Here is a 57671-nt window from a genome sequence, read left to right as displayed (position 1 = left end):
AAGATAAAAAGGCTCTGTCAGTTACACTCTGAGCATTCGGAAGCGAGCGTGTTTTATAGTCCAACATCCAATACAGTCCGACCAGTATAACTACAAAACCACTCCATCCAATAACCTCCTTTCCATCCGCCATCTGACCCACAATTCCCCCTATTAAGGAACCAATAGGCATAGCAATTCCACTCAAGCTATAGGCAGCTGAAAAAACTCTTCCTAGCAAATTCGTAGGTATACCCTTTTGCAGATAAGTATTAATCAAAATGTTAGTTACACCACCAGGAAACCAAGCTAATCCGTATACGAATATCATCAACCACGGATAGGGACAAAAAACAGAGAGCGTCCACAGTAAGCCACTAAGCATGAAAGCTACGGCATAAATTTTCCCCATTCCTATTGATTCTAACCTAAGATAAGGTGCCGACAAAGCTCCTAATAGACTTCCCAACGCTTGGGCCATTAGCAATAAGCCATATATCTCTGCACCTCCATATCCCTTACTGAATTGCGGCAAAACGACGAATGTTGCACCGCCCACCAAATTAATCAAGATTATTCCAAAAAGAAGGCGTGAAACTGTTTTGTTAAATAAGATTTGAATCCCTTCTGTAAGTTCAGAACCATATTTCTTGACAATCTGTATTAAATTGTTAGGTTCCTCTCCCCTTGACTCAAGGTGCTTGACCCTGGAGACTTTGATCATAGCAAAGAGGAGCGTACTCATCATGAACATAACCGAATCAAGAAGATAGATGGAAATTGCCCCAATCGATACCAACAGTATTCCTGCGAGAGCGTTGCAGCCTGTTTCAATGCCTTGATTGGCAAAGGTGAACATGGAATTAGCCTTGGAGAGATTTCGATCCTCAACAAATTGTGGTAGGGAGGACATCTGGGCCGGATAGACAAACATGTTAAACGTGGAGATAATGGGAGAGACGGTAAGAACAAGACCCACAGTTAGGAAACCCATGTAGTGAGCAACGGGAATTAATAAAAGCAATACCGCCTGTATTAACTGTGTATAGATTAGAAGAGTACGGATATTAACCCGATCGATTATAGGACCTGAAAAAAATTGAATAAACCTAGGAATTATCGTAAGAAACCCAGCTAATCCTGTATAAAAAGTAGATCCTCCCAATTCAGAGACCAGCCACATCGCTGCTACGGCATAAAGGGAATCTCCGATATTCGTGACCACTCTCCCAAGAAACATAAGTAAAAAATTACGGTTACGCAGCATACTCATTGTTACACCTCCGTATTGTCACCAGTTTCTTTTTTCTCCTTTGTTGACTTGATCTGGATTCCTACGCTATACTCCTGACTTATTGTTATTGCATTATCCGTCATATGCATTGACGTTTTATCCACCCACCTCTCAAGCAGCTGTTTAAATTCTTCATGTAATTCATCCTTTTGATCGTTGGTAAGATCCAAACGAAGGATCAATTTGGTTACATTACTCGAGTCAAACTCATCAGCCAACACGGGATCGACAGCTCCAGATCCTATCGTATTGAACCATTTAGAGCGGGAAAGGTAGTATTTTTCAGTAACTCCGCCAACTTTCTTTTCCTCCACCATCTTAATCAGTCCACCCTCATACAATTTCATCATATGGTAATGGACATTCCCCCCTGATTCTCCGAGCATATCCGCTACTTGTTTTGCCGTCCTTGGAGTATGTAGCAACTGTTTAATAATTCGTACTCGAAGCGAATGTCCCAACAGCTTCGCTTGCTCAATAGAAATGTTAAAAGATTCATCGCCGCTCATTCATGTTACCTCCTCTTCAAAAATAATTGCACTAACGATCTGATTTTATAGATTGACGATCTGCATAATTAGATTATCATGCTGAGCCGATTCTGTATACCCTTATTTTTCCTAAAAAATGTATAAAATTTGTGTTTATTTGTCACAACCGCGCTGTAAAATATGATTTTTTTTATCTTCGTACGTGGGGATGTACACTACAATATTTCAAGCCAAATACCCGCTTTCCATGTAGAAAGCGGGTATAGTCACCATTTTATAAATAATCAGAATATAAAATCCGAATAGATCCTTCATTCCTTACTCGTACATAAAGAAAAAGACTAAGTTAACGTATAATTCACGTCACATTCCTTCAATACATTTGAGTCATGCGAAACTAAAATTATGATTTTATCTAATTTAAGCTTATGCAAATAATTAAGTAACCTCGATATAGATTGCATATCCATAGCTGACGTGGGCTCATCTAAAATTAGTATTTGAGAATCTTTAAGCAAGGCTCGAGCAATACTAATTTTCTGCTTTTCTCCACCAGATATATTTTTACTCTGCTCATTAATTATGGAATCTAGCCCTTCAGGGCTTTTGTTTATATAATGATTTAGTCCAAGAATCTCCACTATTTCTTTCAATTTATTATTTGACACATTATTAAACTCAAGATTATTTTTTATTGAATCGTATATAACTGTAGATGCCTGGTCTGAATATCCAAATATCCTGCTTCTTAAGGTAACCATATCGATTTGCTCAATAGGCAAGTTATTTATATAAATGTTACCTTCCATCTCTTTAGTAAACAAACCCATTAGAGAGAGGATAAGTGTAGTTTTACCCACACCATTCCTTCCAGACAATGAGTACAACTTTCCTTTTTGAAATTCGAATTGAATCTTTCCTAGCAAAGCGTCCTCATTATATGAAAATTCGAAATTTTCGAACTTTATACTCTCTACAGAGTGTACTACATTCTCTCCGATTTGCTCGGAATCCCAGTTCATTAACTCATTGATTCTTCGATACGAAACCAGCGATTCCTGATAATCCCTTCCTAAATTAAAATAATAACTTATGGCATTCATCAACTGTTTAAAATAACCCGCAATAATTACAAATGACCCTAAAGCAATATTCCCGTTAAAAATTTCTATAGCACATATATAATAAACAACAATTTGCGCTATCCCCATGACCATCTTATCTAAGGAAAGGAAAAAATGAGAAAACTTTTGGTATCTCATAAAGCTATCTTGAAACATTATATAAGCATTTTGGAGTCTGTTTTTAAAAAAATCATGAAGTGAGTGAACTTTAACGAACCAGGATAGATGAAGTTGCTCATTCATTTGTCCAAAATATATGCTTTGTTTCTCTTTAATTTCATTGGAGTAGAGAAATATAACTTTTCTAAGAAAAGTGTAGAGGAAAACATATACAAGTAAAGAAATAAATACAACAAAAGCAATCATAATTGAAAGCTTAAATAGAATAACTAGACACAATGTAATCGTTATCCCATTTTTTAAGCTTAGTGTTATCGTTTGGAGAGTAAATTTAATTACAGAGCCTGCATCTTGACTTAATCTTTGATTCAAATAGGCAGAATTTATATTATTTAATTGTTTGATGTCCGCTTTATGAATATGTTGAACCACATCGCAACTGATATTATATGCAATATCAACTTGTAGTCTAGAATAAATAATCCCTGTTATATAGTTAATGACAATGATACTTATATTGGTGAATGTAAGTAAAAATATAATTTGCATAATGGAATGCAGATTTTCTGAGCTTGACAAAAGATCTATTAAAGTCCCTGTTATATAAGTCAACAGCACAATTAAAACTGTAACCAGAATACCTAACAAAACATAGCTTAGACATAGGAATTTTCTTTCCTTGATATAATATAAGCCGTATCTAAGTAAATCCATGCCTATTCCTCATCGTATTCTGAACAAATTTTTTTAAATTCTTTTATTAGATAGCTTCTATCTTCCCTGCTAATCATTATGGGGTTGCTATTGAGAATATTAAGTGTTTTAGGATCGGTTATCTTATCTTTAGGAATATGTCCTGACTGTTTTCTCAATTCTTTAATAAAAGCAATGTTATTTTTCATTAAATCTTCTGTAGTACTATTAACTACACTAAAGAATCTATCCAATTGATTGACGAATTCATTGCAACTTTTAAAGGTAATACGTTTGGAGTCGGCCATATGACCAATTATTAAATCTGCGACCTCTGAGGACAATAATTCAACCTCTATTTTTTCAGAATCTTTTGAAATACAATATTGGAAGTCTAATTGAAGTGCAGCTTCTATATTTTTTTGTATTTTACTATACATAACACTGAAATGATCCTGCACTTCACCACGTATACTTTTAACACAACAAACCTGACGGTATATATTATATTCGTTAGCCTCCAGAATAGCTTGCGTGTCACCAGTTACTAAAATGACGGGGATGCCTTTGCTTCCCAACCACCTACAATATAATTCAACTTCTCCTATAGCGTTCTTATCTAACCATATATTTTTTATATCTTGACGTAATGTGTGCGGATATAAACCGTCACTTCTACTTTTCCCGTGAAATCCAGCCATAATGGCAAAATCATATTTTTGATCAAATGAAACATTCGTTACTTTGGAGACCAATTCAACTTGTCCGACAAGTACACCTTCACTCAGGTAGTCCCCATTACTATGAGCATCACAAACAATGATCTTGTTAATCCCCTTTTGATTTAAACATTCAATGTATACATTAATTTCATCCGAAAACAATCTTCTGCAATTCTCAATTTCATCTAAAGATTGAACGCCACTTATACCCTCCAAATCAGCAACAATCAATGCATTCATGTCATCGGTATCCCCTCTTCGATTTTAGATGTTATTTATTACTTTTGGATGCTTGGTGTTATAAATGTTGGGTATTTGCTCATACAATTCATCCATGCAGTAGCTGCAATTTGGCAACATCAAATTATCATCATTAAATATCAAAGGACAACCGCCTCCACATAAAAACGCATATTTACATTGACTGCATTGTTCAATATTACTTACATTTCTATTAATAATAGAATTTTGCTTCGTTTCGACTTTCGGATAATACTTTCCAATTGAGAACCTTTCTTTCCCTACCGAAAGAATACAAGAATAAATGTTTCCTTCTGAATCATAAAATCGACTATTTGTATGCGCTCTGCAAGGTGTAATTATAGGTTTAATGGGCTTGTTTAAAGTAAAAAACTTGGTTATAGGAAGCGAGGAGCTAAGATATTGATTAATGGATTCTTTCTTCTTAAAAACTGTATTTTTTAGGTCATTCTGCATTAGTTCCTGATTTATTTTTGAACGTTTTTCTCCAGACGTATCGAATATGGTTGCCATTTCAAAAGATAGAATATCGGTGAACTCCTTGTACTGCTCCAATAAGATATCCCTGTGGTTAATACATTCAACATAGTTTTCTTCACCCATATTCATTCTGATCTTTATAGGTATACCGTTCTCCAGATAGCTTGTTACTCCTTTCATGATTTTGGAATAAGTACCTTTCCCATTTTTCAAGCATCTACTAAGATCATGAGTGGCCTCTGTTCCATCAATGGTGACTTGCACTTGCTTTACATCTATTTTATTAAATATATCGATATATTCATTTAGGTAGTATCCGTTTGTAATCACTGAATAGCTATATTTGTTATATCTAGTTGTTATATAGTTAATTATTTTCCTATTACTAATTAATAAAGGTTCTCCACCAAAAAGGGTTATGTGTTCTAAGTGCTCCCCTGATAGTGCAATTGCTTTATCTACCATATCCTCAGTTATTACCTTCTTATTCCCACTTTCTTCAAGCGCCTCATAGCAATACGGACAAGAAAAATTACAATTATAGGATAGAACCAGAGCTATTTCTTTTAACTTTTCTTTTTCGTTTTTATTTTGATCCAAAAGTTGATTCATTAAAGTTTCCCTGACTGAACTTTCTATATCTGCATTCTCGACTATGTACCCCCTTTTACTCATTTGTTTATACAAAGTTTCTTCGTCATGATTCAGACAATTAACCCCCCCCTCTTCCTTCCACCTTTCAATGGTACTCATACTTTTGTTATCAACTACATCCAATAATCCATTTAATGTGTTCATAAGTAATATCTCTTGAGGATTTAATCTTACATTAACCAAATTTTCTATTAGTATCATCTTCTAATCCTCCTCAAAGTTTTTAGGCCTTACTCTTCTTATCTCCTAAATATAGAAAGGAAAACTGATCTATTAATTGGCTGTCTTTGAATCCTCCACAATACTTTTTAACACCCTTCATTTCAGCATTTATAGGACATCCGCCTAAACAAACAAATTTATAAATACATTCCTTACACTCCTCATCATCGAAAACATTGCGATTAGCCAGTTCTATAACTTTCTCACCATCAAAAGATACTTCTGGATAGTACGTGCCAACAATACCTTTCTGAACATCCAAACAATCACATAAGTAGACAGAACCATTAGGCGAGAAAAAGTAGTTTGAAAGAAATCTAGTATCACATCGATTAAAATTAGGGGACATCCTAGAGTTATGGTCTCTTTCTAAGATCTTAGATAAACAAGAAAAGCAATGATAAAAGTTCATATTATGCATACCGAGATCATTTGCGAAGTAACTCTTTATTTTATCAATATCATCTGAACTATTATATCGTTCATTAATATCCAATGGATTTTGAAAATCATTAACAACATTAATATTATAGGTGCAATTAGGACTATTTAATATTTGTTGAATCTGTAAATACTTCAGCAATTCTGAAACAAATATATAGTTAGTCTTGTCTATTGTCACTTTTATCTGTATATCTTGACCATCATTAAGCAATTTTTTGATACCATTAATAATGTCATCATAGATACTATCTTTAACCTTCTTATTATTGTATCTTCTTTCTAAATGAACGTCTTTGATCCCATCTAAAGATATACAAAATTCTTTAATTTGGGAAAAAGGTAACAGGTCATAATACTTAAGTACGTTCACTCCATTTGTGTATAATATCAATTTCGAAAGTGGCCATTTAGTGGCGATATAATTTATTATTCTAATAGTTTTTTTATTTAGTAATGGCTCTCCACCGGTAATTCTTATATACGGAGTTTTTGCTACCACACCAGATTCATAAGAGGCGATATAATAGAATTCTTGAATTGCATCTACCTGATCCTCGTTCATAAACGTATGACTCCTATAATCTTCCTCAAAACAATAGTAACAGTTCATATTGCATGCATGGGTCAGTTGGATCGAGAACCTAAAATCCTCACGAGTAACAGATATTTCCTCTATATATCTTTCATATAGTAACTTATCTATTTTTCTTAACTCTTCTTTTTCTAGAAATTGTCTCTCATTAATCAGTTTTGTGTGTAGTTTCTTTTCTTCTTCTGTAAAGTTAGCATAGTTATGTTCTTTTTCTATCATCCCTAGCAGAATTTTCATTTCAGTCTTCTTCAAAATCCTCCTTCTAAAAGAAGAGAGATTTAGAAGGAAAGGTGGATAGTTACTCGAAATATTCACTATTAAGTTTCCATAAATATTCATTAATCATTCCCCTTTTTTACACTATTCGGTTATATCTTCTCATTCTAGAAGTATCTAAAATTTGTACTTCTTAGGCTTTGAAATCGAACTTGCGTTTTTGAAAAGACGCAATTTTAATTTCAAAGCCCGATAAAGAGAACTAGAACATATTATTCTTAAGGGTTCCTGATACTACAGAATTGAGCGTTTACCATAGAAGGATCATGACCAGAGCCTCCACAATTTGGTGCAATGCATGTATTAGTCATAAAAGCATTAACCATCTCATCCAGATCATCATCTTCAACCTCGTCATTCCATATCAAATCAATAAGAGACTTCATATATTTTCACCTCCTCTCCTGGGTTAATTTGAAAATATATATTTCTTATTTTCACTTTATACTTATTATGTAAATTCATCTATGAAAATTATCATTGACTTTTGTATAAAAATCCCTTTTATTTCAAAAACAAAAAAGCACATGTGACGGCAATATTGCCAATCACTTGTGCTTTTTTTAGATGGCTTTCCAACTCGTTCAGAACCCCAATTCCATAAGTTGGACATGCCCATATTTAACTCTTTACTCGTTAGACCAGGTGACAAGCTACAAAATGTTGAGATCCGACATCACGATATTCTGGTACCTGTTGCTTGCAAATATCAGTAGCCAATGGACAGCGCGTATGGAACTTACAGCCGGAAGGCGGATTGGCTGGACTTGGAATGTCTCCTTTCAGGACAATTCGCTCACGACGCAACGTTGGATCCGGTATAGGAACTGCAGACAGCAGCGCCTTGGTATATGGATGAAGCGGATTACGAAACATTTCTTCCTTGCTTGCCATCTCTACCATGGAACCAAGATACATGACCCCGATACGGTCACACAAATGCTCCACCACACTAAGGTCGTGGGAAATGAAAAGATAGGTAAGCTGTTTCTCCTGTTGCAGATCAGTCAAAAGATTAATAATTTGAGCCTGAATAGATACATCCAAGGCAGATACAGGCTCGTCCGCTACGATAAAATCAGGATTCATAATCAATGCCCGAGCAATACCGATCCGTTGTCGTTGTCCGCCGGAAAATTCATGTGGATAACGATCATAATGATAGGCCGCAAGCCCGCAAATTTTTAGTGTCTCAATGACTCTGTCTTTCACTTCACTCCGGCTGCACAGGCCATGGTCAATAAGAGCCTCACCAATGGCTTCGCCTACCTTGATTCTTGGATTAAGCGAACTAAATGGGTCCTGGAATACAATCTGCATTTTAGGTCGAAGGGAACGCAGCTTAGTTTTATCCAATGAATGTATGTCCTCACCCTTAAACACAACCTTGCCATCCGTCTTATCCAACAAACGGAGGATTGTACGACCAATCGTACTTTTACCGCAACCGGACTCGCCTACAAGTCCGAAAGATTCACCTTTATTAATTTGAAAAGAGACGTCATCTACGGCTCTTACGTTTCCAACTACCCGTTTGAATACTCCGCCAGTGATTGGAAAATATTTTTTGAGATTTTGTATTTCGATCAATGCCTCAGCCATATTATTTCGCCTCCTCTTCATACAACCAGCAAGCAACTTTATGGCCAGTAGCGTCAGTATGTAGAGGTGGTTCCTTCTCACGGCATACATTCATACAAAACTCGCATCTGTCGTGGAAATGGCAATTCTGTCCCAATTCAATAGGATTAGGAACCTGACCCGGGATGGAATACAGTCTATCCTGCTTCTGATTGATCACTGGCTTGGCTTTTAACAAGCCCTGCGTGTATGGATGCTTGGGTGACTTGAACAGCTCATAAACCGAAGCCTCTTCAATCACTTTACCTGCATACATGACAACCACATAATCGGCCATTTCTGCAACGACTCCTAGATCATGAGTAATTAGCATAATGGACGTATTTATTTTATCTTTGATGTCACGCATCAAGTCCAGAATCTGAGCCTGAATCGTAACATCCAATGCAGTTGTCGGCTCATCAGCAATCAAGAGCTTAGGATTGCAACTCAGAGCAATTGCAATCATAATCCGTTGCCTCATGCCACCACTGAGTTCATGCGGATAAGAATCATATATTTTCTCAGGGCGAGGAATTCCCACCAATGTAATTAACTCGATCGCGCGCGCCTTGGCTTCCTTACGGCTCAACAGTGTATGGAGCAATATGGGTTCGGTAATTTGCTCTCCAATCGTCAATACCGGATTCAGAGAGGACATCGGTTCCTGGAAAATTACAGATATATCATTACCACGAATTTGACTCATATCACCTTTGCTAAGCTTCAGAAGATCCTTGCCTTCAAACAATATTTCCCCACCCGCAGGAGGAGTATCCACGAGGCGCATCAGAGACATCGCTGTAACACTTTTTCCGCAACCTGATTCACCCACAACACAGAGAGTCTCTCCTTCACGGATATTGAAACTCACGTCATCGACGGCTTTCACGACTCCAGCAGAGGTATGAAAATGCGTTTTGAGATTGCGGAATTCAACTAAGTTTTTTGCCATATCGCATCTCCTACTTCTTCATTTTTGGATCAAGCGCATCACGCAGTCCGTCTCCAATTAAGTTAATCGCTACAACCGTAATCAAGATACATGTTCCTGGAGGAATCCAAAGCCATGGTCTTTTACGGAATTCAATGATACCGTTTGCTTCAGAAATCATGTTCCCCCAGGATGGCGTAGGCGGAACTACTCCGAGTCCCAAGTAGCTAAGCGCGGATTCAGCCAAAATCGCTGAAGCCACTCCCAGTGTTGCGGAAACAATAATGATTGGGACAGTATTGGGAAGCAAATGTCTAAATATTTTACGACGATCGCGCAATCCTAGTGCCTCAGTAGCCTGCATAAACTCTTGCTCCCGTAGCGTTAGAATCTGTCCACGAACCAGTCTTGATAGACCCGGCCACGACAGAACACCCAGAATTAGCATCAGAAAATAAATCCGGTCCTGTGGAGGTACCTTCAAATCAGACAACAACGCCCCTAGAATGATTAGAAGAGGTAGCGTAGGAATCGACATAAAGATCTCAGCAATACGCATGATAAAGGAATCTATAAATTTTCTATAAAACCCCGCTACAGCGCCAAGAGTAGCACCCAGAACAACAGAAATAAACGTAGCGACCACTCCGACCATAATTGAGATTCGGCCAGCTAGCATAACACGAAGTAACACATCACGGCCCAGTTTATCCGTTCCCAACCAGTGCTTTCCACTTGGTGCTTGATTTTTGTCCGCCACATTATAGTCATTCAGATTGTAGGGAGAAAGAAGCGGCCCAATATAACAAGTTAGAACCATTAATACAATAATTAAAAGCCCCGCTAACGCAAGTCGATTTCTTGCAAAACGGCGTACTGCAATACGCCAAGGAGAATCAGGCTGCCGGACAGGAACCTGTGCTTTCGATTTTAGTGGTGCAGCCTCAAGTGACAATGACATCTCCTCCTACTTCAATCTAATTCTGGGATCTGCTACCCCATAGAGAACATCAGACAACAGCGTACCAAGAAGGGTAAGAGCAGCCATAAAGATAGTGAATCCGAGCATAAACGGATAATCACGCATCGTTATTGACTCCAGATATACCTGTCCTACGCCTGGCCATACAAAGATTTTCTCAAGGATAATAGCTCCACCGAACAAGGCCGGCAATTCAAATCCCATAAGAGTAATGGCAGGAAGCATGGCATTACGAAGTGCATGTTTAAAAATAACTGTTCTCTCTTTTAATCCCTTTGCCCGAGCTGTACGGATATAATCCTGACGAATGACTTCAAGCATACTTGTTCTGAAATAACGGGTGAGACTTCCAGTGCTTAGCATTGTTAAAACCAAGACCGGCATTATTGAATGGTAGCCAATGTCAAGAATGATGTCCCACGTAGAACCCGCTTGACCAGCCGTAGTCATTCCGCCTACTGGGAACAATTTAAGGTCAATTGCAAGAAACTTAATAAGTACTAAACCTATGAAGAATGAAGGTAGAGACATGCATACAAAGATAGCCATTGTTATTATCTTATCGAAAAAAGAATATTGAAATTTAGCGGAAAATACGCCACTAAAAATTGCTATAATCCAAGAGAGAATTAGGCTCAGAAAAGCAATGATGAACGAATTCCACACATAATCCCCGATAACATCCGTAACAGGACGCTTGTGTTGCAAAGAATCCCCCATATTACCGGTAAGCATGTTACCTACCCAAACAAAATATCGTTCCACAGGCCCTTTATCCAGACCATAGATTTCTCTTAACTGTGCTGCTTTTTCAGCTGTCATACTTGGATTTTGCTGAGCTGTAATGTAATCCCCTGGAACCAATGTCGTGATCGCAAAGACAATGATTGTGATCCCGATCATTGTCGGAATCATTTGCAGCAGCCGACGGATAATGTACTGCTTCATAATATTCCTCCTGCATCATAAGTAGATAAGCTCAGCTCTGGCCAGAGCTGAGCTTATCTACTTCATGTTGATATTCTTATTGTTCCAGTTCAGCTTTGTATAGATCAACTACAAACTTTTTGTACGGAGTAATATCGAGACCGTTTACGCGACCATTGATTGCCCATCCATCTCTTCTTTGGTACATCAGAATGTCCGCAATATCCTTATTCAACTCTTGATATGCTTTTGCATAAATTTCTTTACGTTTCTCAAGGTCAAGTTCTCTTTTACCTTGTTTCATTAGGTCATCATAAGTTGTATTGGAGTATTTAATACGATTTTGTGCTCCATTTGACAAATATACTGTCGAGTCGGGATCAGGCGTCAACCCCCATGCCATAAAGTACATATCAAAATCGCCTTTGTCTGTTTTATCCAGGATTGCATTAAAATCTAGTGTTTCTGCTACAATATCAATTCCCAGTTCTTTATAGTTTGCTGTCATAATTGGCAAGATCGCATCTACAACAGGGTTATCGGATGTTCCAGAGAAATCAATTTTAAACTTCTCCCCATTTTTCTCACGAATCCCGTCACTGCCTGCAGTCCATCCTGCTTCATCAAGAAGAGATTTTGCTTTTTCGATATCAAATTCATATTTTTCAATACCTTCATCTGTAAATGACCATGATTGCTTGGATTGAGGTACGTTAATTACGTCGGCAAACTTACCATATACGGCTTGAACAATTTCAGCACGATTTAATCCATATACAAGTGCTTGTCTTACTTTAGGGTCTTTAAATTTTTCCTTTTCATGGTTCATACCAATGTATCCATATCCATTAGTCGGAAAAATATTAACATCAAGGAAGCCAAGAGCTTGAATTGCTTCTACGTTATCTTCATCTACAGTGACCATGTCCATATCAATCTCACCGGATTCAAGCATAGCCAATTTAGTTTCGTCTGTAGTTGATTTGAAAATAACATTTTTAATTTTTGGAGCTCCAGCAAAATAATTTTCATTTGCCACCATTGTTACTTCTTGCCCTGGTTTGAAAGAGGTCAAAATATATTGGCCTGTACCAAGTGGCTTATCATTTAATGCTTTTACTGTCTCTACATTACCTTGTTTATAGTCTTTACCATAGTAATGTTCCGGAAGGAAGGCTATACCACCCAAGAAATCTTTCGTCAAGGCTGTAACTTCAGTAACCTCAACCTCCACTGTGTTATCATCTATGATTTTCACACCGGAAATTTCATTTGATTTTCCATCGTAATATTCTTGTCCACCTTTAATTGAATAGGACAACGGATCAGAAGAACCGTCATAGCTCTTGTCATGGAGAACTTTCAATGCGAAGTAGAAATCTTTAACCGTCGCAGGTGTACCATCTGTGTAAGTTACGCCTGGCTTCAACTTAAAGGTGTACTTTAGACCGTCATCACTGACATCAATGCTTTCAGCAAGGTATGGAGAATATGTCCCGTCACCATTAATGGTCTCAAAACTGTCAAAAACCAGCAGGTTGATCATATCATCGTAAGCTGAGTCCTGAAATAAAGGATTAAATACCCCTTTAGGTGAGGTGGTACCTACAACTAATGTGTCTTTACGGTTTGTAGCAGTTGATGGATTCAGCGACAAGTCAGTTGCTTCAAATAGCCCATCGTTTTGAGTCGAATCTTCCGGAGTCGGATTGTCAGTGGATGTTTCCGTTTTCGGTGTGTCTTTTGGAGTTGGTTCAGCACTCTCTCCACTAGAACATGCTGCCAATACAGTTACCAACATTAGCATGATGACCAGCATTAAAGAAAATCTCTTCTTCATGAAAATCCCCCTCGAAAGTTTTCTGATTTCTCACTTCTAATAAATTATCTGGATAAAGTATCCATGAATAATTACGCATATTGGATCATGCTGTGAAATCTTGATGTAAACTATCTAGGAATGATTGATTTAGACCGTTGGTCAATTAATACTAACAATTCCTAGCGGAATAATAAAGTAAAATAATTAATGTAATCATACGTGTAAATTTAGGTGACGTCAATGCTTATTTTGAGATTTATGGTATAAATGTTTTTTATAGCACAGTTCTGGGTATTAGTTATACTTTAAAGGGAATAGATCAAGGAATTTCAGAGCCAGCCAGATACTTTAAATGGTAGAGTTTGAATCTTAAATATACCGATTATCTAAATACATGACATTAGCATTACACAGTATGTGTAGTTAAATGTTATAAATATAGATATAACAAACTATTATGTTAGGTATGAGGGAATTGTAGAGGAAATATTTTGTTTGGAAGTGAAATTGGTTTCTATCCAAATTTTGTGCTTTTAGAGGTGTGATTTAGATATTACCAAAGGATTAAAGTTAAATTTCTAGTTATTATAGTATAGTTTCATTTAATCGCTTATGTAAAGAACAAATTGTCATCTTTTATCATTTATTTTACAAAAGCAAGCAAAAAGCCCTGCAAAATGCAAGGCTTTTCTAATATATATACATATAGATGTATATATAATATTGTAATTACTGCGTAACCGGAGGTCTTTTCCCACGCTTCAAATCGTTGATGCTTAATCCAAAGTCCATCTGCAAGTGAGGATAATCCGGAAAGTTATCCCAATCTCCTCCCCACGTAAACCCTAGTTCTTTGGCAAGTTCCACAACTTCCAGCCAATCTGGCTTTCCATTGCCGTTATCATCACGTTCCATATCCCACACTACATCTCCTTCAGGAGTCCGCAACGCAAAATCAATGGCTAAACCATAGTTGTGATAGGACTCTCCCCCTTTGGCGTTGGTAACGATATTTCCGGAAAGAGAGCGTCCTTGATTATAGAGGGCATCTTGTTCGTTTATGCTGCGAAAATCATGTGTAATCACGATTTCAATTCCTCGTCTAGCTGCCTTTCGAACCAACAACTTCTCACTTTCCGCGACTACCGGGTGAAGTCCAGTGATCGGCACTGCTTCTTGTACATTGGTCCGTGGCCAAATATCATAGGTATCTCCTTTTTGCTGTAACCATACATATATAATGGAAAGCAAAAACGTAGCTACGATCCAAAATCGCAGACTACTCTTGCGTCTCTGTTTTACTTTACGTTTGGATGTATTCATGCTCTCTCCTGATGGTGAAATCTTTATTCGTTTATACTCACGCTATCTGATATCAGCAATATAATAGACTCTATTATAAATCATTTACGCCTTAATTGCTTCTATCGCCGCAGCTCTTTGCCAAATCCAATTACCTGGAGAGAACCAACCTTAATTATTTTTAGATGCAAAAAAACAGTCGGCTATAAGCCGACTGCTTTGTATCCATGCTGAGTAAGACTACTCAGTTGTGTATGGTAGCAATGCTATTTGACGGGAGCGTTTGATGGCAATCGTCAGCATGCGTTGATATTTAGCGCTAGTACCTGTTACACGGCGTGGCAAAATTTTTCCGCGCTCGCTGATAAATTTACGAAGCAAGTCCGTATCTTTATAATCGATGTGAGTAATTTTGTTAGCTGTGAAGAAGCACACTTTACGACGTTTATTACGGCCGCCACGACGTGCCGGTCTTTTATCGTTGTCTCCGCCTTCTCTTTGCTTGAAGCCCATGCTTTTCAGTCCTTTCCTATCATGTAACCCATATCTCATTAGAGTATCGGCTCACGTTAAAATGGCAAATCATCATCCGATATATCAATCGGTTTTCCGTCATCGGAAAAAGGATCCTGATTGTTGCTACGCGAATTATTGTTATTGTTCGCGCGCCCGCCGCCTCCGTAAGAAGGCTCTTCACGCATCGGTTGACCACCACCGCCGCCACCGTTATTATCACGGTTAGCTGACTCCAAGAAACGGACGTTATCGGCAATGACTTCGGTCACGTATACACGTTTTCCTTCGTTATTCTCGTAATTCCGTACTTGAATGCGTCCTTCGACTGCAGCTAGGCGTCCTTTGCGCAAATAGTTTGCACAAGTCTCAGCAAGCTGTCTCCAGGTTACGACCGGAATGAAATCCGCTTCCTTTTCTCCACCTTGGCTTGTAAACGGTCTGTCCACTGCCAAAGTAAATTGCGTAACTGCTACTCCAGCTGGAGTATAACGCAACTCAGGATCCCGGGTTAACCGGCCGATCAGAATGACACGGTTCAACAATGTAATCCCCTCCTTCAGAGCGTATTGGTGCATTGATCACGAGTTGTCTTAAGCAGACTTAACGTCGTTTGTAATGAGATAACGAATTACTTCGTCAGAAATCTTCATGAGACGCTCAAGTTCAGTAACTACTGCTGGTTCAGCAGTGAAGTGTACCAAAACATAAACACCATCACGGAATTTCTTGATCTCATACGCAAGACGGCGTTTACCCATAACGTCGTGAGCTGTAACTTCACCACCGCCGTTGGAGATGATGCCTTGGAATTTATCGACTGTAGCTTGAACAACTTCTTGCTCAACATCAGGACGAATAATGTACATCACTTCATATTTGCGCATAATTTTCACCTCCTTATGGACTCTGGCCCTCAATCTATGTTGAGAGCAAGGAACGAGCACAAACTCGAACTATATTAATATAACAAATATGATGTCTCAATGCAAGCAAACGTTCCCTCTTCTTAAAACACATGATCATAACTCCAATGGAGCACACTACAGAAGCAACATTGGAATCCATTACGCCGAGGAGGTTTTATCATGGGTGAAAGAACCGAGTTTGAACCAGGAGACAAAGCTCCAAACGATGGTGAGTACACCGAGGTTGGTGAGAAGAGCTTTCATACGGAGATTAACAATCCGAAACGGATAACCCTCCAAAAGGGTGAAGCTTTCCCTGAAACAAGCAATCAGAATCGCAAGTGGAAAAAGCTTACCAAAGCCCGCGTCCACTAAGCGTAAAGATTTTTTCAGACTGCTGTATATAAAACGTACTAATGCACATAATACAATCAGGCGATGCACGAGAGAGGTGTGGTTCCGTTGGACAACGAAGCCGAACATTCACTGTTGGAGATTCATCACGTAATTTAAGAAGCAAGATGGTTGTGTGTAAGGCCTTTGTCTGAAGCACGAGTATTGCTACTTGCAGTACACCAAGTTTCTGATCGTTACGACCGATTGTTTCCTAACAAACCGAATGCATCGCCGAATGAAGGGCCCTTAGGGGCTCTTTGTTTTTTCAATTAAGAAGAGTTGTTAGACAACAAAAAAAATAAGAAGACCTTCCAGCTGGAAGGTCTTCTTGCATGTATAGAACTCAACACACGTTGAGTAAGTTGTTCAATTACAATTAAAAAGCAATATCTATTAGTGGCGGAAAGGGTGGGATTCGAACCCACGCACGCTGTGACACGCCTAACTGATTTCGAGTCAGCCCCCTTGGGCCTCTTGGGTACCTTTCCGCAGCAATAATGATTATAGCATGATCATTTACAGAACGCAATACTTAAGCTATGCCTTCATGTAAACGTTATTATGGAGTGCAAATAGAGTAAACATTACCGCATTTTTTCATTAGGATTCAGAAGAATCCTCTGTCGAACGAAGTACTTTTTTCATGTTTTTCTCGAATTTCGCTCTGGGAATTAATACGCTGTGTTTACATCCTACACACTTGATGCGAATATCCATGCCCATCCGAATAATCTCCATCTCATTACTGCCACATGGATGTTGCTTCTTCATCTGCACAATGTCCCCAAGCTGGAAACTTTTACGCTCCACCTATGCCATCCCCCTCATCCTTCTCCTGAGCTGCTGCTTGCTCTAATGCTGCCTGATTGCTCATCTCATGATACTCCAGTGTTTTCTTCACATCACTCTGAATTTGACGCTCTACAGATGCCCTGGAGTTCGGCAAGCACTCAGCAACAATGCGAACCACATATTCCGAGGTAGACATCGACTGGATACCAAGCACGTCAGGTACTTTAACGATGTTCAGATCTCGATCCTCAATCCCAGTCAAAGCTCGTTTCACCAAGTGCACTGACTCGTCCAGGGTCTGTTCACCCTTCATGGGAATGTCCACAACTGCAAGGGAATTAGACATCGAGTAATTAGTTACACTTGCAATCGTACCATTTGGAATGATGTGCACCTCACCCTGCCAGCTAACCAGCTTGGTTGTTCTCAGGCCAATGACCTCAACCGTTCCTTTATAGGTACCTGTTTGAATAACATCGCCCACCGCGAATTGATCCTCCAATATAATGAAGAAACCCGTAATAACATCCTTCACCAATCCTTGGGCACCAAAACCGATAGCCAGTCCAAGTACTCCCGCACTCGCTAACAATGGTCCAACTTTCACGTTGATCTCAGATAACAGTAACAGAATCATAATGAAATTACATGTTATGGAGGTCGCATTTTTCATCAACTCTCCCACCGTTATAAATCTCCGCGGATTGACGCGAATCTTACCTTCCTGCTTACGTGCCATCGTGCGATCTATAATACGTGATACAATCTTAATCACAATACGCGTAATAATGAAAATAATAACGATGCGGATTGAGCTGAACAGAATATTAAACCACATATCTGCATCAGCGACTTTATCCCATAATTGGTCTGTCCAGCGAATGGCTCCCTTTATAGTCCTCCCTGGATCAGGCGAGGTCTCAGCAAACTTAAAAGGCAACATAGATCAAACCTCCTCTACATGGGTATGTTATCATAGCTGTCAGCGGTTTTGAAATAGAGGCCACGGATCTCCACAAATTCGTTACGAATGATTTGTTTCACTCTCTCCAGATCTTCTTTTGGAAACTGAATACATAGAGCACAGCCCGCTGTGATCTCTTTTGGGGTAGGAAATAAGTCGATCTCAATCTCGGCAAACTCCAGCAGCATTTCTGCCCGCAGCGCCTGCTGGGTGGAATCAAAAGCAATCAGCATCCAATCATCAATCCACTCGTCCATGTCCGGCTCCTTTCGTGATACATTCATCCCTTTGAAAAAGCTTGTCCCCACGAAGTATAAAACGTTCTATCCTTCCATATACTGTTACTACTATTCCAAGGGAAAGGATAGATCCTATGAATCCCATTTCGCATTCCTTCTCATCTCAAGACATGGCCAGTTTGAAAATCCCACATACAGATCCAGGCATTCACTCAGCCATCATTCATCGTTTAATGTTTCATCTCTATAAAGCCCATTCTTTACAAAATGTAGTTGTCGTCTGTATCGGTACAGATCGCTCTACTGGGGACTGCCTTGGCCCGCTCGTCGGCTCGTCACTTGCCAAGTGGGACAGCCCTCTATTCCATCTCTATGGCACATTGGATGAACCCGTACATGCAATGAACCTGCAGGACACCCTTCACAAAATACACACAACACATCACAACCCTTATGTGATCGGTATTGATGCCTGTCTCGGACAGTCTTCGAGTGTTGGATGTATCCAGGTCGTGAATGGACCGCTCAAACCAGGAGCGGGTGTAAATAAAGAATTACCGCCGGTCGGCGATATCCATCTTACAGGTATCGTTAACGTCGGCGGCTTTATGGAATACTTTGTTTTGCAGAACACACGTCTCAGTCTAGTCATGCGCATGTCCGAGATTATATCCAGCAGTCTCTACTCCGCCATTCGCGAATGGCATACCCGTTCTACTCTGCTTGCTGTGCCAGAGTAATGGCTTCCTTTTCCTCAGGGGAAAGAGTATACGTGGACTCTCCCCCTTTAAGAGGTTTAGCATATACATAGGAACCGTCTCGATTATAGATACCAGTCAGTACCATACCGTCCTGGCTATCGTTAACCATCGCCATGGAGAAACTCAGATCACTGCCAAGCTCCCCATAAGCGTTGTACCGTTTCACGCCCACTTTACCCTGGATGCGGGTCAGCTTCTGCATGACAGTCTTTAACTGATCCGTTTGCAGTGTATGCTCATCCTCAATGCTGTCCATCTGAATTTTCAGATTGATTAACAGCGACTCCAGATCTTCGACTCCACTGCCAGCCATCATGGCCTCATATTTCCGTTTAAACTTCCGTAGCTTTGCGCCTTGAGCAATACTTATGATAAGCAAAATCACCAAAAGTAATGCCATGCCGCCAATAATCCATATCAGCTGTTCCAGAATCAGCTCATTTAATTCAGCCATGTAGTGCAACTACCCCTCTGTTGGTTTGTTCAGGTTAACGTTTGTAGCTTCAAACGTACTCCACATCATCGATCCATTCAGCCAAGAAAAGCCATCCAACGCACTAATATAACCCTCAAGCTTACCCTTATTATTCACCAGATAACCCCTACGGTTAATCACTCGTTTTGGCTTCTTGCCTCTTTTGCTTTTTGCTTATTCAAGCGATTGAAATTCACATTTCATTAGGGTTGCTTCATACAGATTTGGATGCTGTTAATTCGATAACTGCTTCGATCAACGCATCGACATCTTCTCTTGATGTACTATATCCCACGCTCGCTCTGACAGCCCCACTTGCCGTTGTGCCAGCCGAATCATGGGCAAGTGGTGTGCAATGAAAACCTGAACGCACAGCGATGCCATAATTTCGGTCTAATTGAAAAGCGAGTTGGGCCGAATCATATCCTTCAACAGTAAAGGATAACAATCCGGTGCGCGGCTGTCCAATTTCAGGACCAAGCATTCGAATCCCCTGTACTGATGATAACCCATCCATCATATGCTGAGTCAAATCCCACTCCTGTTTGTATATGAATTCAGGCGTCAGTTCAAGCACATGCTGCACTCCGGCTGCTAGACCTGCTATACCCACGGTATTCGGCGTACCTGCCTCATAGCGATCAGGACGAACAAGCGGCTGCTCAATCGCCTCGGATTGGCTTCCTGTCCCTCCGTGAAGCAATGGTTGCACATCCAGCTCAGGAGCGATGTACAGCCCACCCGTTCCCTGCGGTCCCAACAGTCCTTTATGCCCGGGAAAGGCAAGCATATCGATGCCAAGCTGCTTCACATCCACAGGGATAATTCCAGCACTTTGAGCAGCGTCAACAAGCAAAGTCACCTGGTGTTTTTGACACATCAGTGCAATTTCACCAATGGGCAGAATACTCCCCAGTAGGTTCGAACTATGCGTGCAGACAACCAATCTTGTATTGGAACGAAACAAGCGTGCGAATTGGACCAGATCGATCTCCCCGGCTGCATTAACAGGCACATAATCAACCTCTACATTACGAGATCTGCGCATGTACTCCAAGGGCCGTCTTACTGAATTATGTTCAGCCATCGTAGCAATGGCGTGATCGCCTTCTCTTAACCACCCTTGAATAGCTAGATTCAAAGCTTCTGTGGTATTAGAACCCAGTGCAATATCATTGGCATTACGAACACCCAAAAGAGTGGATAACGCTTTTCTGGCACCAAATACAACTCGGCTCGCCTGTACAGCCATCCGATGACTTCCTCTGCCTGGGTTGGCCCCTGCCACATCCAGAGCCTGCATCATGGCTTCCCCGACAGCAGGTGGCTTAGGCCAAGATGTCGCTGCATGATCCAGATAGATAACTCCCTCCACCTCATGACCACCCCTGTCCCTAATTGATCGTTCTGTTTGGATGAAAAATTCCCTATAAACAAACAATGACATATCGTTTCTCCATGGTACAGAGGCGATATGTCATCACATGAAAAAGCCCCGCATGTTGTTCATCGATCATGGAGTCATGACTATTATTGCAACAGTTCCAACAGTCGCTCCAGATCTTGTTTGCTGTAGTAGTTGAGCTCAATTTTGCCTTTATCTTTGTTATGCTTAATTTTCACCGTTGTTTTGAACCGTTCACGTAAAGACTCTTCCAATGTATCAATAAATGGATCTTTTTTCTTCAACTTGGATTTGGCTTTCGCTTCACCCGTTTTGGAACGATCCAATTGTTGAACAGCCTCTTCCAGTTCACGTACACTCCACTGCTGATCAATAGTTTGTTTTGCCAGCTGCTTCACAAGGCTTTCATCCTTAACACCGACGATAGCACGTGCATGCCCCATTGACAATGTTCCACGTGAAACATGATCCTTCACTTCTTCCGGCAATGATAACAAACGTAGGAAGTTAGCGATGTGAGAACGTGACTTACCCACTTTTACGGAGAGCTCTTCTTGGGTTAATCCAAACTGGTCCATCAACCCCTGATAAGCAACTGCAACTTCCATCGCATTCAGATTTTCCCGCTGCAAGTTCTCGATTAAAGCAATCTCCATAACCTGCTGATCACTGAAATTACGAACTACGGCAGGCACAGTGGCATTACCGCAATATTGGGAAGCTCTGAAACGACGTTCACCAGCAATGATCTCATAACCTCTCAAAACAGGTCTTACAATAATAGGTTGTATAACACCATGTTGACGGATTGATTCAGCGAGTTCATGTATCGCATCCTCATCAAATACTTTACGAGGTTGGTAAGGGTTTGCCCGCAGTTGACTAATCGGGATTTCTACGACTTTATCATCGTCATTAATTGAAAGCGAAGGAATGAGGGCATCAAGACCTTTTCCAAGCCGCTTACTCATAAGAAATCACTTCCTTTGCGAGCTCTAAATAAACTTCAGCCCCTCGGGATCGAGGATCATACGTAATGATAGACTGACCATGAGAAGGTGCCTCACTAAGCCGCACATTGCGCGGAATAATGGTCTGATACACCTTTTGTTGAAAATACTTCTTCACTTCTTCAATCACTTGAATGCCCAGATTCGTACGAGCGTCGAACATCGTCAGCAATACCCCTTCAATCTGCAGGGATGTATTCAGATGTTTCTGCACCAAACGTACCGTGTTGAGCAATTGGCTCAACCCTTCGAGCGCATAATACTCACACTGAATCGGAATAATCACCGAATCTGAAGCTGTCAACGAGTTGATCGTTAACATGCCTAGAGAAGGTGGACAATCGATCAGTATGTAATCATAGTTTTTTTTCACCATGGCGAGTGATTTTTTCAAGCGAACTTCCCGTGATATCGTGGATACCAGTTCAATCTCGGCTCCGGCAAGCTGAATCGTTGCAGGTATGATATGAAGGCCTTCAATCTGAGTTTCCACAATCGCTTCCTGAGGGGGAACTTCATTAATGATGACATCATATATACAATTGGCCACATCTGCTTTGTTGATTCCGACTCCACTGGTTGTATTCCCCTGGGGGTCAATATCGACAAGCAATACCCTTTTCCCGAGCGAAGCCAGTCCTGCACCCAAGTTAACAGATGTCGTCGTTTTCCCCACACCGCCCTTTTGATTTGCTACGGCCATAATCTTAGACAATTACTTCACCTCAAATAAAATAGGAGTCTTTTCTTGTAGGTTGTGAGCTACAGTTAACAAAAAGCAGGTGGCTATCATCCACACAAACATCAACTACCGTTTCTTCATGGTGCTATTCTACGTTGTTCATGCCACTCTCAACTTTATAGACAGAAAAAGCGGCCCATTGCCGCCTTAAGCTTCAATTATTTGCGTTTCGGGATATGGATAACGATCTCGTAATGGTCCTCATGGTCCGCTTCCTTGGTTTTGATGTCTAGACCGGAGCCCGATACCATATCAATGGATTGACGAATCGTATTAAGTGCAAGTCTAACGTCCTTGGTGAATGAGACACGTTTGGATTTTTTGATCTTCGAGGATTCCTTGTAAAAGGCAACCCGCGCTTCCGTTTGTTTTACATTCAACTCTTTATCAATAATTTCGCCGAGCAATTTCATTTGCAACTCTTCCGTATCCAATGAAAGCAAAGCTCTGGCATGACGCTCCGAAATCTTACGTTCCATCAGCGCTGTCTTAATGCCATCTGGAAGCTGTAGCAACCGGATTTTGTTGGCGATCGTCGACTGGCTTTTGCCTAATCGCTGCGCAAGACTTTCCTGTGTAAGTTGGTGCAGGTCAATCAATTTCTGATAAGCAACAGCCTCTTCAATGGAAGTGAGTCCCTCACGCTGCAAGTTCTCGATCAATGCGATGGACGCTGCCTGAGAGTCGTTGAATTCACGTACAATGGCCGGGATATGATCCAAACCAAGTTTTCGAACTGCACGCCAGCGACGTTCCCCGGCGATAATCTCATATGATCCATTTCGTACGCGGACGACAATCGGTTGTATAACTCCATGTGTCTTGATCGTCTGCAACAACTCATCAATTTTATCATCATCAAAAATAGTACGGGGTTGATATGGGCTGCTCACAATTTCATTGACCGGAATTTGTTTAATCTCATCTCCGTTATTGCGCTCCGCCAAACCAAACAACTTCGAAAATTGTTCTTTCATTCCGTATATTACCACCTAGTTTCGTAATAGCTCCCGCAAGGTGCAGGTGCTTCTTATTCAATATGCGACCTGTTCAAATGCTGTCGTTCTTCGAATAAGTTTTGCCTTCCATGACGCTTTCTGTAACCTATACATTAATGCTCAAAAAATCTATCTATACATATAATCTATGATCTCTGTAATCCAGGACCGGATACTTCTATTCTATCATCTTTTCTTCCATAATCCTATGTTTACCTATTCTTTAAACTCTCCTAATTTTCCTGCTTTTTCTTCATGAACATTAGCTATATGACTGCTTATACACAATAAGATATAGAGAATCTCTGTAGACAGGACCTGCTCATAGTAGCTACATTATGTACTCATTTGATACCATGTGAAAATGGTTTTTCAAAAGAATAACTCGGTGGCAGGAAAACCTCTTTCTTACGTATCTCCCTTAGCTTGAACAAGAACAATAGTTATTCATCAAGAAAACTTCTATTTCAAAATAAATATTATCGATTTCACTTTTCTCTGCTCAATGTAATCGTAATGCGGATGTTATCTATACCTAGATAAAAAATCAAAAAAACAAAAAGAGGATGTTTCACGTGAAACATCCTCTTTACTCTTATTCAAAGTTCTCCATTAAATAAACGAAGAATGATCATCTTACCTTTTTAATACATACGATGTTGCGCCAAGAACTATACCAAAGGTGTTTTTAATGGTGTCCCTGGTTTACGTGGATATTTAAAAGGTGTCTTATCAAACTTCTGAATCAGAATGATATGACGTGCCGACTCTTCAACCGGTAGCTGGAACGGATGAACTGCTTTTACCCGTCCTTTCAGCTGATTAAAGCTGAATTCAGCTTCCTTCATTTCTTCCCGCGGGTCTCCACCCTTCATTGCAGCGAATAATCCACTTTTGCGAACAAATGGCAGACAGAATTCGTTAAGCACTGCTAGCTTAGCAACTGCACGCGCAGTAACAAGGTCATAGCTGTCACGATATCCTTCTTTGCGTCCAAGTTCCTCCGCACGACCATGAATCAATTCTACATCGGTCAAGCCGAGCGTATCTACAAGATGCTGCAGAAAGCCAATACGTTTATTTAGCGAGTCAATGATCGTCAGCTTAATATGCGGGAAACAAATTTTAAGAGGTAGTCCTGGGAAACCTGCCCCTGAACCAATATCTGCGAGTTTGTTTACCTTAGACATATCTGTATAAAACGCGAGCGATACCGAATCATAGAAATGCTTTGTATATACTTGTTCACGTTCGGTGATCCCGGTTAAATTCATCTTTTCATTCCAAGCTACCAGCTCCTGAAAATACAACTCGAATTGCTCCAACTGGCGTTCATCTAGCTCCAGTCCATGTTTCTTCAGGCGCCGTTGTAGCTGCTGTTGAATATCGTCCATTATTGTCCCCTTGCTGCGGTTACACGGTTATAATGCTCCAGGTAAACCAGCAGAATGGAGATATCCGCAGGAGTAACCCCGGCAATACGGGACGCCTGTCCTATCGAGATTGGACGAATCTTAGCGAGCTTCTGCTTTGCTTCCATAGCAAGGCCATGAATTTCGTCATATATAATCGTGTCCGGAATTTTTTTCTTCTCCATTTTTTGCAAACGTTCCACGTGGATCAATTGTTTCTCAATATAACCCGCATATTTAATTTGAATTTCTACTTGCTCTTTCATGTCAGCAGTCAGTTCCACCTCAGAAGGTGAGATCTGCTCAATCCAGTCATACCCGATCTCTGGGCGGCGCATCAATGTAAGAAGTGTGCTACCATCCTGAATCGGTGTGGAACCGATCTCTTCCAGCTTCGAATTTACTTCGACAGGGCGAACTTTAGCTGCCTTCAAACGAGCCACTTCCTGTTCAACTTTTGCCTTTTTGTCCAGGAATTTAGCGTAACGCTCATCAGGAATCAACCCAATATCGTGGCCAATTTCCGTCAAACGCATATCGGCATTATCATGACGAAGCAACAAACGGTATTCTGCACGGGAAGTCAGCAGACGATAAGGTTCATTCGTACCTTTTGTTACGAGATCATCAATCAGTACACCAATGTACCCTTGGGAGCGATCCAGTACGACAGGCTCTTTATCCTGTACTTTACGTGCAGCGTTGATACCGGCCATTACGCCTTGTCCTGCCGCTTCTTCGTACCCGGAGGTACCATTAATCTGCCCTGCTGTGAACAGACCTGGCAGACGTTTCGTTTCAAGTGAAGGCCACAGTTGTGTAGGCACCATCGCATCATATTCAATAGCGTAGCCGTTACGCATCATTTCTACTTTTTCCATGCCCGGAATTGAGCGGAGGACCGCCAATTGAACATCTTCTGGCAGACTGGTAGATAGACCTTGTACATAGTATTCCGATGTGTTTTTGCCTTCTGGCTCCAGGAAAATCTGATGCTTCGGCTTGTCGCTGAAACGCACAATTTTATCCTCGATCGAAGGGCAATAACGCGGTCCGGTACCTTCAATAACGCCTGAGAACATAGGTGCACGGTGGAGATTATCGTTAATAATCTGGTGTGTTTCCACAGACGTATACGTCAACCAGCAAGGCAGCTGCTCATTATCGGAAGATTCCGTTTCATAAGAAAAGAACTTCGGTTTATCATCACCTGGCTGAATTTCCGTTTTGCTAAAATCAATCGTATCCTTATGCACACGCGGTGGTGTACCTGTTTTAAAACGAACCAGGTCAAAACCAAGCTCACGCAGATGCTCGGATAACTTAAGGGAAGGCTGTTGATTATTCGGGCCACTCTCGTACATCAACTCACCCATAATTACTTTACCGCGCAGATACGTACCTGTTGTCAATACAACGGCTTTGGCACGATATTCTGTACCCGTCTGAGTAACCACACCTACACACTGTCCGTCTTCAACGATCAGGCGATCAACCATGCCTTGGCGCATCGTCAGGTTGCGTTCATTCTCCATCGTTTCTTTCATCGTATGCTGATAAGAGAACTTATCGGCCTGAGCACGAAGCGCATGCACAGCAGGTCCTTTACCTGTGTTGAGCATTCGCATCTGAATAAAGGTCTTATCAATGTTCCGTCCCATCTCTCCACCAAGTGCATCAATCTCACGTACCACATGTCCTTTTGCCGGTCCCCCAATAGATGGGTTACAAGGCATGAAGGCCACCATATCCAGATTGATGGTAATCATCAGTGTTTTCGAACCCATACGGGCTGCAGCCAGTGCCGATTCCACACCAGCATGTCCTGCCCCTACGACGATTACATCATATATATTTATCATAAATAAACCGCCTTTATTTGGTTGAATTATTCTTTATATCTCCTCCATCATAGCACTATTTTATCTAAAATCAATTCACACTAATTAGAATTGTTACTTATTGTAAGAAGACAATTGTAAATTGTACAAGTTCATGTATTTCCCTTTCTTGTTCATTAAATCGGAGTGTTTACCTTCTTCCAATATTTCCCCATCTTCTAAATAGTAGATGTAAGAAGCATGTTTAATTGACGAAAATCGATGTGTAATGTAGAGCCCTATCTTATCTTGCATGATACTCCTAAAATGATTAAATACTTCTTCTTCAGATTCTGCATCCAATGCTGAGGAAGGTTCATCCATAACATAAAAGTCTGCATCCTTTATATATGCTCTAGCTAAAGCAATTTTTTGCCACTGACCACCTGAAAGTTGGTGTCCTTCAGGAAACCATTTTCCAAGTTGTGTATCTACTCCGTTAGGCAACTTATCAACTAATAGTTCTAAATTTGCCTTTTTTATACTATCATAAAGTAAATCTTTATTATTGATTTGCTCCAAATTTCCAAATCCAATATTTTCACGCATTGTTAGTTCATAGTGTACAAAATCCTGAAAAACTACTCCTACCTTTTTGCGTAAAGAATCAACATCATAACGATTAATGTCTATTCCATTAATGAATATATTTCCCTCAAAATTCAAGTATAACCGTGTTATTAGTTTTACAATGGTTGATTTTCCTGATCCATTTTTTCCAACTAAGGCGACAATCTGTCCCTTTTTTAGTTCAAAGTTAAGCTTATTTAATACATAATTACTTTGCCCCGGATACATAAATGATACATTTTCGAATTTAATAGATTCTATATCAGTGAGATTAATTTGTTTATTAGCATCTAATTTCTGTTTTTCAAGTGGTTCCTTATTTAAAAATTGGAACAATTGTGATAAATACATTGTATCTTGCATAAGAACCGTGTATTCACTAATAATCATTTGAGAAGTACTTGTCGTGTTGACTATCCCCTGTAAGTAACTAAAAAAACTCCCTGCCAATATAACTCCAGTTAATGTATCTGTCAGTGCAACATACATCGTTAATCCTATGACAGACATATTGAAAATTAAAATTGAGACGTTGACTGTAAATTTTCTTTTATTTATATATTTATCTTTTTTATAAAACTCTCTATATATATTGCGAAAATTTTCGATTAAGTATGAGCCAATATTAAATAATTTTACTTCTTTAACCACTCTATCATTCGTTAAGAGATAATTTAAATACCATGATTTCCTTGTGACCGTTGTTCGGTTTATTATTATTTCATATTCTTGTTTAGTAACTTTCATTAGGGCAATGATGGACCCTAAAGGAAGTATAATTAGTAGCAAAGCAATCCACCATTTCCAAGACATTAAGAATGCTGCTATGGAGAGTAATGAAATAACACTTTGGAATAAAGAAAGTATCTGGATATAAATTTGAAATGGTCGATATGAACCTTCGTTATTTGCTCTTCGGAGCAAATCGAGGGAATCTGAATCCTCAAAATCAGCTAATCCTAACTTTTGACATTTCTCCATTATCAATACATTAACATTATTGGATAGTGTTATTTGATATAAAGCTTGATAATACTGAGAAGCCGCCAGTAATATTTCTTTAATCGTGAGAATAGACACATATACTACTAAAAAATATAAAGAATATTTTAATACAGGGTTACTTATAACTAACGAGTTAACCAGTAGCTCAGTAGAGTATAGTAAGGCTGCGGGAATAAATGCAGATAACATGCTAATGATCAGCAATATCCAGAAGTAATATTTGTTTGTCTGATAAACCAGTTTAATAAAATTCTTGAAGATACCTTTAATTACCGGAGCCGATTCCAAATCTTCTTCCTTGCTAATCATAAAATCCCCCTACTCCTAACTTAGTAATAATCCTTTATTCCAATAAGCATCTGTATCTTCTCTCAAAATGGATATCCAAACTAAAAAGACACCGATCTTTCCGTTTAATAAACCATGATCTAAACTTAGTTGTGTATGATGTCCTTTATACTTTTGTAATAGATGACTTGACAATTGATCACAATATTCTTGTAACCCATTTATATCAACTTTGCTTTTTAATAAGTACATCTGATACAGTATTCCTGCATCACCATGACACAGACCAATATCATCATTTCGCAAGTATAAAGAAGATTCAATTAATCCTTTAAAGGTACTTGTGATCAAATGGTCATAAGAAACTTCTTTTTTTAGCGAATGAAGCCTTATTAAACTTTCTATAAAGCTAGGTTCACCATAACACCAAGAATCTAATCTGGTCTTTTGATTCTTTACGATTCCTTGATTATATTCCCTAGGTCCGATCATTTTGGGCCATATTATGCCTAATTCGTCTCTGTAACTGAATTGTTCAATTAACTTTATAACTCTATCGATAGCTTCTTTTTGTCCATCTACTTCAATGTTGTTTTTCAAACTGTCAACCAGTATACGAAAAGGGCCTAAAATTCCATGTGATAAACTACAGTTTAAATAACCATCAGGATAAAGATCCCTATCAATATCGTGAAATAAATTTTGAGGAGTAATGTGCCAGTTTGGTACTTCTAGATTATTGTATAATTTTGAATTGTTGATTAGTTTTACAAAATACTTATTTATTAAAGAGATAAAATAGGTACTACTTTCACTTCTTGGAGAGGAGAGGAGATACATTGATACTCCAGCAAGTCCCGATATCACATCATAATCGCTCATTTCTACTTTAGAGCATTCTAAATTAGACATGGCTTGATCCCACACTATAGGGATTTGTTCATAGATAAGTTCCTGAAGGAATTCGTAATCTGTCCTGTATTCATTAAAATTTGGGGAACAAACATAACTAAAAGCTACACCACATAATCCGTTCCATAATGACAAAGAGTCTATATTATCATTGTTAACCGCTCTAAAAATTTCATTAAAATATTCATTTTCAATAATTCCCCAGTTTCCATCAGGTTCAAATATAGACATTTGTCCATAAAAAATAGCAAGTGAGGGTAGGCCCTCCACTAAACTTAATTCCATCCAATTATCTTTCTGATTAGCAAAGTTTTTTGGGTCTATATAATGGGTAGCATGCTTTAAGATTTCTCCTTTTATGAACTTTTGGTCCTCTATAACTCTCAATTTTTACGAACCCCTCTCCTAAAATTTTAAACATCTTGTTTATAACAAGATGTTTAAAATTAATACATATAAAATTTATTTAGTAACTTCAATTTTTTTAATAATCTCGTAATTATTTAAAAGATGTCTGGCTAAAGTCATCACTTTCTTCTCTTCATTTCTGTCAGTCCCACATAAACGATTAATGTGCATATGAAGGATGCTAAACGCGATATCCTCATAATCTGCTAAGTTTTTCTCCTTCAGCTTTTTATAGTACTCCTTTAATCCTAAGGTTCTCCATTTAAGAACAGTACTAATTTCTTTTTCCAAATCAGATATGTCTTTTTCATTTCCAGTTTTATGATATGACCAGAAACGGATAAGTTGTTTCCTACGTGCCCTAAACTCTTTTAAATAATTCTTATAATTTATAATATTACTTAATGCATCTATATGATTCTCAGAGTCAACAAACATTGAATCATATAAATCGCAAAAAGATATGATTGCTAAATCTAACCGATCCATAGAACGAGACACTATATTTCTGAGCTTACCTGTTGCTAATGAATCAATCATAAAAAATGACTCAGCATGTTGAATTAACTGATTTCCACCATATCTATGTGATTCAGGGAAATAAGTGTCATATACTACAACTTGAATTAATCCTTCATTTTGTAAATACTCTGTCCAATCTATAATCTTTTGCATATTTGAAAAGAGTCTATTTTGCTTATCTTTTAATCTGAAACGAACATGATTTCTTGGATCTATATAATTTACATAAAAACCAGTTTCTATTATATTATCATCATGTAGTTTATTGATTAGTGAACATACTTCAGTAATTAATTGCGGGGATTGATCTAAAGAACAGTATAGTTTTAAATAAAGCCACTCTTGACCCGGTAAGTGAACTAATTGTTTGTTAGTATATGGATAAAATTCTTTTTTTTCTAATTTGGCTGATTTAGTATACATTGGAAAAACAAATTCAGCATTATAGTTATGCTTATTTGTATCTATAATCCAATTCTCTCCAAAATCCTGATAAGCTTCTGTTAGTAATATGCATGTATAATCATTTAATTTAGTGAATTCTTTATAAAGATCATCTATGAAAAGAGGATTGTCCAAATCAAAAAGAATTCTTGCATCTTGCTCAGTCAAATAAACAAATCTAGGAACTAGACTTGTTTTTCTCCAAATCTGAAACGCACACTTAAACTCTTTTATTTCTTTGATATGTCTAAATTCAACACTATTTAGTCCAATTTTCCAAGTAGCAGAACTCAAAATCATATTTTTGTACTTAATTCTAGGAACAAAACTGAATTTCTCTAATCCTGGTAAATCGAATAGTGGATAAGGACCAAGCCTATGAATACCCATCTCACTAAGAAATCTATATAGGTTTGGTGTTCCTGCAAGACTAGAGTACATATGACTTGTAAAAGGGATCACTTCTTTATTATACTTCTTAGATTTTAAATACATCCTTTTTTCATCTGCTAGTAATACAATGTCAGAAACGGGAATAATAGCATCATCACTTAATGAAGCATTAGTGCCTAGTGGTATTTCATAATTGAATATGGACTGGTTTGATACAACATTTCCATGTCGTGCTATTTTAGGAAGATACGTTACTTCTGCGAAAATGGCTTCGTCATTAAAGCTAGTGTAGATATCCCGAATTTCAGCTAATAACGGTTCGTAACTATCTTGTAATAAGTGGCTAAAACGACCAAAGATCTTACCCATACCATAAGAACCTTGATTTGCCCCTATAACTAGCTCATATTCCCCCCGATTAACCGCTTCTTTGTCTATTGCATGTATAGAAAAGCACATCTCTACTGAACTTGGAGGCGTGACTTCATTCTCAATTGACTTATAATCATTAGTGAAAATTTCAATATCTTCTTCTTTTAAATTAATTTCAATCTTCTGATTTCTTAAACATTGCTCATATAATTGAAAGAAAAATGGGTGCATTTTATTCATTTCGATAAATCCATTCTCGGAAAGTATACTAGGGGGATTCTCATATGAGTATGGCGCTCCTAACCCTAAATCCAATTCCAAAAGTTCAAGTACAGGCACTTCATTTCCTGTTCCATATCTATCAATAAATTCAATATGATAATTGTTGATATATTGAAAATTCCTCTTATTGGATAAAAGCCAAATTACTTCTGTAGCTTTTGAAATATCTTCCTTAAGCCTACTTGACAGATTATTCTGAAGCATAGAAATAGACATATCAATTTGGAGTGGTGATTTGCAATTATGTACATTCTTCATTTTTTTGATAATGTTACAAACCAACTCTTCGCCTTCTCCAAAATTCGTCCTTTCATAACTTTTTATATCACGATTAATATCCGTTATTATAGGCAACAAAGTTGAGTCTGGAGCATTTACTTCTAACCACTCAATTAAGTAGTCAAAAGCTGAGGGAATTAAAAGTGGTGTCCTCAAATTTGTAAAAAGATACTCATTTTTTATAAGTTCTTTTAAAAAATTGAATAATATATTTCTGTCCACAGCTTTGTATTCTTCTTGCATTCTCTTGAGTAATTCTTCAAATGTAATTTCCCCCTCTATAAGTATATTTTTGATAAACAATACGGCCTCAGTACTTCGAATAGTACTATGTTGCAACAAGTGAGATGAATTTTCATTTCTTTGTTCGTCGTCGTTACTTTCAGAATAAATAGATAGATTAGGAATTTTAATTCGAGATTTATAATCTATAACTGTAGAGTTAACCGATAAAACTGTTTTCAAAAGTGTTGAATCCTCATTCTCTAATGTTTTGGTGATGGATACTATCCACTCCATATCAGGTTTAACTTTTTTTTGATTGCGGGAATCATTATTAATAACAATTGAATTATCATCACCCCATTTTCCAATAGCCACCCCAGAAAAAAGGCCGAATGGGGTTGTACGTGAAGTCATTCTAATAAGATATCTTATTAACCCCCTTAACGTGCTTTCTCTTCGTTTATTATCTTCACTCCACAACAACGGTATTGATTCATAAAGTGAAAAGCTTGCGACAGCAAGTGCTTCACGAAAGTGTGGTTCTTCTACAATGCTTCTCATAACCTCAATTGCTTCACCTATTGAGTTATAACGTTTATTCACAAAATATTCAGTATATTTACTTAATGAATAGAAAGAAGTACGAAACATATAATAATTCAAAGGAATAAAATCTAAATTACTCATTTCAACCTCCAAAGGCAATTTAATATTAAAGAAGAGGGCACTAATATTTTTTAATTAAGTATTTTAATTATTATTTTATTCTATACGTGACACAATGGTGTTACATTACAAGTATTAGTTGGGCAGAATGGAGTACATATAATTGGTTTTGTCCAGAGAGTCTTCACAGTAGTAATCCCCGCTGGCTGAGCATCCAATTGAGAGTAAGTGCTAACTTTTGAATCGAGATTAAAAATATCATTATTCATTTTTATTCAGCCTCCGATAAGTTGGTTTTAATTAGTGCCCTCTATGTTAATATTAAACCTTATAATAAATGTTGTTAACTTCAAATTATAAGAAGTATTTAAGGGTGAACATATATAATTTACATTTAATTATATTTTTATACATTATTGATGTATTAATGTCACTGCTTATTTATTATAGAGGTTTTATACATAAATTAGGGTAATATTATTCCAATATATTGTCAATATGTATCATTATATATAATAATTTTTATTTATTGTAAATATATAGAACTTTATACCTATAATAATAAAATTTAGATAAAACTTATGTCGATTTATGTTTATAAGCTAACAAGTACAGCTAGTATTTTATTTATATCTACTATAAGTAACTATTATTTCTATATGGATTGCATTATTATGAAAATTTTAATTTTAAAGTCACCCTAAAAGTAAAGTTTACTTAAATGTTAAAAAAGTTGTAATTCTCTCATAATGATAGAAAATTAAATATAAAGTTGATACCTAGAATTGTGCTTTATTATGAAAGCCGTTGTCGCTAAATATGAAGAATGAGAAAGCACTTAATCTGTTTTTCATTTAAGGAATTAATAGAGCACGATTTTCATATCAAATAAGTGGCTATTTCCGCAGTAGAAGTAGGAAATAGCAGAGATAAAATTAAAACTTCTTTTCTTAAAGTGTAATACTTTTGTTTTTGACAAATTGGCAAACCAAGTGCGACATTTCCTTTGTGAAAGGTTCGTTAGCGGCTTTCCAACCCAAGCATTTTCGTGGTTAATTAGATCTAGTGAACCGGCGAGATCTTCATCCTCCACTTGAGCGAGATCGATGCCTTTCGGGGAAAACTCTCGAAGCAAGCCATTCGCATTTTCATTGAAACGTGTTGTCAAGACGAATATGGATCAGCAAAATAAACGTGTAGTTCTTGGCTTGTTTCCAGATTGGCATAGCATACCAACTCATTTGCTCGGTAAGCTGTGGCTGTAAGGAAAGTACCTGTGGGATATTGTGAGGTGGCTACGCATCCTTTACTTTTTCCACGACCCGATACGACGGTATCCAGTTTCCAATGCCCAAACGATTCACGGGAACGAACCTCTTTGGGACGATCCGAGATCGATCTGCCGATAGCGTATTTACCGCAAGTTTCTGTGGGTTTCTGACGCTTCCCTTTGTGCCGATTTGGAACCATCGTGGAAAGGCCGGCGAAATTCAAGACATGGAGTGAGGAAGTTGGTACCTGTTGTCGGGGTGGATGTGGCGAGAGGTTCGAGTGTGGTGCAAGCGTTTAGGTTACGAAATGAGCCGTTTGGCAAAGCTGTAGACATCATGCAGGAAAAGAGTGGATTTGAATAATTCTCGGGAATGCTAGACATGCTTCAGTCGAAACAGGGCTCGCTCTAGTAGTGGTTCCTGGAAGCCCCAGGACACTACCACCGTGCATTGGTTTCGTGCCTGGACCGAAGCGGCTACACGTACTACATTTCAATCCGTTGCAATCCAAACGAGCCAAAGGAACGCAGTTACACAAAGTGAAAACGGACGCGACGGATGCCTGGCATCTAGCTAGCCGTGAGTCTGCCTGAAGTGGAACTCGTGAATAGTATTCCTGGGATTGGAACAAAGCTGGCGGCTGCCATTATAGCCGAAATGGGCGATGTCAGGTGGTTTAGCGATGCAAAGCAACTCGTGGCGTTTGCAGGTCTTGACCCTTGAATTTTTAGTTCAGGAAAGTTTAAGGCTACAAGCACACGAATAACGAAACGTGGCTCAAAAAGGCTTAAAAGTTCTTTATATCTAGCGGTACAATGCTGTATAGGGGAGAGTGCAAATGCAAGAATCCATTCGTACTACGAGAAAAAAAGAAAAGAGGGCAAGCCCTACAAGGTGGTCGTGATCGCCTGCGCAAACAAGCTTTACATCACATTTATGCCATCTTGCAAAAAAGCAAGCCCTACCAAGTGTAATCCATATTTAACCAAAACCTCTATAGCCGTTGAGGTTATTCGTGTTGATGGAAAAAGTATAACACGAGAAGAAAACTCAGCCAACCTGAAACGCTTGACAAACATTAACTGGTTTTTATTTATTTCCAAGTAGGTGCCGCACTTCATATTTCAATCGGTTTTTTTATAAAAATTCAATAATCTTTTATTTTCCTAAACAGAACTGGGAGAAAATTTGATCAATCAACGCATCATGAGCTGTATCGCCCACGATTTCACCCAGCTGTTCCCATGCCAGACGTACATCAATTTGGATCATATCAATGGGAATCAGCTGCTCTGCCGCTTCATAGGCATCAATGAGCGATTGCTTCGCTTTTTTGAGCAAAGCGATATGACGCACGTTGCTGACATACGTCAGGTCTGCCGACTCCAGCTTTCCGCTGAAAAACAACGTCGAGATGGCATCTTCCAATCGGTCCACGCCCAGATCATCTTTCACTGACATCGGAACAAGCCGTTCCTCAGGGATGTAACGAAGCAGCACTTCGCGGTCCACCTGCGGCGCTAAGTCCATTTTATTCATAATAATAATTGATTGTCTACCGCGTATTTGTTCCAATAATTCAATTTCGTCCTGATGCAATGGCTCGGCAGCATTGATAACCATCAATAACAGATCTGCCTCATTCACAGCAGAGCGAGAACGCTCCACTCCAATCTTCTCCACGACATCCATCGTTTCCCGAATGCCTGCCGTATCGAGCAGCTTGAGCGGTATATTATTAATTGTAACAAATTCTTCAATGACGTCACGCGTTGTCCCCGGAATGTCCGTTACAATTGCGCGATTGTCCTGAGCCAACGTATTAAGTAATGAAGACTTCCCTACGTTTGGCCGGCCCACGATAGCGGTTGTAATTCCTTCACGCAGTATCTTGCCTTGCTCTGCTGTTACAAGCAATTTATCGATTTCAGTCATGACCTGACTGGATTTTTCTTTAATAAATTCAGATGTTAGTGACTCTACATCATGCTCAGGATAATCGATATTAACTTCGATGTGAGCAAGCGTCTCCACCAGCGTGTATCTGAGATCACGCAGCTTGGACGACAATTTGCCCTCAACCTGCTTGAGTGCAACGGAGAAAGCACGATCGGATTTTGAACGAATGAGGTCCATTACGCCTTCTGCTTGGGAAAGATCAATCCGTCCATTAAGAAAGGCTCGCTTCGTGAACTCGCCGGGTTCAGCGAGACGAATATCCAGCTGCAGCAACAGATCCATTACGCGTTTAACCGACACTACTCCGCCATGGGCGCTAATCTCCACGACATCCTCTGTTGTGAAGGAACGTGGCGCCCGCATCACCGTCACCAAGACTTCCTCAATCTTCTCGCCAGTCCCCGGGTCTATAATATGACCGTAATGGACCGTGTGAGATGCTGCCTGTGTTAGTGGGATTTTGCTGCGAAAAATCTTCTCCGTCTCCGACACCGCATCCGGGCCGCTCACCCGGATTACAGCGATACCCGCTTCTCCGACCGCTGTTGATATCGCTGTAATCGTATCACTAATCATCGTTATCTCTCCTTGCTCTATTTTAAAATTGCGCCCTCGGGGCGCTATATTATTTTCAATAATAGTTCAGTTGTTCGGTTACACAACGCTTCTAACCGCATCATTCATATCTTGATATGGCTTAATTGAAGTCGCTCTATAGTTTTGGAAAAGTACTTCTGTACGAAAAAAGCAATGGCTTCTGCACCGGGCAGGAAGCCATTGCGTCTTCAATTTCGCGTTATTTCGTCGTAATGACCACGCGCCGATTGGGCTCCTCGCCCTTGCTGTATGTCTTAATCTGCGAGTGATTTTGCAATTTCGCATGAATGACTTTGCGTTCGAGTGGCGGCATAGGCTCCAGCACAACTTCCTTGCCAGTGCGAATGGCCTGTCCAGCCAAACGTTCAGCCAGATCCTCCAGCGTCTTGCGTCGACGTTGACGGAAATTCTCAGCATCCAGTACGATGCGAACGAAACTTTCCGAATAACGATTTGCTACAATGTTCGTTAAATATTGAAGGGCATCCAGCGTCTGTCCACGTCTGCCAATAATCATGCCCAGATCTTCACCGGCAATATTGAAGATATGTCCGTCACGCTGTTTTTTGATATGCACTTCAACATCCAGTCCCATACCTGCTGCCACTTCTTTTAAGAAAGCCGCCGCTTCCTCATAGGGATTTTTAGCAGCCACACCCTCAAGTGTTGCTTCAACCTGAGGTATATGTGCGGCCGGCTTGATCGGCTGTGAAACAGGTTCGGGCACAGGCAGAAGTTTCACTTCCACTTTAGCGGCCTTCACCCCGATCAAACCCAGGAATCCTTTTGACGGCTGCTCTAACACTTGTATCTCGACCTTGTCCCGGCTTACGCCAAGCTCAGCCAATCCTTGGTTTACAGCATCTTCAACGGTTTTTCCTGACGCAATGACTTTGGTCATTTCGATTTTTTGGCCCCTTTCGAACCTTTTCCAGAGACAGTTGCCTTACCACCGTTTTTGCGTTTAGCTCCATTTCCATTTTTGGAAGAGCTGGTCTGCTTCACGTTGACCTCAGCCACGACTTTATCATTATTCCGGTAAAGGAAATAGTTTTGCACGATCGTGTAGATGTTACTGTAGAACCAGTACAGTGGCAATGCAGCCGGGAACTGATACGACATAACGAAGATCAATATCGGGTACACCCACAGCATGAATTGCATCGGTCCAACCTGCTGTGCAGGGTTCATGCGCATCATCATCCACGTTTGAACGAATGTAGTGATGGCAGCCAGCACTGGCAAAATAAACAGGTGATCCGGTGATCCGAGTTGAAGCCACAAAAAATCATGTGTTCTCAGACTCGAGTTGCCGTAAATTGAGTTATAAAGTGCGATATAAATTGGCATTTGAAGCAACATTGGTAGACAACCCATAGCAGGGTTTACTTTGTTCTCCTGAAATAACTTCATTGTTTCTTGCTGAATTTTCTCAGGTGTATCTTTATATTTAGCTTGAATTTCTTTCAACTGCGGCTGAATAGCCTGCATTGCCTTCGTACTACGAATTGATTTAATCGTCAGCGGCAAGATTAACGTCCGTACAATTAACACCATCACAAGGACGGCCAGTCCATATTCACCGTTAAACCAGTTGGCAAATGTATCGAGCGCCAGTGAGAACCAATAAATAACATTGGCTTGCCAAAAAGAATCACTATTCCTCAGATCTTCCGTAGTAACCCCGGCTCCTTGTGGAGTACATCCGGCGAGTACAGTGACCATTGCAATGACTGCAATGAGGAGAATCCACTTCCCCTTTGATGTCTTCAATCGCGACACTTCATAACCCCTCTCTTAACCATTCCATTCCACCGTAAATCATACCATAATTAGGAGGACAAATAAACCGAAGCTTACCGCTTGCCCGACTTCAAAAGAGAGCCCTTGCGCATCGCATGCAGCAGGCTTTTTTCCATATCCTTATAGGACATGTCCAATGCACCTTTTCTGACGATAAAGATCAGATCCATCTGCGTGACAATCTCTTTCTCATGATGACGTACAATTTCCTTAATCATGCGTCTCATCCGGTTGCGTACGACAGCGTTTCCGATTTTCTTACTGCAGGATACACCTACTCGGAATTGTTCTGTATCTTTACGACGACAGCCATACACCACAAACTGATGATTGGCAAACGATTTCCCATACCGGTATACGCGGCTAAAGTCCGCCCGGTTTCGTAAACGCAGTCTTTTATACACGGCGCTTCTCCTTGCTGTTTTCCACCAACATTATTGACGAATGCCTCATTACTGATTTAGTATAGGCTTTCTTGAATAACGATAAACCGTCTTGGCGGCAACTTCATTTGGGATGATTGTTGATCAGTCATTTCAACTGAGCAAACATTCATCCTTATATAAGGAACGTTTTCGAAAAAACGGACATCTCATTCTCATTCGTTGAACATATAGGTGAAATTATGCTTTTGCCCAGCCGATTCAGACCTGACCTATACCAGCATCCAGTCTGAAAAGACCTATTTTAAGAAAAAAAAGACCACCTCGGTGGTCTTCACATGCATTAAGCACTCAGGACTTTACGGCCTTTAAGGCGACGTGCAGCCAGAACTTTACGTCCGTTGCTCGTGCTCATTCTTTTCCGGAAACCATGAACTTTTTTACGTTTGCTAACGTTCGGTTTGAATGTAGGTCTCAATGTATTGCACCTCCTCACAAGGAAATACTTATGTGATGAATCACTTTCATCTTCACAGAAAACACCTTTATATATTTAACCATGAACACCTGGAAAAGTCAACTGCGAGCCTCTTGCCTCCTTTCTCCTTTTTAATGCCTATTCCACCCTACCTAAACGGCCATGGATTCGTACTCCTGTTTACTACCTTTTTAAAGCATCATTTAGAAGCTCAAAAAGTTATCCCCAGTTCCGCTTCATTCATCAAAAATCAGTTTTTACGGTTATCCACACCCCTCAAACCCCTTAACTCTTTTTTTAATTACCATTTCAAGTTATTCACATGTGGATAAGGAATATTTATCGATGACAGACTGTTTCATTGGCTCTACTTTTGGTTAATATTCCTACGTTTCTGAAGAACTTCAGTGGAGCAGCAATCCATTAGATAAATACTTTAAATTTAATGTATCCGCTTTATTCTATGGTTTACAAGTTTTCGAGAAAGTTGTAGGATAAAAAAAACACATCTTGTATACAAGTATACTTATGGGAAGTACAGTACCGATCCAAACTCATTTATAAGGAAGATAATTATTCCTCTAGCTCTTTGAAAAATCCATTTGAAGCAATATGACGTTCCTAAATTCAGCATACGCACAGAGCATACAGCCATTTATTCTCGTTATAAGGATTGGTGTAAAACGCTCAATCAGCAAAATAGTTGTGCTATGATCAGTATTGAACTGATTACTTATAATAGGAGCGTTAGCCATTATGCTGTTTCCTTCATCCTGGCTTCAGGGAGCTTCCCGCGGGGAAGCCATTGCCTGCGAATTAAGACTACGGATCATTAGCGGAACCCTTCGTCCTGGCGAAATTTTGTCAGAAAATCGGATTGCCGCTGATTTTGACAGCAGTCGATCACCTGTACGTGAAGCGTTAAGAACACTGTCGAATGAAGGGCTCATTCGGTTGGAGCGTATGGGCGTGGTTGTCATTGGATTGAAAATTAAAGATGTCGAGGAATTATATGACGTGCGTTTCCTGATTGAAAGTTTTGTGCAGCAGCGACTTGCAGGGGATGTACCAGAACAATTGATTACCCAGTTAAGTAATGTGATAGACAAAATGGACTTGGCTGGACGTCACCAAGATGCTGTTGAATTTGCTTATCAGGATCTTACCTTTCACGAGACTATTATCGAAGCCGCCCAGCATTCGCGTATTTTACATCTATGGAAAAGCATTCGTTATGTTGTCATGACGGTTATGCTGCTCACCACCCGCAGGGTTTTTATTCAGGGCGAGCAGAAAGTAAGCGCTGTAATAGGTAAACACCGCTTGTTGATTGAGGCACTTGAATCGGGTGATAAAACACGCATTCAATCTGGAGTTCGCACGTATTTTCAGGATTCAGGCAAGACGCTGCACGAAAGCTTTGATTCCTAATGACATGTAATGGAATTTTATTCATCACTTCATGGAATATCTGTGCAGGGGTTCGCAATCATATCCGTTGTGAATGATTGCCCCCCAACTTGTCGACAAGTATACAAAATGCGATTTGTTTCAATTTTTTGGGGCATATTAAGAGGGATTAAGCCGCCCGCGCTACATGAATTGTAAAGTGTCTTCCCTCCACCTGGTCATGGATCAGTTGTAAGCGTTATATATCAGAAAAAAAGGAGCATACCTCATGAGCACTCTTTTTGGGCTATCCCATAATGCAACGTTATTGGTCTGGACATTGATTGCGATTGTATTCCTGATCGTGTTGATCTCCAAATATAAATGGAATCCTTTCATTACCCTTTTAATATCTGCATTAATGCTTGGATTACTTACAGGCATGAAACCCGCGGACGTAATTACTTCCATTACGGGAGGACTTGGCGGCACACTCGGAACGATTGCCATCGTCATCGGCCTTGGTACCATGCTTGGTAAGATGATGGCTGAATCGGGCGGAGCCGAGCGTATTGCTACCACACTGGTAGATCGTTTCGGTGTGAAACGTGTGCACTGGGCGATGATGATTGTTGGATTTATTGTCGGTATTCCAGTTTTCTTCGAAGTCGGCGTTATTCTACTGATTCCGATCATTTTCACCGTTGCACGTAAAACCAATATGTCGCTGCTGCAGATCGGTATTCCGATTTTGGCAGGTCTCTCTACTGTACATGGTCTGGTTCCACCTCACCCGGCTCCCATGATTGCCATCGAAGCGTACAGCGCCGATTTGGGTAAGACGATCTTGTACTCCCTTATTGTAGGTATTCCGACTGCTATTATCGCTGGACCTCTGTTTGGTAAATTTATCGGTAAAAGAATACATACCGAACCACCTGCAGAGCTGGCTGAACAATTCGCTACGAAAAAAAGTAACAACTTGCCCGGTTTCGGCATAACCTTGTTTACCATTTTGCTGCCGGTCATTTTGATGCTCATTGGCTCTATCGCCAATATCGTAGATCCTGACGCCACAAGCGGATTTACCGTATTCTGTGAATTTATCGGCCATGAAATTATAGCCCTGCTGATCTCCGTCGTGTTCGCCCTCTTTTCACTCGGATTCTCACGCGGGTTCAACAAACATGACATCTCCCGCTTCACCAGTGAATGTCTGGCGCCTACGGCGACCATCATTCTCATCATTGGCGGTGGCGGTGCGTTCAAACAGGTGTTGATCAATAGTGGCGTAGGTAATGCCATTGCTGAGGTCGCCACACATGCCAATATTAATGTGATCCTGTTCGCCTGGCTTGTAGCCGCACTCATTCGGGTTGCTACCGGTTCAGCAACTGTGGCAATGACGACAGCAGCTGGTATTGTAGCTCCGGTCCTTGCACTAACGCCTGGTGCCAATATAGAGCTGGTCGTACTCGCTACCGGTGCAGGTTCACTTGTACTTTCTCATGTGAACGACGCAGGCTTCTGGATGATTAAAGAATTCTTCAATATGAGTGTCTCTCAGACGCTGAAGACGTGGACCGTTATGGAAACACTATTATCTGTTGTTGGACTGATCTTTATTTTGCTGCTGAGTACAGTCGTATAAATTGACTACCTATATAGAAGAAGAAAATAAATCCACACCATTAGAGCTTTAATTTTATGGGTTCAAAAGAAAGAAGGTTTATGTAAAGTGAACAACTATATGATTGGTATGGATATCGGTACAACCAGTACCAAATCCGTACTCTTTACGGAACAGGGTGAAGTTGTAAGCACTTCGACTCAGGAATATCCTTTATACACCCCAGCTCCGGATGTCGCTGAGCAGGATCCAGAACAAATTGTTCAAGCTGCCCTTCGCTCCGTACGCGGCGTGATGGAGCAAAGTGGCGTAGCTGCGGAACAAATTATGTTCGTGTCCTGCAGCTCTGCCATGCACAGCGTTATTGCGATGGGACAAGATGGTATGCCCCTCACTCGCTGCATCACTTGGGCTGACAACCGGAGCGCCGCCTGGGCCGCCAAACTGCAAGAGAACGGAATCGGGCATCGTATCTATTTGCGAACAGGTACACCGATTCACCCCATGTCGCCACTGACCAAATTAATGTGGCTGCGCCATGATGAACCTGAACTTTTTCAACGTACCGCCAAATTTATCTCTATCAAAGAATATTTGTTCTTCCGTCTGTTCGGTCAATATGTCGTGGATCACTCCATCGCATCCTGTACCGGTATGCTCAATCTGGAACAACTGGATTGGGATGCCGAAGCACTTGAGGTTGCAGGCATTACACCTGACCATCTATCGCAGCTCGTACCGACCACACATACTATAGAGGGAATGGATCGTACATGGGCTGAAAAAATGGCTCTCTCCCCCTCTACTCCCTTCGTCATCGGTGCAAGTGACGGGGTATTGTCCAATCTCGGTGTGAAAGCCATTGAGCCTGGCGTTGTTGCAGCAACGATCGGCACCAGCGGCGCGATTCGCACCGTCGTTGACCGTCCTGTTACCGATCCAAAAGGTAGAACGTTCTGTTATGCCCTCACCGAGAATCTTTGGGTGATCGGTGGACCTGTGAATAACGGTGGCATGCTTTTCCGCTGGGTACGGGATGAATTCGCTGCCTCAGAAGTGGAAACAGCCAAACGGCTCGGCATCAATTCCTATGATGTACTCACCAAGATTGCTGAACGCGTCAGCCCCGGTTCGGAAGGGCTTCTATTCCATCCGTACCTTTCAGGGGAACGCGCCCCTTTATGGAATCCGGACGCCCGAGGTTCCTTCTTTGGTTTGACCCTCCACCACCAGAAAGAGCATATGATCCGTTCCGTTTTGGAAGGGGTTATTTTCAATCTATATACGGTACTGCTGGCCATGGAAGAACAGATCGGACAACCTACCTCCATTCAGGCAACGGGTGGTTTCGCTCGTTCCCCGCTCTGGCGTCAGATGATGTCCGATATATTCAACCAGGAAGTCATTGTGCCCGAGAGCTTCGAAAGTTCCTGTCTGGGGGCCGTCGTGCTCGGTCTTTATGCTACAGGGCGAATTCAGTCGCTTCATGCTGTTTCATCTATGGTAGGTACAACGCACAAGCATACCCCTATCAAAGAACATGCATCGATCTACCAGGAGCTGCTCCCCATCTTTATTCGCATTTCGCGAAAATTGGAAGAAGAATATGCAGATATCGCGGAATTCCAACGTAAATTTTCTGCTCATAACGAGTAAATCATCCCTTTATAACCACCAACCAAAAAGAGGTTGTTCTCTTTGACCACCATTCCGGTCTTAAAGAACAACCTCTTTTTGGCATAAAACAAATCTGCTGCAATGAAGTCACATCCATCTCCAAGGTTTGCGCGCATATCCATCCTACCTCTTTTAGGAATAAATTCTACGTTCAGTTCATACAAATCAGTAAACGCTCCTTCCGTTCAACAGGCCCTCTTCTTGATCTCCTCTGCCTTTGATTTTGTCGTTTCCTCAATTCCTCTCTTCGAAAAAGGAAAACGGGCATGAAGAGTCACTCTCCTGAAAATCCCCAAAACGGTCATTTTCACTTTACGGTTATCCACAGAGAGGTTATTCACAAACAGAGAATACTTTTACACACAATTCAGCATCATTTGACGAATAACCTGTGTATAAAATAATTTGGGTTTTTGGGTCATCTTGTCGAAAGTTAAACAATTTATAAACAATATATTGTGTTGTGATTAAAAATTATACACAAGTTATTGAATTTGTGGATAAAATCACGTGATACATTGAAATGCCGGGCTTCTTTTGCTATGATTGTATTACTTTTGGATGTGAATATGTGATCTGACCCATAATATTATCAACAGCCTGTGGATAAAGTTGTGAACAATTTTCCGTTGTTCATTCTTTTTTTGTTTTCGACCTGCGGGGGTTTGGGGATAAATTCAACAATATATCTCGTATTTCGACACTGCATCATGGCTTAAGCCACACTTGGAACATGTAAAAGGAGTGACAGTCTGTGGACAGCCATACTTCTGATTTATGGCAGCAAATTTTATCAATCATACAAAACAAGCTCAGCAAACCCAGCTTTGACACTTGGTTCAAAGCTACCAAAGCTACCAAGCTGAATGATCGTTCGATCGTCATATCCGCACCAACCACGTTTGCCGTCGAATGGCTGGAGAGCCGTTACACCAAACTGGTCGGATCGACGGTATATGAGCTGCTTGGCAAACAGGTCGATGTGAAATTTGTCATCGAGGAGAACAAGCCTGCTGAACCGGACCCTCAACTGCCAGCGCCAACGCCTACAGTTGTTCAGGAAGAAGCGGTACTCAGCATGCTCAATCCGAAATATACATTCGATACATTTGTCATTGGGCCGGGCAACCGTTTTGCCCACGCCGCATCGCTGGCGGTCGCTGAAGCGCCCGCCAAAGCATACAATCCTCTGTTTCTTTATGGAGGGGTAGGTCTCGGCAAAACTCACTTGATGCATGCGATCGGACATTACGTCCTGGAGCATGATCCGGGCAGCAAAGTTGTTTATTTGTCATCTGAGAAATTCACGAACGAATTCATTAACTCGATCCGTGACAACCGCGGGGAGAGCTTCCGTAACAAATACCGTAGTGTCGATATTCTGCTCATTGATGATATTCAGTTCTTGGCTGGAAAAGAATCGACGCAAGAGGAATTTTTCCATACGTTTAATGCGCTGCATGAGGAACGGAAACAGATCATCATCTCCAGCGACAGACCGCCGAAGGAAATTCCGACCCTAGAAGAACGGCTTCGTTCCCGTTTTGAATGGGGGTTAATTACGGATATCCAGCCTCCTGATCTGGAGACACGGATTGCTATTTTGCGTAAAAAAGCTCGTGCGGAAAACCTCGATATTCCGAATGAGGCGATGATGTACATCGCCAACCAGATTGATACTAATATTCGTGAGCTGGAAGGGGCCCTGATTCGGGTTGTTGCCTATTCTTCGCTGACTAATCAAGATGTAACCACTCATCTAGCAGCTGAAGCACTGAAGGATATTATTCCTTCCAGTCGTCCGAAAATGATCACTATTCACGACATCCAACAAAAGGTCGGCGAGTATTACAGCCTTAAGCTTGAAGATTTCAAAGCACGGAAACGGACCAAGGCCGTTGCGTTCCCAAGACAGATTGCTATGTATCTCTCTCGTGAACTTACAGACTTTTCTCTGCCCAAAATCGGTGAAGCATTTGGAGGGCGAGATCATACCACCGTCATCCATGCGCACGAAAAGATCTCCCAGGCGATTAAAGTCGATCAGGATCTCTATAAAGTTATCAACAACTTAACCGAAAAAATTAAGAATCCAACCTGAATAAGTCCCAAGCCTGTGCACAACGTATACACATGTGGATAGGCTTGGGCTTATGGGTTTATACCCACTTATCCACATATTCAGTGCCCCTATTACTATTATTACTATAAAGATCTAAAAGATATCATCTCCAAATAAGCGATTTCGAAGCTCAGCCTTCGGCCTTTTGAAAAACACATTTCAACACCTCTACACCAAAAAAACCCGCTAGGAGTGAAACCATGAAAATCAGCATAATGAAAAGCTACTTGAACGAATCCATCCAGCAAGTATCCAAAGCCATCTCAAGCCGTACGACGATCCCAATTCTGAGCGGTATCAAATTCGACGTTAATCATCAAGGTGTGACGTTGACAGCAAGCGACACCGATATTTCAATTCAATCCTTCATCCCGCTTGAAGATGGTGATAAAAGTGTTGTTCAGGTGGAACAACCTGGTAGTGTTGTACTGCCAGCCAAGTTTTTTGTCGAGATCATCAAAAAGCTGCCTTCCCAAGAAGTGCACATGGAGGTAAAAGAGAACTTCAACACCTTTATCTCCGCAGGAGCTACCGAAATTCAACTGGTTGGTCTTGATCCAGAAGAATTCCCAGTATTGCCAAGCATCGAAGAGAACCAAACCGTCTCCATTCCAGGAGATTTGCTCAAAAATATGATTAAACAAACCGTGTTCTCCATTTCCACACATGAAACTACGCCGATTTTGACAGGTGTACTCTGGAGTTTGGGTGACAATGAACTGAAATTTGTGGCAACTGACCGTCATCGTCTTGCTACTCGTTCAGCAATGCTGGATAATGCAGAAGGTGTGAGATTCAACAATGTGGTGATCTCGGGTAAAACGCTGAACGAACTCAGCAAAATCGTGCCCGATCAAAATACACTTGTGGATATCGTTGTCGCTGACAACCAGGTTTTGTTCAAAATCGACCGTGTTCTGTTCTATTCGCGTATTTTGGACGGAACTTATCCGGATACTTCTAGAATTATTCCGACTTCGTACAAAACAGAACTCGTTTTGGATACAAAAAAATTAAGTGAATCTATCGACCGGGCTTATTTGCTGTCGCGTGAAGAAAAAACAAACATTGTGCGGATGCAAACGATGGATTCCGGATCAATCGAAATTTCTTCAAGCTCTTCCGAGCTGGGGAAAGTAAGAGAAGAAATCGAACCGGCCGACTTTAACGGCGAACCACTGAAAATCTCGTTCAACTCCAAATATATGCTGGATGTGCTGAAAGTGGTGGAGAGTGAGCAGCTGATGATCGCTTTCACTGGTGTCATGAGCCCTATCATCCTGAAACCGCTGGACGACAGTCACAGCTTGTACGTCATATTGCCTTACCGGACGACCAACTAACGAGAGGAAGATCATAGTGAACCAAGTAGCGATTCGTACGGAATATATTAAGCTTGATCAATTTTTGAAACTGGCCGACTGCATCCCAACCGGAGGTATGGCCAAAGCATTGCTTCAGGATGGGCTTGTACGTGTGAATAAAGAGCCTGAGGAACGCCGGGGACGCAAGTTATACCCTGGGGATATCGTTGAGGTGGACGGAGAAGGTTCGTTCGAAGTTGTCGCACAATAAGAAGACCAGTTAGATCCTGCTGCCTCCTGACGGACGGGATAAAAGGGAGGATACCGCGTGTTTGTAAACAGCATAGATCTGCAGCAATTCCGTAATTATGAACATCTGAGACTAGATTCTTTTGGTCCTGTGAATCTTTTGATCGGGCAAAATGCCCAAGGCAAGACCAATCTTGCAGAAGCCATTTTTGTGCTTGCACTCACTAAGAGCCACCGTACATCCCGCGACAAGGAACTGATTCGTTTCGGTGAAGAACGTGCCAGGCTTGCAGCAGAGGTCGACAAAAAGTACGGATCGGTCAAGCTCGAGCTATCTTTGTCGCAACAAGGCAAAAAAGCAAAGATCAACGGACTGGAACAGCGAAAGCTGAGTGATTTTGTCGGAGCGCTTAATGTGGTGATGTTTGCACCGGAAGATCTTGAGATTGTCAAAGGCACACCGGGGGTCCGCCGCCGGTTTCTTGACATGGAGATTGGACAGGTGGCTCCAGGCTACCTGTATCATCTGCAGCAATATCAAAAAGTGCTCGTCCAGCGTAACAATTTGCTCAAGCAATTATGGGGGCAGAGCGCTTCAGCCCAGACCATGCTTGAGGTGTGGAATGAACAACTGGTGGAGCATGGTGTTAAAATCGTCAAAAAAAGGAAACAATTCATAAAGAAACTGCAAAAGTGGGCTGAAACAATTCATCAGGGCATCACCGGAGGCGGAGAAGTCCTGCGTCTGGCCTATCTTCCTTCCTTCAGCGAAGCCGCTGAGGAAGATGAAGCTGTCTTAATGGACCAATTTATGATAAAATTATCACAAATGAAAGAGCAGGAGATTCGCCGAGGCACAACGCTTAGTGGGCCGCATCGGGATGACCTGTCCTTTTTCATTAACGATCGGGAAGTACAAACGTATGGCTCGCAGGGGCAGCAGCGCACAACGGCGTTGTCCCTTAAACTTGCGGAAATTGAACTGATTCATGAAGAAATCGGAGAATATCCGGTCCTGCTGCTGGACGATGTACTGTCTGAACTGGATCCTTTTCGTCAGACGCAGCTGATCGAAACGTTCCAGAGCAAGGTGCAAACCTTTATTACGGCTACCGGAATCGAGAGCTTAAACGTTGACAAGCTCAAAGATGCCAGTATTTATCACGTTCATGCCGGACAGGTTGAACGCTAAGGAGTGAGGGCTTATGTACATTCATCTGGGCGGTGAGAAGATTATCCGATCTTCCGAATTGGTCGCTATTTTTGATATATCGATTGAAAAATCCTCAAAAATTTCCAAGCAGTATGTCACGCATGCCGAGCAGGAAAAAACAGTGGAGCATATTGGTGAAGAGGAAGCCAAGTCCATTGTCGTGACCAAAAACATTGTGTACTACTCGCCTATTTCCTCAGCTACGCTCAAGAAGCGAGCTCACATTTTTCCTGATCTCTAGCCTATCGGCGGTACGAGTTATTGTACCTTTTGCTGCTTTTCTTTATTTAGATTGCTTACTGGAATTAAGGGAATATGTTCATTTCAGCATGCATTCTTAGTTAACGCATATTTACGATATTGAATCTATAGAAGTAGGTGAAAGGCATGTCTATGAATCAACCGTCATATGGTGCAGATGAAATTCAGGTACTTGAAGGGCTGGAAGCCGTACGTAAACGTCCGGGGATGTATATTGGTTCCACCAGTGCCAAAGGTCTGCATCATCTCGTTTGGGAAGTAGTGGACAATAGTATTGACGAAGCACTCGCAGGTTATTGTGATCATATCGAAGTTACTATTCATGAAGATAACAGCGTCACTGTAGTCGATAACGGGCGGGGGATTCCTGTCGGCGAACATGCCAAAATGAAACGTCCTGCACTTGAGGTTGTAATGACTGTTCTGCATGCAGGCGGTAAATTTGGCGGTGGCGGGTACAAAGTATCCGGTGGTCTTCATGGTGTAGGTGTATCTGTCGTCAATGCTCTATCAGAGAAAGTTGTTGTTACAGTTAAGGTTGACGGCCATGTGTATCAACAGGAATACCGTCGGGGTGTTCCGCAGTATGATCTGAAAACGATCGGTACAACGGAGGAAACGGGAACAACGGTTACGTTCCATCCGGATCCGGAGATTTTCACGGAAACAAGAGTTTATGACTATGAAACTTTGCTGACTCGTATTCGTGAGCTCGCGTTCCTGAACAAGGGAATTGGTATGACTTTAACCGATGAACGTACAGGTGTAACCAACTCTTTCCTGTATGAGGGCGGTATTATCGAGTATGTCTCCTTCCTGAACCAGAAGCGTGAAGCACTGCATGAAAACCCGATTTATGTAGAAGGGTCAAGAGACAACATTCAGGTTGAAGTTGCATTGCAATACAATGACAGCTACACCGAGAATATTTACTCGTTTGCCAACAACATCAACACACATGAGGGCGGAACGCACGAATCCGGATTCAAGAGTGCCCTTACCCGGATTATCAATGATTATGCGCGCAAAGCGGGCGTAATCAAAGACAGCACAGGTAATCTGTCCGGGGATGATGTACGTGAAGGTCTTACAGCGATTATCTCGGTCAAGATCCCTGAACCGCAATTTGAGGGACAGACCAAGACGAAGCTGGGTAACAGTGAAGTGCGCGGAATTGTCGAATCCCTGTTTGCTGAGAAGCTGCAGGAGTTCCTGGAAGAGAATCCTTCCGTATCCCGTCGCATTTTGGAAAAAGGACTGCAAGCTGCCCGTGCACGTGAAGCAGCTCGTAAAGCACGTGAACTGACGCGTCGTAAAGGTGCACTCGAAGTCAGCTCTTTGCCAGGTAAATTGGCCGACTGTTCATCCAAGGATGCTTCAATCAGCGAATTGTACATCGTCGAAGGTGACTCCGCCGGTGGATCAGCGAAGCAAGGACGAGATCGTCATTTCCAAGCGATTTTGCCACTGCGTGGTAAGATTCTGAACGTGGAAAAAGCACGTCTTGACCGGATTTTGGGTAATGCGGAGATCAGAGCGATCATTACCGCAATGGGTACAGGAATTGGCGATGACTTCGATATTGCCAAAGCACGTTATCACAAAATCATTTTGATGACGGATGCCGACGTCGATGGCGCTCACATTCGGACATTGCTTCTGACATTCCTTTATCGCTATATGCGCAAAATCATTGAGGCTGGTTATGTATACATTGCCCAACCGCCATTGTTCAAGATTGAGCGCAATAAAGTGATTCGTTATGCTGGTTCCGAGAAGGAACGCGATGAAATTATCGCAACTCTCGGCGAAAATGCGAAATTCAATGTCCAGCGTTATAAAGGTCTCGGTGAGATGAATGCCGGACAATTATGGGAAACGACGATGGACCCTGAGAGCCGGACCATGCTTCAAGTATCGATCGGCGATGCAATGCTGGCCGATGCCATGTTCGACACCCTGATGGGGGATAATGTTGAACCTCGTCGTGACTTTATTCAGGAAAATGCAAAATACGTGAAAAACCTCGACATCTAACCATATTCGAAGAGGCGCCTGCGAGGGCGCCTCTTTTACATTGTGGGATTATAGCATAGAGATTTTAGGTTGGACTCTGGAGTGCCTGCTACCGATGTGTGCGGCTTTTGGTAGAGGAGGCCGGGGCTTTGGGAGAGGTACGAGATGTTTTCCCTTTTTTGGAGGGTAATCTGCCGTACGCTCTCGCATAACGCTTGATCTTTCGGTACGTTTCCTTATCAGGCAATAGGCCAAAAGCATAGATACCCGGCAATGTGTTGACTTCAATAATCCATGGCCGTCCATCTTCGTCCAGTGCGATATCGATACCAATCTCTTTGAGTCTTGGAAATGACTTCTGTAGCTGTACCGCTGTATGAATGCCTAAACGATATAGCTCACTGCGTAGTTGCTGGAACCGCTCCTGGTCAAAATGAGGGCGTACCAACTCATTAAAGGTGGCCAATCGTCCGCCGCCATGAATGTTGGTAATGATCTTGCCCGGTGCAGCAACTCTCCCCAGGATACCTGTCGTTTCCCAATTGCGTTGTAGATTTTTCTGCGTCAGTACCCGCAGGTCAAAAGGCAACCCATCATGTTTCATCAGCGGAATGCCTTGCTGAATGATGTAGTCGCGCTTCTGGATACGTTCAGTGAGCGCCAGATCCAGCTCATCGAGGGAATGGAAGTGTTTCTCCTCCGTCCCATATCGAAGTTCATACGTTGTCAGGGGGACTTCAGCAGAGATCTCGGCACCGACTTCAGCTGTGGAAGGGAAGAGTGGATCAGCAGAGATTTCTGATGTGTTTGCATCGGTAATCGGGTGTGGATTCATACGGATGGTTTTTACCCGCATGACGCCATTGCCGTAGGTTCCCCGATCCGGTTTGATATAGTTTGACTCGAATAATTCAGTCATCCGTTCCAGGGTCTGGCGATTATATTGTCGTGTTACCGGTATATATCCATTCACATTACGGCTGCGTTGTAACACAGCTGTCTTGGTCCATTTGCTGGAGACACGCTGGATGCCCAAGAGCCATCAGTCCTTTCGTGTTTTAATGGGGTTTATAAGAGTGGCAGACGCGGAGAAATCAAAGGACAAGAGATGATTTCAGTGGTATAATAGAGAAATATGGCGTTTTGTGCGGTTTTGTTGCACAGATGTAGTTTGATCGTAGAACGGGAACGGTCTAAGCCTGAATATACACAGTACAATTGCCGCTTTTTCTAGCATTGTATGTGCAAATGGGGAGGAAGGCAGGGCGAACCCCCAGACTCTCTAAAGTTCCCGGAAGAAAGGCTATTGCCCAGCGGACGTTTAATTGTTTACCTTTTGTGAAAGTAATATAATAAAGAGTAGCGTCCTTGTGCGGTTTTAGCCTTGTTAGGCTCTTCACATATAATTAATTTTTGAATGATTGAATGGAATGTTTGTTGAAGGACAAGAAGGAGGTCCAGCATGGCGGAAGAAATGAACTCGCAGGTTAAAGATCGGGATATTGGCGTCGAGATGCGTGAATCGTTTATGGATTATGCGATGAGCATTATTGTGAGCCGTGCCTTACCTGACGTGCGTGACGGATTGAAGCCGGTTCACCGGCGTATTCTGTACGCAATGTCCGAGCTAGGCATGACACCCGATAAACCACATAAAAAATCAGCCAGAATCGTCGGCGAAGTTATCGGTAAGTATCACCCACACGGTGACTCTGCCGTATATGAAACGATGGTACGGATGGCACAGGACTTCTCCCTGCGCTACATGCACGTAGATGGACATGGTAACTTTGGATCGGTGGATGGCGATATGGCAGCAGCCATGCGTTATACGGAAGCCCGGTTGTCCAAGATTGCGATGGAAATGCTCAGAGACATCAACAAGGATACGATTGACTTCCAGCCGAACTATGACGGTGAAGAAAGTGAACCTGTCGTTCTGCCAGCTCGTTTCCCTAACTTGCTTGTCAATGGTGTCGGCGGGATTGCGGTAGGTATGGCGACCAACATTCCTCCTCATAACCTGGGAGAGGTAATCGACGGCGTACAGGCCATGATCAAAAATCCGGATATCACTTCCATGGAATTGATGGATTATATTCAAGGGCCAGACTTCCCAACTTCCGGTTATATTTTGGGACGTTCCGGAATTCGCCAGGCGTATCAAACCGGACGTGGTTCAGTAACGATGCGGGCCAAAACCAACATCGAAGAAAACAACAACAAAGCACGGATTATTGTTACGGAACTTCCTTATCAGGTGAACAAGGCAAGACTCGTTGAGAAAATTGCTGAGTTGGTACGTGATAAAAAGATTGATGGTATTACGGATCTCCGTGATGAGTCTGACCGTAACGGTATGCGGATTGTGATTGAGCTTCGCAGAGACGTGAACCCGGGTGTAGTGCTGAACAACCTGTACAAGCATACAGCGATGCAGTCCACCTTTGGGATTAACATGCTCGCGATTGTAAATAAAGAACCTAAGATTCTGAATCTGCGTGAAGTTTTGTATCACTACTTGCAGCATCAGATTGAGGTTATACGTAGACGTACACAATTCGAACTGAAAAAAGCGGAAGCACGCGCGCACATTCTGGAAGGCTTGCGTATCGCGCTGGATCATATCGACGAAATTATTGCGTTGATCCGTTCATCCAGCAATACAGATGCAGCCAGAGAAGGTCTGATCGAGCGTTTCTCACTCAGTCATGATCAGGCTCAAGCTATCCTCGATATGCGTCTGCAACGCCTGACAGGTCTGGAACGTGAGCGCATCGAAAATGAGTATAACGAACTGATGGTCAAAATTAAGGAATATCGTGAAATTTTGGCCAACGAGCACCTGGTGCTCGAAATTATCAGCACGGAGCTGCAAGAAATCCGTGATCGCTTCAGCGATGATCGTCGTACCGAAATCACTGTAGGTGAAGAGAGCATTCTGGACGAGGATCTGATTCCGCGTGAAGAGGTTATCATCACTATTACCCATACAGGCTATGTGAAACGTCTGCCGGTATCCACATACCGCAGTCAGAAGCGTGGCGGACGTGGGGTTGTGGGAATGGACACCAAAGATACCGACTTTGTTGAGCATCTGTTTGTGACCAACTCTCACAATTACCTCATGTTCTTTACCGACAAAGGTAAAGTGTACCGTCTCAAAGCTTATGAGATTCCAGAGCTTGGACGTACAGCACGGGGAACGCCGATTATCAATCTGATTCAGATCGAGCAGGGTGAATCGGTTAATGCCGTGATTCCAGTTCAGGAATTCGAAAGTGACAAGTATCTGTTCTTTGCTACCCGTCAAGGGGTTGTGAAGAAGACACCACTTGAGGATTACACCAATATTCGTAAAGGCGGTCTGATCGGGATCTCCCTGCGTGATGATGATGCCCTTATTGATGTTAAGCTGACAGACGGACTTCAAGAGATCATTATGGGTACAGCTCACGGGATGTCCATCCGATTCTCGGAAGGAAATGTTCGTTCCATGGGACGGAGTGCAACCGGGGTTAAAGGGATTACACTGGATGAGCAGGATGTCGTAATCGGTATGGACGTTGTTGACCAGGAACTGGATGTTCTGATTGTTACAGCCAAAGGTTACGGTAAACGTACGCCTGTCAGCGATTATCGGATGCAGACTCGTGGCGGTAAAGGGATTAAAACCATTAACGTCACAGATAAGAACGGTGCGGTAGTCAGCCTGAAAATGGTTAAGACAGAAGAAGATCTGATGATCATCACTTCCAGCGGTACGTTAATTCGGATGAGTATGGAAGGCATATCCACTATGGGTCGATACACGCAAGGCGTGAAGCTGATTCATATTCGCGATGAAGATGCCGTAGCTACAGTCAGCCGAATTGACAAGAATGAGGAAGAACCAGATGACGAAGAATTGATTGAAGGTGCAGAAGCTGCTGATTCTGAAGGTTTAGAGTCAACTCTTGATGAGGACGCGGTTTCCGATGCTGAAGTTGAGGGCGATGATTCAGGTTCTGAAGCATAGAATCAATTTTCTATAAAGAAAATCATTTCATGATTCCAATGAAATTGGAGGGCTCCCATATGGGGGCCCTTTGTTATTTTCACAGCTCCAGGACCATTCTTCTCGAAATCTGGGATGTACAGCCTGATTTTTGAGTAATATAATGGGAATTAACGTGAAAAACCGGGACTATGGTCTTGATATCATTATAGAAGAACGATGAGTGAGGGGAATGAACATGGGATTAATCACCCTGTCTGAAGTCAAACCAGGACTTAAACTGGGAAATGACGTGCAAACGCTTCGTGGCAATGTTCTGTTTCAGAAGGGCAAAGTCATTCTGCCCAAAGATGTGGAAGTACTCAGAGCCTTTATGATTCATCAAGTGGACATCGAGCAAGAAAGAACAGGGCCAAGCACTTCAGGTTCTAAGGCTTCGTCGGCCTCTTCAGTCCATGTAGCTAATGAAAAGAACGGAGAGCGGGCAGGGAAAGGCAGCAGCGCAGTCTCAGCACCCGTCTTACCGTCTCTACATGAAGAGTATGAAAAGATGGTAGGACTGACCAAAAATGCTTTTCTATCCTCCCTGGCGGCTGAATTACCTGTATATGAGTTGCGTACACAGCTGGAAGCATTGTTTGTTCATCTTAAACAGTATAATGTGCTTACCTTCAGTCCACGAGTGATGCAAGAACATGATTATGTTTATCATCATGCAGTCTTGAGTGCCATTACATCTTATCAGTTGGCCCAGTGGATGGATCTGCCGTCCAAAGACTGGATGCAGGTAGCTTTTGCAGGATTGTTCCATGATATTGGTAATAACAAAGTGGACCCACAGATCCTTCATAAACCCTCTACGTTAACTGCGTCAGAGCAGGCAGAGATCCGACAGCATACGAAATATGGCTATCAGGTACTAAAACAGGCGAAGGCCATCAATGAGGGAGCTAGACTTGCAGCATTGCAGCATCATGAAAAAGTGGATGGGTCGGGTTACCCGCTGCAGCTCAGCGGCACGCAGATTCATATCTATGCCAAGATTGTAGCTATCGCTGATATCTTCCACGCTATGACTCTGGAGAAGATCTATCGTAAGGCACAGTCACCGTACTTGGTACTTGAACAAATTCAGAGCGAGGCTTTTGGCAAATTGGATCCTGCCATCGTAAATGTATTCGTTCAGCGTTCCACACAGATCCATAACGGTATCCGAGTGAAGCTCAGCAATAATCAAATTGGTGAGATCATATTCTCTGATCGGGATCATCCTACACGGCCGATGGTATCGGTAGAGGGAACAATCATCAATCTGATGCAGCAAAGGCAGCTACATATTCAGGAAGTCATTGGCTAGTTCAATCTTCAATTCATATAGAAGAACAGGGCCTTTCCAATATGGAGAGGTTCTTTTTTATAGAACTTAAAGTAAAAAATAACTTTATTGAAAATAAAGCTTGCGTTCCGAATCTGTACATGGTATATTCTAATTCCGGCCAAGAAAACACGAGAAACACGGTGC

The 57671-nt window shown here is 41.3% G+C and carries 51 protein-coding genes, 1 tRNA gene and 2 pseudogenes (1 of these 54 running past the window's edge); 15 read left to right on the top strand and 39 right to left on the bottom strand.

Going from position 1 to position 57671, the window contains the following annotated elements; genetic code table 11:
• From AC4PM4_RS28380 to rpsF, 16 genes are all read right to left on the bottom strand, one after another.
• Positions 1 to 1252, bottom strand: partial view of an MFS transporter gene (locus AC4PM4_RS28380; RefSeq protein ID WP_491615104.1) — the 5' portion only. 2 nt of this gene lie to the left of the window's left edge; the window shows 1252 of its 1254 coding nt (coding positions 1–1252); the start codon lies at positions 1250 to 1252; its stop codon straddles the left edge of the window (only 1 of its three bases is visible, at position 1).
• Between the two features lie 2 nt (positions 1253 to 1254).
• Positions 1255 to 1782, bottom strand: a complete 528-nt coding sequence (locus AC4PM4_RS28375) for an ArsR/SmtB family transcription factor (protein WP_491615103.1) — start codon at positions 1780 to 1782, stop codon at positions 1255 to 1257.
• Positions 1783 to 2105: 323 nt separating this feature from the next.
• On the bottom strand, positions 2106 to 3722 hold the full coding sequence (locus tag AC4PM4_RS28370) for an ATP-binding cassette domain-containing protein (RefSeq protein WP_491615102.1): 1617 nt from the start codon (positions 3720 to 3722) through the stop codon (positions 2106 to 2108).
• Between the two features lie 2 nt (positions 3723 to 3724).
• Positions 3725 to 4663 (bottom strand): M55 family metallopeptidase, encoded by a 939-nt coding sequence (locus AC4PM4_RS28365; protein ID WP_491615101.1) that lies wholly within the window; start codon positions 4661 to 4663, stop codon positions 3725 to 3727.
• A gap of 24 nt (positions 4664 to 4687) precedes the next feature.
• Positions 4688 to 6019 (bottom strand): radical SAM protein, encoded by a 1332-nt coding sequence (locus AC4PM4_RS28360; protein ID WP_491615100.1) that lies wholly within the window; start codon positions 6017 to 6019, stop codon positions 4688 to 4690.
• A gap of 22 nt (positions 6020 to 6041) precedes the next feature.
• Positions 6042 to 7313 (bottom strand): radical SAM protein, encoded by a 1272-nt coding sequence (locus AC4PM4_RS28355; protein ID WP_491615099.1) that lies wholly within the window; start codon positions 7311 to 7313, stop codon positions 6042 to 6044.
• A gap of 257 nt (positions 7314 to 7570) precedes the next feature.
• Entirely contained in the window at positions 7571 to 7738 is a 168-nt protein-coding gene (locus AC4PM4_RS28350; protein ID WP_491615098.1) for a hypothetical protein, read from the bottom strand.
• 250 nt (positions 7739 to 7988) lie between these two features.
• Positions 7989 to 8954: an ABC transporter ATP-binding protein gene (locus AC4PM4_RS28345; protein ID WP_491615097.1), complete on the bottom strand. Its 966-nt coding sequence runs from the start codon at positions 8952 to 8954 to the stop codon at positions 7989 to 7991.
• A 1-nt stretch (position 8955) separates the two neighbouring features.
• Positions 8956 to 9927 (bottom strand): ABC transporter ATP-binding protein, encoded by a 972-nt coding sequence (locus AC4PM4_RS28340; protein ID WP_110000352.1) that lies wholly within the window; start codon positions 9925 to 9927, stop codon positions 8956 to 8958.
• A 10-nt stretch (positions 9928 to 9937) separates the two neighbouring features.
• Positions 9938 to 10867 carry an oligopeptide ABC transporter permease gene (gene opp4C / locus AC4PM4_RS28335; RefSeq protein ID WP_491615096.1) on the bottom strand — a complete coding sequence of 310 codons (930 nt, stop codon included), beginning with the start codon at positions 10865 to 10867 and terminating at the stop codon, positions 9938 to 9940.
• A 6-nt stretch (positions 10868 to 10873) separates the two neighbouring features.
• Complete coding sequence (locus AC4PM4_RS28330; RefSeq protein WP_491615095.1) at positions 10874 to 11836, bottom strand: ABC transporter permease; 963 nt, start codon at positions 11834 to 11836, stop codon at positions 10874 to 10876.
• Between the two features lie 76 nt (positions 11837 to 11912).
• On the bottom strand, positions 11913 to 13655 hold the full coding sequence (locus tag AC4PM4_RS28325) for an ABC transporter substrate-binding protein (protein ID WP_491615094.1): 1743 nt from the start codon (positions 13653 to 13655) through the stop codon (positions 11913 to 11915).
• A 711-nt stretch (positions 13656 to 14366) separates the two neighbouring features.
• Positions 14367 to 14960: a M15 family metallopeptidase gene (locus AC4PM4_RS28320; RefSeq protein WP_063567378.1), complete on the bottom strand. Its 594-nt coding sequence runs from the start codon at positions 14958 to 14960 to the stop codon at positions 14367 to 14369.
• Positions 14961 to 15179: 219 nt separating this feature from the next.
• Positions 15180 to 15452: a 30S ribosomal protein S18 gene (gene rpsR, locus AC4PM4_RS28315; protein ID WP_017691433.1), complete on the bottom strand. Its 273-nt coding sequence runs from the start codon at positions 15450 to 15452 to the stop codon at positions 15180 to 15182.
• A 56-nt stretch (positions 15453 to 15508) separates the two neighbouring features.
• Positions 15509 to 15997, bottom strand: a complete 489-nt coding sequence (ssb, locus tag AC4PM4_RS28310) for a single-stranded DNA-binding protein (RefSeq protein ID WP_063567379.1) — start codon at positions 15995 to 15997, stop codon at positions 15509 to 15511.
• Between the two features lie 48 nt (positions 15998 to 16045).
• Entirely contained in the window at positions 16046 to 16339 is a 294-nt protein-coding gene (gene rpsF / locus AC4PM4_RS28305) for a 30S ribosomal protein S6 (protein ID WP_024629534.1), read from the bottom strand.
• Between the two features lie 201 nt (positions 16340 to 16540).
• Here rpsF and AC4PM4_RS28300 point away from each other — a divergent pair, with 201 nt between their 5' ends.
• On the top strand, positions 16541 to 16735 hold the full coding sequence (locus AC4PM4_RS28300; protein ID WP_063567380.1) for a YjzC family protein: 195 nt from the start codon (positions 16541 to 16543) through the stop codon (positions 16733 to 16735).
• Between the two features lie 418 nt (positions 16736 to 17153).
• On the opposite strand, the gene AC4PM4_RS28295 is transcribed toward AC4PM4_RS28300, so the two are convergent.
• The 4 genes from AC4PM4_RS28295 to AC4PM4_RS28280 all read right to left on the bottom strand — a co-directional run bounded on the left by AC4PM4_RS28295 (position 17154) and on the right by AC4PM4_RS28280 (position 18769).
• Positions 17154 to 17244, bottom strand: a tRNA-Ser gene (locus tag AC4PM4_RS28295).
• A gap of 112 nt (positions 17245 to 17356) precedes the next feature.
• A complete protein-coding gene (locus tag AC4PM4_RS28290) occupies positions 17357 to 17566 on the bottom strand; it encodes a DUF951 domain-containing protein (protein WP_063567381.1) in 210 nt (69 codons plus the stop codon).
• On the bottom strand, positions 17556 to 18491 hold the full coding sequence (locus AC4PM4_RS28285) for a mechanosensitive ion channel family protein (RefSeq protein ID WP_072733929.1): 936 nt from the start codon (positions 18489 to 18491) through the stop codon (positions 17556 to 17558). Before AC4PM4_RS28285 ends, AC4PM4_RS28290 begins: the two co-directional genes overlap by 11 nt.
• Positions 18492 to 18505: 14 nt before the next feature.
• A complete protein-coding gene (locus AC4PM4_RS28280; RefSeq protein ID WP_029880815.1) occupies positions 18506 to 18769 on the bottom strand; it encodes a putative Se/S carrier protein in 264 nt (87 codons plus the stop codon).
• Between the two features lie 116 nt (positions 18770 to 18885).
• Here AC4PM4_RS28280 and yyaC point away from each other — a divergent pair, with 116 nt between their 5' ends.
• Positions 18886 to 19491, top strand: coding sequence for a spore protease YyaC (gene yyaC, locus AC4PM4_RS28275; RefSeq protein ID WP_024629529.1), 606 nt, complete (start codon positions 18886 to 18888; stop codon positions 19489 to 19491).
• Here yyaC and AC4PM4_RS28270 read toward each other — a convergent pair.
• The 12 genes and pseudogenes from AC4PM4_RS28270 to AC4PM4_RS28215 form a co-directional block, all read right to left on the bottom strand.
• Positions 19466 to 19966 carry a DUF4446 family protein gene (locus AC4PM4_RS28270; protein WP_063567383.1) on the bottom strand — a complete coding sequence of 167 codons (501 nt, stop codon included), beginning with the start codon at positions 19964 to 19966 and terminating at the stop codon, positions 19466 to 19468. The genes yyaC and AC4PM4_RS28270 overlap by 26 nt on opposite strands.
• A gap of 9 nt (positions 19967 to 19975) precedes the next feature.
• Positions 19976 to 20104, bottom strand: a complete 129-nt coding sequence (locus AC4PM4_RS28265; protein WP_269054689.1) for a hypothetical protein — start codon at positions 20102 to 20104, stop codon at positions 19976 to 19978.
• Positions 20105 to 20201: 97 nt separating this feature from the next.
• On the bottom strand, positions 20202 to 21362 hold the full coding sequence (locus tag AC4PM4_RS28260; RefSeq protein WP_491615093.1) for an aminotransferase class V-fold PLP-dependent enzyme: 1161 nt from the start codon (positions 21360 to 21362) through the stop codon (positions 20202 to 20204).
• Between the two features lie 155 nt (positions 21363 to 21517).
• The gene (locus tag AC4PM4_RS28255) at positions 21518 to 22363 is read right to left on the bottom strand and encodes a ParB/RepB/Spo0J family partition protein (RefSeq protein WP_024629526.1); all 846 of its coding nucleotides are present in this window, start codon (positions 22361 to 22363) and stop codon (positions 21518 to 21520) included.
• On the bottom strand, positions 22356 to 23117 hold the full coding sequence (locus AC4PM4_RS28250; protein ID WP_024629525.1) for a ParA family protein: 762 nt from the start codon (positions 23115 to 23117) through the stop codon (positions 22356 to 22358). The genes AC4PM4_RS28255 and AC4PM4_RS28250 overlap by 8 nt, the downstream gene beginning before the upstream one ends.
• A 185-nt stretch (positions 23118 to 23302) precedes the next feature.
• The gene (gene noc / locus AC4PM4_RS28245; protein WP_064641439.1) at positions 23303 to 24121 is read right to left on the bottom strand and encodes a nucleoid occlusion protein; all 819 of its coding nucleotides are present in this window, start codon (positions 24119 to 24121) and stop codon (positions 23303 to 23305) included.
• A gap of 692 nt (positions 24122 to 24813) precedes the next feature.
• Positions 24814 to 25536, bottom strand: a complete 723-nt coding sequence (rsmG, locus tag AC4PM4_RS28240; protein ID WP_063567385.1) for a 16S rRNA (guanine(527)-N(7))-methyltransferase RsmG — start codon at positions 25534 to 25536, stop codon at positions 24814 to 24816.
• Positions 25536 to 27416 carry a tRNA uridine-5-carboxymethylaminomethyl(34) synthesis enzyme MnmG gene (mnmG, locus tag AC4PM4_RS28235; protein ID WP_491615090.1) on the bottom strand — a complete coding sequence of 627 codons (1881 nt, stop codon included), beginning with the start codon at positions 27414 to 27416 and terminating at the stop codon, positions 25536 to 25538. Before mnmG ends, rsmG begins: the two co-directional genes overlap by 1 nt.
• 93 nt (positions 27417 to 27509) lie before the next feature.
• Complete coding sequence (locus tag AC4PM4_RS28230; protein ID WP_491615089.1) at positions 27510 to 29318, bottom strand: ABC transporter ATP-binding protein; 1809 nt, start codon at positions 29316 to 29318, stop codon at positions 27510 to 27512.
• Positions 29319 to 29333: 15 nt separating this feature from the next.
• Positions 29334 to 30596, bottom strand: coding sequence for a lanthionine synthetase C family protein (locus tag AC4PM4_RS28225; RefSeq protein ID WP_491615088.1), 1263 nt, complete (start codon positions 30594 to 30596; stop codon positions 29334 to 29336).
• Between the two features lie 75 nt (positions 30597 to 30671).
• Positions 30672 to 33821 (bottom strand): lantibiotic dehydratase, encoded by a 3150-nt coding sequence (locus AC4PM4_RS28220; RefSeq protein ID WP_491615087.1) that lies wholly within the window; start codon positions 33819 to 33821, stop codon positions 30672 to 30674.
• Between the two features lie 929 nt (positions 33822 to 34750).
• Positions 34751 to 35258: pseudogene (locus AC4PM4_RS28215) on the bottom strand (transposase family protein); the annotation flags it as partial.
• Positions 35259 to 35302: 44 nt separating this feature from the next.
• Between AC4PM4_RS28215 and AC4PM4_RS28210 the strand changes: the two are divergent.
• Both AC4PM4_RS28210 and AC4PM4_RS28205 read left to right on the top strand, forming a co-directional pair.
• Complete coding sequence (locus AC4PM4_RS28210) at positions 35303 to 35434, top strand: hypothetical protein (RefSeq protein WP_491615086.1); 132 nt, start codon at positions 35303 to 35305, stop codon at positions 35432 to 35434.
• 294 nt (positions 35435 to 35728) lie between these two features.
• Positions 35729 to 36178: pseudogene (locus AC4PM4_RS28205) on the top strand (transposase).
• Between the two features lie 51 nt (positions 36179 to 36229).
• On the opposite strand, the gene mnmE reads toward AC4PM4_RS28205, so the two are convergent.
• The 5 genes from mnmE to rpmH all read right to left on the bottom strand — a co-directional run bounded on the left by mnmE (position 36230) and on the right by rpmH (position 40291).
• Positions 36230 to 37606 carry a tRNA uridine-5-carboxymethylaminomethyl(34) synthesis GTPase MnmE gene (mnmE, locus tag AC4PM4_RS28200; protein ID WP_491615085.1) on the bottom strand — a complete coding sequence of 459 codons (1377 nt, stop codon included), beginning with the start codon at positions 37604 to 37606 and terminating at the stop codon, positions 36230 to 36232.
• A gap of 220 nt (positions 37607 to 37826) precedes the next feature.
• Positions 37827 to 38528 carry an RNA-binding cell elongation regulator Jag/EloR gene (gene jag / locus AC4PM4_RS28195; RefSeq protein ID WP_090902655.1) on the bottom strand — a complete coding sequence of 234 codons (702 nt, stop codon included), beginning with the start codon at positions 38526 to 38528 and terminating at the stop codon, positions 37827 to 37829.
• Positions 38525 to 39409: a YidC/Oxa1 family membrane protein insertase gene (locus tag AC4PM4_RS28190; protein ID WP_491615084.1), complete on the bottom strand. Its 885-nt coding sequence runs from the start codon at positions 39407 to 39409 to the stop codon at positions 38525 to 38527. The genes jag and AC4PM4_RS28190 overlap by 4 nt, the downstream gene beginning before the upstream one ends.
• A 74-nt stretch (positions 39410 to 39483) precedes the next feature.
• Entirely contained in the window at positions 39484 to 39834 is a 351-nt protein-coding gene (gene rnpA, locus AC4PM4_RS28185; protein WP_024629518.1) for a ribonuclease P protein component, read from the bottom strand.
• Between the two features lie 322 nt (positions 39835 to 40156).
• Positions 40157 to 40291: a 50S ribosomal protein L34 gene (rpmH, locus tag AC4PM4_RS28180; protein WP_024629517.1), complete on the bottom strand. Its 135-nt coding sequence runs from the start codon at positions 40289 to 40291 to the stop codon at positions 40157 to 40159.
• A gap of 756 nt (positions 40292 to 41047) precedes the next feature.
• Here rpmH and AC4PM4_RS28175 point away from each other — a divergent pair.
• The 3 genes from AC4PM4_RS28175 to gntK all read left to right on the top strand — a co-directional run bounded on the left by AC4PM4_RS28175 (position 41048) and on the right by gntK (position 44966).
• Positions 41048 to 41722, top strand: coding sequence for a GntR family transcriptional regulator (locus AC4PM4_RS28175; RefSeq protein ID WP_063567390.1), 675 nt, complete (start codon positions 41048 to 41050; stop codon positions 41720 to 41722).
• Between the two features lie 247 nt (positions 41723 to 41969).
• Entirely contained in the window at positions 41970 to 43331 is a 1362-nt protein-coding gene (locus AC4PM4_RS28170) for a GntP family permease (protein WP_064641435.1), read from the top strand.
• 99 nt (positions 43332 to 43430) lie between these two features.
• The gene (gene gntK, locus AC4PM4_RS28165) at positions 43431 to 44966 is read left to right on the top strand and encodes a gluconokinase (RefSeq protein WP_491615158.1); all 1536 of its coding nucleotides are present in this window, start codon (positions 43431 to 43433) and stop codon (positions 44964 to 44966) included.
• Here the strand turns inward: gntK and AC4PM4_RS28160 are convergent.
• The gene (locus AC4PM4_RS28160; protein WP_090809407.1) at positions 44954 to 45151 is read right to left on the bottom strand and encodes a hypothetical protein; all 198 of its coding nucleotides are present in this window, start codon (positions 45149 to 45151) and stop codon (positions 44954 to 44956) included. The two genes, gntK and AC4PM4_RS28160, sit on opposite strands and share 13 nt — an antisense overlap.
• Positions 45152 to 45741: 590 nt before the next feature.
• On the opposite strand from AC4PM4_RS28160, the gene dnaA reads away from it, so the two are divergent.
• The 6 genes from dnaA (at position 45742) to gyrB (ending at position 52173) form a co-directional block, all read left to right on the top strand.
• Positions 45742 to 47088 (top strand): chromosomal replication initiator protein DnaA, encoded by a 1347-nt coding sequence (gene dnaA, locus AC4PM4_RS28155; RefSeq protein WP_024629513.1) that lies wholly within the window; start codon positions 45742 to 45744, stop codon positions 47086 to 47088.
• A gap of 221 nt (positions 47089 to 47309) precedes the next feature.
• Positions 47310 to 48452, top strand: coding sequence for a DNA polymerase III subunit beta (dnaN, locus tag AC4PM4_RS28150; protein WP_079696977.1), 1143 nt, complete (start codon positions 47310 to 47312; stop codon positions 48450 to 48452).
• Positions 48453 to 48468: 16 nt separating this feature from the next.
• Positions 48469 to 48684 carry a S4 domain-containing protein YaaA gene (gene yaaA, locus AC4PM4_RS28145; protein ID WP_024629511.1) on the top strand — a complete coding sequence of 72 codons (216 nt, stop codon included), beginning with the start codon at positions 48469 to 48471 and terminating at the stop codon, positions 48682 to 48684.
• Between the two features lie 57 nt (positions 48685 to 48741).
• On the top strand, positions 48742 to 49854 hold the full coding sequence (recF, locus tag AC4PM4_RS28140) for a DNA replication/repair protein RecF (RefSeq protein ID WP_063567394.1): 1113 nt from the start codon (positions 48742 to 48744) through the stop codon (positions 49852 to 49854).
• 13 nt (positions 49855 to 49867) lie between these two features.
• The gene (gene remB / locus AC4PM4_RS28135) at positions 49868 to 50116 is read left to right on the top strand and encodes an extracellular matrix regulator RemB (RefSeq protein WP_017691405.1); all 249 of its coding nucleotides are present in this window, start codon (positions 49868 to 49870) and stop codon (positions 50114 to 50116) included.
• 146 nt (positions 50117 to 50262) lie between these two features.
• Complete coding sequence (gyrB, locus tag AC4PM4_RS28130; protein WP_063567395.1) at positions 50263 to 52173, top strand: DNA topoisomerase (ATP-hydrolyzing) subunit B; 1911 nt, start codon at positions 50263 to 50265, stop codon at positions 52171 to 52173.
• Between the two features lie 88 nt (positions 52174 to 52261).
• On the opposite strand, the gene AC4PM4_RS28125 is transcribed toward gyrB, so the two are convergent.
• Positions 52262 to 53188 (bottom strand): YheC/YheD family protein, encoded by a 927-nt coding sequence (locus tag AC4PM4_RS28125; RefSeq protein WP_491615082.1) that lies wholly within the window; start codon positions 53186 to 53188, stop codon positions 52262 to 52264.
• 426 nt (positions 53189 to 53614) lie between these two features.
• Between AC4PM4_RS28125 and gyrA the strand changes: the two genes are divergently transcribed.
• Both gyrA and AC4PM4_RS28115 read left to right on the top strand, forming a co-directional pair.
• Positions 53615 to 56170, top strand: coding sequence for a DNA gyrase subunit A (gene gyrA, locus AC4PM4_RS28120; protein WP_072733934.1), 2556 nt, complete (start codon positions 53615 to 53617; stop codon positions 56168 to 56170).
• Positions 56171 to 56387: 217 nt separating this feature from the next.
• Positions 56388 to 57506: an HD-GYP domain-containing protein gene (locus AC4PM4_RS28115; protein WP_491615080.1), complete on the top strand. Its 1119-nt coding sequence runs from the start codon at positions 56388 to 56390 to the stop codon at positions 57504 to 57506.
• Positions 57507 to 57671 lie beyond the last annotated feature (165 nt).

The sequence above is a fragment of the Paenibacillus sp. MDV22-iso6 genome (assembly GCF_058408365.1).
This window is presented reverse-complemented; position numbering and strand designations above follow the sequence as displayed.

Coding starts and splice junctions, on each gene's coding strand:
- AC4PM4_RS28375 (WP_491615103.1), bottom strand. CDS start 1,782: ATGAGCGGCGATGAATCTTTTAACATTTCTATTGAGCAAGCGAAGCTG.
- gyrB (WP_063567395.1), top strand. CDS start 50,263: ATGTCTATGAATCAACCGTCATATGGTGCAGATGAAATTCAGGTACTT.
- AC4PM4_RS28220 (WP_491615087.1), bottom strand. CDS start 33,821: ATGAGTAATTTAGATTTTATTCCTTTGAATTATTATATGTTTCGTACT.
- rpsF (WP_024629534.1), bottom strand. CDS start 16,339: ATGCGCAAATATGAAGTGATGTACATTATTCGTCCTGATGTTGAGCAA.
- AC4PM4_RS28325 (WP_491615094.1), bottom strand. CDS start 13,655: ATGAAGAAGAGATTTTCTTTAATGCTGGTCATCATGCTAATGTTGGTA.
- AC4PM4_RS28365 (WP_491615101.1), bottom strand. CDS start 4,663: ATGAATGCATTGATTGTTGCTGATTTGGAGGGTATAAGTGGCGTTCAA.
- mnmE (WP_491615085.1), bottom strand. CDS start 37,606: ATGATTAGTGATACGATTACAGCGATATCAACAGCGGTCGGAGAAGCG.
- AC4PM4_RS28340 (WP_110000352.1), bottom strand. CDS start 9,927: ATGGCAAAAAACTTAGTTGAATTCCGCAATCTCAAAACGCATTTTCAT.
- AC4PM4_RS28370 (WP_491615102.1), bottom strand. CDS start 3,722: ATGGATTTACTTAGATACGGCTTATATTATATCAAGGAAAGAAAATTC.
- AC4PM4_RS28300 (WP_063567380.1), top strand. CDS start 16,541: ATGGGTGAAAGAACCGAGTTTGAACCAGGAGACAAAGCTCCAAACGAT.
- AC4PM4_RS28255 (WP_024629526.1), bottom strand. CDS start 22,363: ATGAGTAAGCGGCTTGGAAAAGGTCTTGATGCCCTCATTCCTTCGCTT.
- remB (WP_017691405.1), top strand. CDS start 49,868: ATGTACATTCATCTGGGCGGTGAGAAGATTATCCGATCTTCCGAATTG.
- AC4PM4_RS28285 (WP_072733929.1), bottom strand. CDS start 18,491: ATGTTGCCTTTTAAGTTTGCTGAGACCTCGCCTGATCCAGGGAGGACT.
- AC4PM4_RS28320 (WP_063567378.1), bottom strand. CDS start 14,960: ATGAATACATCCAAACGTAAAGTAAAACAGAGACGCAAGAGTAGTCTG.
- mnmG (WP_491615090.1), bottom strand. CDS start 27,416: ATGATAAATATATATGATGTAATCGTCGTAGGGGCAGGACATGCTGGT.
- AC4PM4_RS28345 (WP_491615097.1), bottom strand. CDS start 8,954: ATGGCTGAGGCATTGATCGAAATACAAAATCTCAAAAAATATTTTCCA.
- noc (WP_064641439.1), bottom strand. CDS start 24,121: ATGAAAGAACAATTTTCGAAGTTGTTTGGTTTGGCGGAGCGCAATAAC.
- AC4PM4_RS28175 (WP_063567390.1), top strand. CDS start 41,048: ATGCTGTTTCCTTCATCCTGGCTTCAGGGAGCTTCCCGCGGGGAAGCC.
- rsmG (WP_063567385.1), bottom strand. CDS start 25,536: ATGGACGATATTCAACAGCAGCTACAACGGCGCCTGAAGAAACATGGA.
- AC4PM4_RS28355 (WP_491615099.1), bottom strand. CDS start 7,313: ATGAAAATTCTGCTAGGGATGATAGAAAAAGAACATAACTATGCTAAC.
- yyaC (WP_024629529.1), top strand. CDS start 18,886: ATGAATCCCATTTCGCATTCCTTCTCATCTCAAGACATGGCCAGTTTG.
- AC4PM4_RS28230 (WP_491615089.1), bottom strand. CDS start 29,318: ATGATTAGCAAGGAAGAAGATTTGGAATCGGCTCCGGTAATTAAAGGT.
- gntK (WP_491615158.1), top strand. CDS start 43,431: ATGATTGGTATGGATATCGGTACAACCAGTACCAAATCCGTACTCTTT.
- AC4PM4_RS28330 (WP_491615095.1), bottom strand. CDS start 11,836: ATGAAGCAGTACATTATCCGTCGGCTGCTGCAAATGATTCCGACAATG.
- AC4PM4_RS28280 (WP_029880815.1), bottom strand. CDS start 18,769: ATGGACGAGTGGATTGATGATTGGATGCTGATTGCTTTTGATTCCACC.
- AC4PM4_RS28115 (WP_491615080.1), top strand. CDS start 56,388: ATGGGATTAATCACCCTGTCTGAAGTCAAACCAGGACTTAAACTGGGA.
- AC4PM4_RS28270 (WP_063567383.1), bottom strand. CDS start 19,966: ATGGCTGAATTAAATGAGCTGATTCTGGAACAGCTGATATGGATTATT.
- dnaN (WP_079696977.1), top strand. CDS start 47,310: ATGAAAATCAGCATAATGAAAAGCTACTTGAACGAATCCATCCAGCAA.
- AC4PM4_RS28350 (WP_491615098.1), bottom strand. CDS start 7,738: ATGAAGTCTCTTATTGATTTGATATGGAATGACGAGGTTGAAGATGAT.
- gyrA (WP_072733934.1), top strand. CDS start 53,615: ATGGCGGAAGAAATGAACTCGCAGGTTAAAGATCGGGATATTGGCGTC.
- opp4C (WP_491615096.1), bottom strand. CDS start 10,867: ATGTCATTGTCACTTGAGGCTGCACCACTAAAATCGAAAGCACAGGTT.
- AC4PM4_RS28360 (WP_491615100.1), bottom strand. CDS start 6,019: ATGATACTAATAGAAAATTTGGTTAATGTAAGATTAAATCCTCAAGAG.
- jag (WP_090902655.1), bottom strand. CDS start 38,528: ATGACCAAAGTCATTGCGTCAGGAAAAACCGTTGAAGATGCTGTAAAC.
- rpsR (WP_017691433.1), bottom strand. CDS start 15,452: ATGGGCTTCAAGCAAAGAGAAGGCGGAGACAACGATAAAAGACCGGCA.
- AC4PM4_RS28170 (WP_064641435.1), top strand. CDS start 41,970: ATGAGCACTCTTTTTGGGCTATCCCATAATGCAACGTTATTGGTCTGG.